Source organism: Actinotignum timonense, from assembly GCF_900155575.1.
Taxonomy (GTDB): Bacteria; Actinomycetota; Actinomycetes; order Actinomycetales; family Actinomycetaceae; genus Actinotignum; species Actinotignum timonense.
This window is the reverse complement of record NZ_LT706966.1, coordinates 55,989-113,659: the sequence shown is the minus strand read 5'-3', so window position 1 is coordinate 113,659 and position 57,671 is coordinate 55,989. Positions and strand designations below refer to the sequence as shown.

Below are 57,671 nucleotides of genomic sequence, written 5' to 3'. Positions count from 1 at the left end.
CGCTAGCCGGTAAACCCGGTACCCAGGGTGCCCACCGGGCCGGGCTCGCCGTGGGTATTCGCGTGCCCGGAGCGCACCACCCACCAGCCGCCGAGCAACCCGAGCACCGCGATGGCACCCCAGACGCCCACCACGGCCCAGCCCATCCCGGCCAACGCCATAACCGGCACGAAGGACACCGCGGAAATCTCCACCGGAACCACCGGCAGATAGGCGTAACCGAATTGCTCAATGGTGCCCGATTCCAGCTTGGGATCCACGATGCGCAGCAGCGCCAGGCCGGTGGAAACAGAGCCGGTAGCCCACCCCCAGGTGAAGAGCTGGCGTTCGAACCAGCCCTCGCCCATGAGCCGCGGAGCCACCACCAGGCCCAAAACCGTGCACAGAATAAGACCGAAGAGGAACAGCAAGCCGAGGGCCAGCAGGTGGTCGGAAACAAATTCCGGCTGAATCGAAGCAATACCGCACACAATCAGAATGTCCGTGCACAGCCCGGAAACCGAGCGCAGCGTGCCCGCGTCGAGCAGGTGGGAGGCCCCCACTCCGTTCATAACAATCCGCACCACGATCCCCACCAGGAAAGCGATGGCGAAAAGCGGGAAGGAAATACCGGGGAACAGGTGCTTGAGGAGCTGACCAATCCCGTAGCCGGCCACCGCCACCAGACTCACAATCCCGACCTCGAAGGAGAGCGTCTCAATCGAACCGCCGGAGAAGGTGTGGTAGCCCAGGGCCGGGCGGCGCTTATTGGCATCGAGCACCCCGGTGAGGAGCTCATCGGGCAGGGAATCCATACCGCGGAAAGCCTTGGCCTGCCCGCGCCGCGCCCCGAATTTCGCGAGGATAATCCCGCCGACCACCCCGACCAGCAGCCCCACCGTGGCCGAGGTGAAAGCCAGCGAGGCCACTTCCGGCTGCCCATTTTCCGCGTAAATATTGCCCACGGCTGCCGCGGTACCGAAACCGCCCGCCCAGCCGGTGAACAGCATAATGCCCAGCACATCCGGCGAACCGAGCACCGGGGTGAGGAACAGCAGCGCGAAAGCCATACCGAGCGCCACCTGCGCCCCGTACATAAGCACCCCGTAGGAAGCAAAACCGCCCACCGCTTTATTGACTTTGCGAATATCGAAATCATCGGTGAGGGCCATGCAAGCAAACACAATAACAATAAGAATCGAGGCATACGTGCCCATATGCTCGGAGAACGGAATCCCGGTCACCTGCCAGGACCCGATATGCCAGCCGCGGCTTTCCGCTACCGCCCCCAGCACATTCGGGCCGAGCACCAGCCCCAGCGCACCGGCAATCACCGAGGCGGGAACCAGCATATTCTGCAGCCACTTCACCCGGGCGCGCAGGAACACCCCAATGGCGAGCAGCAGGCCAATCATTCCGGCGTCGACCAGCATGGTCCACGGCGTATATGCGTTCATCGTCCCTCCTACGGTTGCGATAGTTGCGCTTGGCGCGATGCGCGGGCGCTCGCGGTCTGCGATCTGCCCGGGCCCGCGCGATTCACGCAAAGCTTGCGGGAGGGGTGCGTGGAACCCGCTCCCATTAGTAAAGATACAGTAAAACTACGGCGATGTTTTAGTTAGGTGCGGTGCTGGGGGCCGTGATGTGCCGAGATTCACGCGCGCGCTCGCGGCTCGTTCGCGCCGTCGTGCGTCCCTGCACGGCCCGGTCGCCGCGCTTTTCCTTTTCTTAACGACGACGCCGGGCCTCTCCGCCCGCGCGGACTCCCCCTCGATATGATGGCTATGGTGACCGCCACGCGCGCGACTCCGGCACACCAGGCCGGGGCGGCGGGGCGCGGGCGGCGTCGTCATCAAGGAGGAAAAATATGACGGATCTGGTGACTTTCGGCGAATCGATGGGGGCTCTGACCTTTACGGAATCCCCGCAGATCGGGGCGCGGCCGCGCGCGTCCTTCGGCGGCGCGGAAACGAATGTGGCCATCGGAATGGCTCGGTTGGGGCATTCCACCGCGTGGGTCGGGAGCGTCGGCAAGGACCTGTTTGGGTACATGATTATGCGAACCCTGCGGGGCGAGGGCGTGCGCTGGGATCACGCCCGCCAGATCACCACCGCGCCCACCGGGGTGCTGGTGTCGCGCCACGCTGGGCTGGGGACGTTCGCGGTGGATTACCATCGTAAGTTTTCCGCCGGGCGCCTCATTACCCCTGATCAGATCCGCGCCATGTTTGAGCTGGAGCCAAAAATCGTGCATCTGACGGGCATCACCCCGGCGCTAGGGGAGGAAGCGCGCGCCGCCACGATGCTCGCCGTGGAGCTGGCCGGGGAGCGCGGGGTACCGGTCTCTTTCGACGTCAATTTCCGCTCGCGCTTGTGGAATGCTCAGGATGCAGCGCCGGTGCTCGCGCAGATCGCGCGCGGGGCGCATGTGGTCTTCGGCGGCACGGAGGAACTGGAGCTGCTCACCGGCGAATCCGAGGTGGCCGCGGCGACTCAGCGCTTGCTGGACTGGGGCGTTTCGGAAGTGGTGTGGAAAGATTCGACGACGGCGCGCGTGACCACCCCCACCGAGTCGGTGGAACGGCCCGGGCGGCGGGTGACCGTTGTGGATACCATCGGGGCTGGTGACGCCTTCGTGGCCGGTTATCTTTCCGGGTGGCTCGAGGGGCTTTCCTTCGCGGAACGCCTGGACCGCGGGCACCTCCTCGGGGCCTTCGCGGTGGGCACCATCGGCGATTGGGAAGGCGGGCCCACCCGCGAAGAACTCACCATCGCGGAGATCTCCGGCGGCGAAGTGGCGCGCTAGCTAAAGCTCGCCTTGGCTAGTGCAGCGCGCCACTTCGGCAGCGTGGTTCGTGGGGCGTGCCTTAGCGGCGGACGGCGGGGGTGTCGGTGCCGTTGCCGTCCCAATCGCCCACGAAGAGCTGGTCGGAGGTGCGCCCGTAGGTGAGGACCTGATCCGCTTCTCCGGCGGCCAGCGAATTCTTCACGTAAACGGTGTTGCCCCGGCGTACCGCCAGCGTATCTACGCCGTCGCCGTTAAAATCGCCCAAAATTGTGGCGTCACTGGCACGGCCGTAAGAAAAAACGGTATCCGCGGCGCCGCCTGCGATGGCGTTTTTGACGTAGTACAGGTTGCCGCGGCGCACCGCGAAGGTATCCTTGCCGTCCCCGTCGAAATCGCCGGTGAGGACGGTGTCGCCCGCGCGCCCGTAGTGGACCACCCGGTCGGCCTCCCCGCCGTGCAGGGAATTGAGGACGTAGAAAGTATTGCCCCGCCGCACGGCGAAGGTATCCTTGCCGTCGCCATCGAAATCGCCTACCAGGATTTCATCGCCGGCGCGGCCGTAGGCGAATTCCACATCGGCAGCTCCGCCATCCACGCTGTTCTTGACGTAGATCTTATTGCCGCGGCGCACCGCGAAGGTATCCTTACCATCGCCGTCCCAATCGCCGACGAGCACCTCATCGCCGGCCCGCCCGTAGGAAAATACGCTGGCGGCCTCGCGTGAGGTCCAATCATTGGAAACATAGAAAATATTGCCGGTGGCGGGATTATTGGGAGTGGGCACGTTCGTGCCGGGCGCGCCGGGTGTAGGCGTGGGCTTCGGCGCCGGCGCGGGTGAAAGTCGATCTACATCGGCCTGGGCGCGCGCCACATCGGCCTCCGCGGCGGCGAGCCGCTCGCCGAATTCCCCGAGCTGCGCGGCGCGGGCGGCGGCACGATCCCGCTCGCCCTGAGCGACGGTGAGCTGCTCGGCCAGTTTCTGGACGGCTTGCTTCGCGGCCTTCGCGCTCTCATAAGCTGCGGTCGCGGCAGTGAGCTTCGTCTGCGCGGTATCGAGCGCGGCCTTGGCCTCGTCGTACTCTCGGGCGGCAGTTTCTAGTTGCGTCTTCGCGATTTGAGCCTCCAAGGATTCGGGATCGCCCTTGGTAGCTGCTTCGAGTTCGGCCGTCGCATCTGCCAGAGCCGTGCGGGCCACGGAGGATCCCTGGGCCATCTCATCCTTGAGACCATTCATATAACTCTGCAGCGCGGCAGAGTAGTCCGCAACCGTCTGCGGCTGCGAGTTATCCCCGTAAAGAGGCGTGTGATCGAAAGTATTCGCCTGGATATTAGGGGCGAAAGCCATTCCCGTTACGGAGTAATTGGGATTGACAATATTAAGGTAATGTCCGACTTTCGCGAAGTCCGTGACGCCCTGATCATGGAGGGCTTTTTCGTTGTGATACCAGAGCTTGAGGGAAAGCTCATCGCCGGGGTAGTTCGCGGAGGCAAGATTTTCTGCCACGTTGAACGCTTTAATATGCGTCATTTTATTGGTGCGAGATTGCGCATTGACCTGGAGCTGGGCAACCGCCATGAGGTAGTCCGTGACCTTGAGGGGCTCAAGCTGGTGCGCGGCGCGCAGCTCGTTGATCTTCGTAATGAGGCTCAGGGTTTTCGCCATGGAATCCAGGTTCGTGGCATCATCGGCCGCGCCCGGGTGGGTATAGGAAGCCAGCGGCTTACCCTGGTACTCCGTATTGGTGGTGAAAACATCGAGGGCCTTCTGGGCGTTGCGGGCTTCGTAAAACCCGAGGGCTCCCCGATCCCACTGCACCTTCGCCGCAGCCTTGGATTCTTCAAGCTTGGCCCGGGCGGCATCCACTTTTTCCTGGGCGGCTTTGGCGGCTTCGGGATTGGGCGCAATGGCCTTATCGTAGGAGGCCTGCGCGGCATCGCGGCGGGCCCGCGCGGACTCAGCATTCTTGGTGAGTTGGGGCATGACGGAAGCTGCGTCGTCGTACCCCTTCTTTGCGGAATCGAAACCGGAAGCTTTCGCTACCGCGGCATCATACGCCTGTTGCGCGGCCTCCACCTGCGCGTTTGCCCGCGCGTAAGCCTGCGCGGCGCTCTGAATATCCGCGAGGCTCGCGCCGCTCGCTTTTATTTCCGCGAGGATGGCGTCCCGCGCTTTAATTGCGGCGGTGAGCCGGGCACGGGCCTCAGCGAGCTGAGCTGCGGAACTATTACCGGGGGCGATGTCGCTGGCGGCGGCGGGAGCGGGGCTGAGAACCGGCAGGGCCTGGGCGGCGAACGGGACCAGCAGAGCTCCCGTCATGAGGAGTGCCGATGTGCGCATAAGAGTCTCTTTCTGTTTCGACCGTGAAAGTGAAAGGGATAATTCCCGGAGCGCAGGTTAGTGGCCGTTCCTGGGCGTACGCCGGATGCATAGTGGGAAGAAGCTGGCCCGCGTGAAAGGGGGCCGTGCGGCGGAACGGAAAACACGCACACGCGCGCGAAGGGCACCGCGAGGTGCCCGCGCACGCCACCGCCGCGAAACATCCGCACACGACACCGGCGCCGCGGAGCGAATCGGATTCCCGAGGGAAGATCGCGGTTCGCTACGCGGCGCCGATGGAGAGTTCAGGACTTGCGAGAGCTAGAAATAGAGCGAGAACGCTCTACCTTTTACTTACCGGTGGATCCGGGGCTGGCCTTACCGTCGGTGGTGTAGGACTTCGCGCCGGTTCCGGCGAGCGCCCCACCCTGGACGATAATGTAGGAATCGCGCAGCTGGCGGCCAGCGAAGAAATCTTCGAGGATTTCGCGGGTACCGGCAGCGTAGCGAGTCTGTGCGGACAGCGAGGAACCGGAGGTGTGAGGGGTCATCGCGTTGCGCGGCATGGTGCGCCACGGGTGATCCTCGGCCGGGGGCTGCGGGTACCACACGTCCCCGCCGTAGCCGCCGAGCTGGCCGGATTCGAGGGCCTTGACAATGTCGTCGCGCACCACGATCTCCGCGCGGGCGGTATTCACAATGTAGGAACCGCGGCGCATCGAGTTGATCATCTTCTCGTCCACCATATGGTAGGTATCCGAGGTGAGCGGGGAGTGGATGGACACCACGTCCACGCTACGCATGAGGTCCTCAACGGTCTCGTGGTAGGTGGCGCCGAGTTCCTTCTCCGTCTTCGGATCGAGGCGGTACAGATCGTAGTAGTGCAGGTTCACATCGAAGGGCTTCATGCGCTTGAGCAGGGCGCGGCCGATGCGGCCGGCTGCGATAACGCCCACGTCCATGCCTTCCAGGTCATAGGACCACTTCACGGCATCGGCGATGTTCCAGCCCTTTTCGTCGGTGACGATGCGGTGGGCGGGAACGAAGTTGCGCACCAGGTTGAGGATGGTCATGGCCGCGTGCTCGGCCACCGAAATCGAGTTCGAGTAGGTGACCTCAGCAACCGTGATATTGCGCTTCATCGCTTCGGTGAGGTCCACGTGATCGGAGCCCACGCCGGCGGTGATGGCCAGCTTGAGGTTCTTGGCCTTCTCCAGGCGATCCTTGCCCAGGTAGGCGGGCCAGAACGGCTGGGAGATAACCACGTCCGCATCGGGGAGGTGCTTCTCGAATTCCGAGTTCTCGCCTTCCTTATCGGAGGTGACGATGAGTTCGTGACCGTTATCCGCGGCCCACTTCTTCAGGCCCAGGGCGCCGGAGACGCACGCCACCATCTCGCCCGGGGTGAAATCGATGCCCGACGGCGTAGGAGTGCTGGAGCCGCCCGGGTAGCAATCAATCGTGGGAATGGAATCGCGAATGTACTTGGGCGGGAAGCCGTCCACGGGATCCGGGTACAGCACCATCAGAATTTTCGCCATTAAAAATCACCTCTTTTAGTAGTGAGTCGCCGGCCACTTCGCCGGCTCGGTTAGTACTTTAGTCCCAGGCCGGTAAGGTGTGTCAAGACCCATTTTTAGGGTGTCGCTAAGTTGGCGTGCGGCGAGTGTGAAGTGGCGGAAAATCGCCGTTTGTGGTGGTGATTTGTGATCGGAATCGTCTTATTGTTTATCGAAAATAACGGATGTGGTGCGGGTGGGTGCGTGCCGTTAGTCCTAGCTTGCGGGTGCTGGTGGTTCTTGTGTGTGGCGACGACGCCGCTACCGGCCACGAGCAATCCGCCAGCGATAAGTGCTGCGACCGTGGAGGCTCCCGAGTTTGGCGGGTGTTTCAGCGGCTCGTTGGTTGCGGGAAGGCATGTGGTATCTCGAACAGGGTCACCAAAACATGGATAAGGAGGTGGTGTGAATGCGAGAAAGTCTTGTTATAGCAAAGGGGAGAGGTGGTGGCTCCGACCGGCGTCGATCCGGTGACCTTTCGATTTTCAGTCGAACGCTCTACCAACTGAGCTACAGAGCCGAAAGAGAAACACCCGGTTTCCCGGGCGTTCTTCCTTCGCGACCCCGACGGGACTTGAACCCGCGACCTCCGCCGTGACAGGGCGGCGCGCTAACCAACTGCGCTACGGGGCCATTTGCTAGGCAAATAACCATCGCGTACCCCCAACGGGATTCGAACCCGTGTTACCGGAGTGAAAGTCCGGCGTCCTAGGCCTCTAGACGATGGGGGCTCAAGAACGTTGTTCTCAAAGCGTCCCCGCTGAGGGAACGGGTATAAGCTTACGTAGGATTCCAGGTCTTAGCAAATTGAACGAGGGTGTTCTCGATCACCAAGCGAGTTTTCCGCGGTAATCCGCGCCTTTCAGGGAGGTGACCACGCTGCGCGAGGGCGGCGTCGTACCAGATAGGAGCCTTGTGAGCGCTTCCCGGCGGTCTCACGCCGGAGGCGAAAGGAGTTCGACGCCGCTTTTTCTGTCGTAGCCACCTACTAGGCTTTCAGACATGAACGCATCGGTACTCGCGGTGGCCCCGGCCGCCTGGAAAGCTCTCTCGCTCGCGCCTTGGCTGCGGGCGGAAAGTGAGGCGCCCACGCCGGAACCCACCCCCACCTCGGATCTGCATGAAGTTGCCGAACAGGCCGTGGCTGCCACGGTTGATATCGCGCAGCTGCTCGGGGTGTGCCTGCTGGGTGCCCTCATCGGCTGGGTGATCGCCGTGGTTATCGTGGCGGTGGTCAAGGCCGGTTTCCGGCGCCATACCGGGCTTATCGATGTGGTGCGCGGCATTCAGGTGCCCGCGCAATTCACGCTCGCGGTGGTGGGCGCGCGCTTCGGGCTGTTCTCCTATATGGAGAATTTCCCGGAACAGGATCGGCCTAATTGGTCACCCGTGCTCAAACACCTGCTGCTGCTCCTCATTATCGCGGGTCTGACCTGGCTGCTTGTCGGCGTGGTGAACGGGGCAGCACGCTCCTACCTCAAATTCGTGGAGCGGGTAGCGGAAACGCGCTATCGGCGGGTGCAAACCCAGCTTCAGATTCTGCGGCGCCTGGCGGTAGCCCTCATTATCGTGATCGGCCTGGCCGCCATGCTCATGACCTACCCGGGCGCAAAAGCCGCCGGCGCCTCACTTTTCGCCTCCGCGGGCGTGATCTCCCTGGTTGTTGGTATTGCTGCGCAATCCACTCTTGGCACGCTGTTCGCCGGGTTGCAGCTGGCTTTCTCTGATTCCATCCGCGTCAATGACATCGTCATTTGGGATGGGAATATGTGCACAGTTGAGGAAATCACGCTCTCTTACGTGGTCCTCAAAGTCTGGGACGGCCGGCGCCTCATCGTGCCCTCTAACAAACTCACCTCCACCACGTTCGAAAACTGGAGCCGCCGTGATCTAGACATTATGGGATCGGTGGTCCTCCAACTGGACTGGAGCGCACCCATCGCGGAACTACGTGCCGAACTTGACCGCATCCTCGCCAATACTGACCTCTGGGATGGTGATACCGGCATCCTCGTGGTAGGGGATGCCTCCAGCCCCAACGGCCTACAAGTCTCCGCGATAGTCTCCGCTTCCTCACCCGGCGAACTCACCGACCTGCGTAACCACGTGCGCGAAAAGCTCATCGTGTGGTTGCAGAACAACGCCCCGGATGCCTTCCCGCACACCCGTTTTTATAACGACGACGCAGCCTCGTCCGCCCCCGGCATCCTTGCCGCGGAAAGCGACTCGGAGCAGCAGGGAACTGGCTCGGAGCAGGCAGGAAGCGATGCGGCTGGTGAATCAGGCGAAGCCGAGGGGGAGCCTGAGGAATCCAAGAAATCGGTGGCCGGGAACTCTGGTGACCGTGCCGAATCTGAGGAGCTCGCGCAGTCCGAGGCACACGCGAAATCTGAGAAGCGCACGAAATCTGAGAAGCGTACGAAATCTGAGAAGCGTACGAAAACTGAAAAGCCGGCCAAGCCCGCGGCTCGCCCAGTCACCCGCACCTCCATCGGTGCTCAAGAACAAACCGAACCGGATACCACTTTCGACCCGCAGGACTACCAAGAAACCCGCATTCTCTCCGCATCTGATATTGAAGCGGCGGTGCGCCCGGAGCGGGTGCCGGTAGCCAGGCGGCCCGAAAGCCCGGCCGGTGGGGAAGGCCCGGCCACCCGCATCCGGGAAGGCCACGAAGCCTCGCTGTTCACCGGATCCATCCAAGCCGAAAAACGCGGCCAAGAATTCTCCGGCCCGGGTGCCGACGTCCTGGCAGAACGCGAACATAATGCTGCGCGCCGCACCGGCCAGCAAGAACCCGTCCACGAAGCTGGCAAAGTCCCCTCAGAATCATCGGCGCCTCCCACTGCCGTCTTCCCGGCGGTAGCTGGAGAAACAACCGAAGCTGACACCGCCAAGCAAGCTGGTACTGCCAAGCAAGCTGGTACAGCCAAGCAAGCTGGCGCACCTAAGCAAAGCGAGACCGCAAAGCAGCCTAAAGCAGCTAAACAAAGCAGCGACAATGAGGAAACTGAAGAAAGGAAAAGTCATGGCACAGATGCTCCCGCAAAGCGATGAAGAATGGGCCCGGGTCCTCACCCCGGCCGAATTTACGGTCCTGCGTCAAGCTGGAACCGAAGCGCCCTTCACCGGCGAACTCCTGAATGAAAACCGCGAAGGTATCTACCGGTGCCGGGCCTGCGGGGCAGAACTCTTCCGCTCTACCACCAAATTCGATGCCGGATGCGGCTGGCCCAGCTTCTATGATCCCTCCCGCACCGATGCCGTGCGCACAGATGTCGATTACAAACTTGGCTACCCCCGCACCGAAGTCCGGTGCGCCACCTGCGATTCCCATCTCGGGCACGTCTTCCCCGACGCACCCCACACACCCACCGGCCAGCGCTACTGCATGAACTCCGTCGCGCTCACCTTCGAACCCGCAAACACGTCCACAACCGCATAGATTCGGTAGAATCACCCGTGTTGCACACCGCGCCTAGGGGAGCTCCCCGAGTGGCGGTGTCCACCGGGTCGCGACAAAGGAGAAACCATGCCGAGCCTTCATGTCATGTCCGCCAACCTCCAACAAGGTAAGCCCTCACGGCGCCCGCGCCCGGGCACGGACAAAGTGACATGGCAGCGGGAATCCATCAGCAAAGCCATCCGGCTCATCACCGCCGCCGGCCCGGAACTCCTCGCCCTCCAAGAAGTCAAAGTCACCACCGCCGGCGGAGACCTCTACGCGCCCCTCCTCGCCGCCGGCAACTACCACGAAGCCATCTTCGCGCCCACCAAAAATGAGCGCGGCCGCCTCCGTGCCACCAAAAAAGGAGAAGCGCGCGGGGTCGGCACCGCGCTCCTCTCCGTCTACCCCATCGGCGCTCGCGAGGTCATCAACCTCCCCGTCCACCAGCAAGAAACATGGCTGAAAACCCTGCGGACGAATATCGGGATCGGTGAAATTCCCCGGGTTGCGATCCTCGCCGAAATCAAGGTGGCGCCAGGGCACTCCGTCGTCGTCGCTGCAACGCACCTCACGTACACGTACCGCCTCAACGTTACGCAACTACGCACCGTAACCGGAGCCCTCGCCGGATTCGCCCAGCGTTACGGGCTAGAGAAAGCCCCGCGGCTCATCATCGGGGACCTCAATATCCGCGGCTGTGAAGTGCCTCTGGCGGCCACCGGATTCGAAGCTGCCGCCGAAGCCCTCACCTACCCCTCCGATGAGCCAGAAAGCCAAATCGACCATATCCTCGGAACCGGGGTTGAGGTGCGCGCCGCGGAAAACCTCTTCCTGCCGCTCTCCGACCATCGCGCCCTACGCGCTACTGCAGTCTGGAAATAGGGCCACACCTCCACGCTCGAGACGCACCCTCGCGCCTGGAAAACTCTGTCTACACTAGTGCTGTTATGGCCTCAGTACTGCTCAACTTTTGGGTGATTATCGCGATTATGCTCGTCGGCTACCTCGTCGCGCGCTGCAAAATCGTACCCCCGGGAAGCGACCGCACCCTCACCCAGCTGGTCTTCTACACCACGCTGCCAGCCCTCATGTTCACCACCCTCGCCAACTCCAACCCGGCATCCTTCTTCGGGGTGAACGGGCTCGCCAATATCATCTCCTCGGTAGGAACCGGACTCATCTACACAGCCCTGGCCGCCACCGTACTCAAAAGCCGCGGCACCGAACTCACCGTGGGCGCGCTCGTTGCCTGCTACACCAATATCGGCAACTTGGGCGTGGCCTTCCTCGTGGCCATCACCGGCGACCCCACCCCCGCCGCACCCATCCTGCTCTTCCAAATCCTCGTGATGGTGCCGGTCTTCTTCTCCATCCTCGATAACCAAACCGGCAAGAAAACCGAAGGGCTGTGGCGCACCATCCTCTCCCGCCTCAAAAACCCGCTGCTCATCGCGGTCTTCGCCGGGCTCATGGTTGCCCTCCTCAAGATCCCCATCCCGGAACTCATCTCCGCGCCTCTCGAAAAAATGGCAGGCGCGAACGTGCCCATTATTCTGCTGGCGATGGGAATGTCCTTGCGCGGCGCGCGCCTACCCCGCTTCGGGCGTGAAAGCGCACCCCTCATGCTCGGCATCTTCTGCCGGTTAGTCCTCGGGCCGCTTATTGCTTTCGGGGCCGGCTACCTCCTGGGCGCGCGCGGCGAAGCCCTCATGGCCATCGCCATCATCGGGGCATTCCCCACCGCGAACAATGTGTTCGTTTACGCGCATCGCTACCGCTCTGGCGTCACCATGGCCCGCGACGCCGTCATCATCACCACCGTCGGCTCACTCCTCGTCATCCTCCTCATCACCGTCATCGCCCAAACGGTATAGGAGCGGCTTCGGTATGAGGCCGCCCGTGCTTGTGGACTACGCTGGGTGTGAGCTCCGAGCTACTACCCCTTGACCGGGTTGTAATCCGGGCCGGGTTCCTCCCCGTCCACCTCGAAATTCGGCTGGTCGAAAGCATAATCCGGTTCCGGAGCTGCGGGCGTGGGGGAATTAATATCCGCGTTATCGACCACGCGTTCCTCCCCACCCAAGGTGTGCGACGCCGCCCTCGCCGTGACCGGCGAGGGAGATTCCTCAGCGCGGGTATTGAGCTCCTTCGCGTTGTATTCGAGCAGCTGCTTGGCCACCGCAGTCCCCGCCAAATCGCGCAGATCCAATTCGGGAAGTTCCGTGAGCGGCTTATCCGGGGTGCGGCGCAGCACCTTAAACACTTCCCACACAATCGAAATCAGCGGAATCACAATAATTGCGCCCAGCAGCCCGGCCACAAACGTACCGGCCGTCACGCCCACCGCAATCACCACCGGGTGGAGCGAGACCTGATGCCCCATAATGAGCGGCTGGAGCACATGCCCCTCGAACTGGCCGATCAGCGCCACGCCCACCAGCACCACCAGTGAAATAACCACGCCCTTCGTGGCCAGAGCCACCAGCGCCGCAATAATCATGGCCGCAGGGGCACCGAACAGCGGAATAAAGGCGCCGATAACCACGAGCGTTGCCAGGGGAGCGGCCAGCGGCACCCCGCACGCCACCAGCAGAATCGCGGCCATCACGCCATCGCATAGCGCAATAAGGATGGTGCCGCGCGCGTAACCGGAGAAGCTGTACCACCCGGCAGTGGCCGCCGCGTGAGTGCGCCGCCGCGCCCGATCCGGGAGCACATTAATAAACCACAGCCACATATTTTTCCCGGCTGCCAAGAAGAAAATCGAGCAGAAAAGCGCCAGCGCGATCAACGTGAAAGCCAAAGCCACCGTGCCGGCCTGCGAAAGCGCCGTCGACGCAATATTTCCCGCGTTATTCTGCAAGTACGTAGCCGCACGTTCAATACCCTCGTTCAGGCCCTCGCGCAACTCATCGACCGTAATATTAATCGGAATCGGCCCGTTCGCAATCCAATTAAAAATGCCATCCAGACCGCGTTGCATCTGCTCGGACAGGCTCGACCACTGATTCGCCACCGAATCAATAATCCAATAAATAATCCCGCCCAGCGCCGCGAACAGGCCCAGCAGCGCTAGCGCCGTCGCCAACGCCCGCGGCATAATCCGATCCAAAATATTAACAATCGGATGCAGCAGCGACGTCATCACCAGGCCGAGGAACACCGCCACCAGCACCCACTGCACCGATGCCGCCATGTGGAAAATACCCCAAATGGCAATAACCACGCCGATGAGGAGCCAGGCGCTCACGCCCCACGTCACCAGAACCGGCTGCACCCCGGCCGGATGAATCTCCACAACGGTGCGCTGCGAACGCCCGCCGCTATCAGCCGGGTCCTTCGCGTAACGCTCCACGGCCTCTTCGGCCACGCGCTCAATCTGTTCGCGCCGCGACACCGCCGAGCGAATCCGATCCATCAGGGAGGGTGACTTCTTTGATTCCTTCACAAGCTTTAGCTTACTGAAGAACAGCCCGCGCCGGGCACGTTACGGCGCGGGCGTTAGTGCGCGGGTGCGTTACGATGCAGGGGCGTGCCGGGCGCGCTGCGCGCGGTGGTACGACGATGCCGCCTCCCCGCCGCACTACTCATTTGGCCGCAGCAGGTCAATTTCGCTTTCCAGCCACTCGGCGAGCTCACCGGCGGCAATATGCGCATCGATCTCCACCTGCTCATCGGGCTCCTCGATGCCGACGAGGAAAGCCTCCCCGCATTCCCCGAAGGGCACCGCGATGACCTCGCCATCCTCGCTGCCCGCCCACCAAAACTCGGGGCTGTAGCCGGCGGCGGCCAGAGTCTCCCACACCACCCGGGCGCGCTCCTCATATTCGGGAGTGAAACGCCCCACCGGCGTGCTCCACGCATCGGGCAAACCGTCCGGAATACGCGGGAACACCGCCGCCGGATCGCGCCCCTCAAGGATCTCGGCAGGCACAATACGCGGAGTATCCCGTTCGCTCACCCGCCCGGGTGTCACCGGAGTGAGCTCCAGCTGGCCGTCGGTGAGATCACCGGCCTGGAAGCGAGCGGTCCCCAAGGCCACCACCTGCCCGGCCAGCGCAGCAACATCAACCTCGCCCTCGCCCAGCTCGGAAAGAAGCGCCGTGACCCCGGTGGCGGAAGCGCCCGCCGGGGTGGCGGACAGCACGAGGGCGGCGTCGTCGGAAAGAATACGGCGCTGCTCCGAGCCGTTCGCGTGAGTGATCGCAACAAGGCAAAAACCCTGCTCGGAAGGGGTGATATCGAGCGCGGCAACGGGCCGGCCGGAAACGGTGAGTGAGGTGATATTCATGCTTCGAGGATACTCCCCGGCGCCCGTGCTAACCTGGGCCCGGGCGCACCAACCGCCGCGGACGAGGGAGCCGTACCCGCCCAGCGCAAAGACGGCCGCAATTCTTATGGCGTGGATTATTTTGCTCCTTTCCGGAGCACTCGAAACCGTATGGGCGGCAGCCCTCGAAAAATCCGAACATTTTTCCAAGCGCGGGCCAGTCGCGATCTTTCTCCTGGCACAAACACTCTCCCTGCTCGGCCTGGCCTGGGCCATGCGCGACATCCCCACCGGCACGGCCTACGCGGTGTGGGTGGGCGTGGGCGCGAGCCTCACGCTGGTCTACGGCTGGCTGAGCGGCCAAGAAAGCACCTCGCGCGCTCGCGTGCTGCTGCTTATTGTGCTCGTCGCTTCGGTGGTGGGACTCAAGGTGGTGAGCTAATGGCCTGGGCGATTCTGGTGGGTTCCGGTATTTTCGAGGCAATATGGGCGACGGCGCTCGGCGATTCGCGCGGGCTCAGCCGCCCGCTGCCGGCGCTCGTGTTCGGCGTGGCGCTCATTGTATCCATGTGGGGGCTTTCCCGGGCGCTGCGCGAAATTCCGCTCGGCACGGCTTACGCGGTATGGACGGGGACCGGCGCGGTGCTCACCGTAGCAATCGCGGCCGTGCGAGGAGTGGAGGAACTCAGCGTGCCCAAAGCGGTGTTCCTGTGCGGGGTCGTCGGCGCGGTGATCGGGCTGCGGGTGGTGGAGCGGCGGGAAGAGCGTGGCGGTAAGAGGCCGGAAAGCCGCTGTTCTACTTCGAAATAGAATCTAGTCCCAGTGTTACTTTCCTGCTTATAATATAAGCATTGGGGGTGTGAGCATGAACGCTGACGATATGTGGGAACTGGGTAACCGCACAGAAAATGAGGTAGGGGCAGTCCTGTTCAACTACCTATCGCTGGCTATTAGTAAGGCTGACCACGCCACTAAAGATTTTCCCGCTGAAGATTACGGTTGGCACCGGTCAATGACCGTTCGGGCTCATTTGGGGCTCGGTCTAGATCAAGGCGGTTTGCCGGGTGGGTACATCGTCGGCGGCAATCGTAGCAGAATGGGGCAGCTCATTATCCTGAACCACGAGCAAAACGTTCGTATTCGTATCCTCAAGGAGCGCTGGGATTATCCGGGCGGTATCCCTATTGCCGGCTATAACCGGGCGCGGCGCGATTATTATGAGGTAAATAGCGAGACGCTCAACCGCCAGCTGGCCTTGCCTGTCGTTGATCCGCAGGCGAAGGATATGGAGATAACGAGCGATACTCTCAACCTCATTATGGGCTGGAATTTCAAGGATCCTGAGAATATGGATCAAGGATTTACGGCGCGGCTGGTGGCTCCGCTGGAAGCAGGAGAATACGGTAAGCCTGTCAAGTCCCTCTTTTCCATAGATATCCGTCCGGACACAAGTATTGCGTACAATGACTTAGTTTTCGCGCAGGGGGACAGTATTCCGAATTGGTTCAATCCCGTGGGCTGGGAGGAAGAGAACGAGGCAAGCGATGGAAGGGCCAGTCTTTTATAGCGAGCGTTTGGAGCTCCTCAAAGATCTTGAAGCTCTCACCCAAACTGAGCTTGCGGAAGCCTTGGGGGTGCGGCAGTCCTTTATTTCGCAGATCGTCAATCAAACTCGCCCGTTTCCGGACGGTCTTGCCGCGCGAGCCAGCAGCGTCTTCAAATACCCCCTCACTTTTTTCAGCGTGCCACCCACGGCATTCGATACCGCCGTGGCAACTTTCCGCAAAAAGAGTGCGGCGCCGGCGCGGGCAGAACGGCAGGTGGTCCAGAGCGTCCGCGAAGCCAGCAGGGCATGGAACTACACGTCGAAAGCTTCCGGATTCCGGGAATTTCCGGCTACTTTGAGGGCTAAACATTTCGCGACCCCGGAGGATGCGGCTTCTCACACGCGGAAAATATCGGGGCTGCCGGCAGATGCGCCTATCCGAAATATGACTCAATTCGCGGAAAACCTCGGCATCGGAGTTGTGCTCAACCTGATGGGTCCGCAGAAAACCCCGGGGCATCTGGGCGCAAGCATTCCAATGCGGGAGAATTCCCGCCCGCTCATTGCGTTGACCGGCCCAACGGAAGGCGGCCGAACTCGCCTCACCATTGCGCACGAATTGGGGCACCTCCTTTTCGACGCCGATCTGCGAGTGCCTATCAGGGGTACCCGTTCCCCGGAAGAAAACCGGGCCTTTGATTTTGCTGGCGCGCTCTTAGTTCCGGAAAAAGTGATGCGCGAGCGGATCGATGAGCACACAACCATGCGCGGATTCTTGGAGGTCAAAGCCGATTACGGGATAAGCGTGGCGGCGCTTATTGTGCGCGCCGAACGCCTCGCTATCATCAGCGCCGACCGCGCCCGCAGCCTGCATATCCAATTGTCCTCGCTCGGGTGGAAAAAATCGGAGCCGGTCCGCATCGAGGTGGAAAAGCCGTCGCTCTTCGGGCAAGCGGCCGCGCGAGTGTGGGGGAGTCGCTCCCTGGCGTTCAAAATGTCCCAAACTCTTGGGATCCCCGCGAAAGCTATCGATATGTGGCTCGGGGATTCGAGTACGGCAGAAGCGCAGGTGGAAAAGAGCGCGATGGATAACGTGGTGTCCCTCGACGAGCGAAGAAAATGGTAGGCCCCGTGGGATTCGAACCCACAACCCTTGGATTAAAAGTCCAGTGCTCTGACCGTTGGAGCTAGAGGCCCATGAAGTAGTGTAGCGCGCTTTGGCCCGCTGGTAAAAAATCGGGCGGAATCTGTGTGGAAAACCGCACTTGCGCGCTGTCGCTCATCCCGCAACTCCTTTACGTAATCGGCGGAAAACAGCTCAAAGCCGCACTAAGGCCCGCCCTGAGGTGCGACAATAGAAGGGTGAGCGAGCGCACTGGCGCGCCCCGAGCGAGTGGAGAAAAAATTATGGCTAGTAGTTTTCGCCGTCCGGCCCAGATGAAACCGGACCAGCTCGAGTCCATCGAAGGTGAAGCGGACGTCGCCTACCACAGCGAGCTCGCCCACACCGCGGCCCAGGCCCTCCTGCCCGGCGCCGGTTACCACACCGAGGACCCAGAGGTGCGCGCTCGCGTGCTGGACCTTGTCGCCACCGAAGGCATCGACGTCATCGCCGAAGCCTGGGCGCGCTCCCCGGAAAGCACCCTGCCTGGAATGCTGTGGCGCGGCTACTTGCTGCGCGAATGGTTGCGGCGTTTCCCGAACGACGCCGCCGCGCGGCTCACCGCCGCGCGGGAAAAACTCGGCTCCCAGGGAGCTGACGGCGCGGAGAAACTGGAGAAAACCCCCACTCTCGGGGAAGTGCAATCCAGTTGGGATGAGGTGTTCGCCGGTTCCTTCAGCGGGGACTTCGCGGAGGTGCTAGCCAGCTCGGCCCGCCTGTGTGACACTCTCGCCGAAGTGGATCCGCTTTGGATTCCCAGTGATGAGCACCCGCTGGCCACGCCGGTCACGCGCCGCGATGCGGCGCTGCTGGAAACGGCGCGGGAATTCCGCGCTGCCGGGGCTCGGGCGGTGCGCGGCACGCTTTCGTAGCGGTTTCGTAGCGGAGCGGGGCCGTTCCTGGAGGAGCGCCGGCCTGCTCGGAAATTCACGGTATCGGGGAGGATGCCCCTGGCGAAGGGGAGCTGCGCCGTCGTTCGTTTGCTTGGACGTAACTTTTCTGTCGTAGTCATCGACTACGGTTAAGAGGTAGCAGGAAAAAGGAGCCCTCCTATGAGTATCGTTGCCGGAACACCGCAGCCGGATCAGGCCGCGCTTTTTAACCAGCTCGCCCAAGAATGCTTCGCGGCGGATGGCGTCGCGCCGTTCAGTGAGCAAACGCTTCTGGATATTGCCGCGGGCGCGGAAAGTTCGCGGGTGTGGACTCTCGGGGATCCCGTGGTTGGGGTGGCTCATTCCGGGCGTACCGGGGATCTGGAATTGGCGGTGCGTCCGGAAGCCCGCGGCAAGGGCGCCGGTACGGAATTGCTGCGCACCGTTCTGGATGCGGGGGAAACCGCAGTATGGGCGCACGGGGATTTGCCGGCCGCCCAGGAACTCGCGGCATCATCCCAGCTCTACCCAGGGCGCACCCTCCTCGTGTTGGAGCGCCCGGTTACGGAAGAAAATCCTGCCCCGGCCCTGTGGACTCTGCCGGGAATCGTGCTGGCGCCGGTGGATCCGGCCGCGGATCTGGAGGATATTGCGCGTCTCAACGCGGAAGCTTTCGCGGATCTGCCCGATCAGGGCCAGCTCACCGCGGAGGATCTGCGCGAACGCATGGAAGCGCCCTGGTTCACTCCGGAACTTCTGGTAACCGCGCGCTGCCAAGGTGAACTCGTTGGCTTTGTGTGGCTCAAGCCGAATGTGCTCGGGGGTGCCACGGCTGGGCCCGGCGCGGCCAGCGAACCCGGTGCAGCCGAAGTGAACGCGGCCAGTGATCCCGGCGCAGCTAGCGAACCGAGCGAAGCGAATGTGTTGGAACTTTACGTGCTCGCGGTGGCCCCGGAACACCGCGGCAAGGGCATCGGGAAACTGCTGACGGCCTGGGCGCTTGTCACCACCGGCTCGCGGGGTTTCTCGCGCTGCATCCTCTATGTTGATGCCGCGAATTCCGCCGCGGTGCATGTCTACGGGAAGGCCGGTTTCACGCAGGCCGAACGGCATGTCCGCTATGAACTGCAACCCGAACCGGCCGTTTCGGCTACCCGCGCCCGCCTGGCGGCCCGGGAGGGCGCCAGTGCCGTGGAGCCCACCCCGCATGAAACTTTCCTCCAGGCGGTGCGGCTCGGTTCGCCGGTCTCCACCAAATCCCTCACGGATATGGCCAAGGAATCGCGCAAACTCGCCAAGCGTTCCGCGAAAGCACCGGAAGAATCCCAGCTTCCCGAAGGGCGCTTCGCGGATCGGGAACTCTCCTGGTTGGCTTTCAATGAGCGAGTGCTGGAACAGGCGGAAGATGAAACCCTACCGCTCCTGGAACGCGCGTGGTTCCTCTCTATTTTCTCCTCGAACCTCGATGAGTTCTTCATGGTGCGGGTGGCCGGCCTCAAGCGCCGTATTGATACCGGCATCGGAGTGGTGGCGGCATCCGGCCTCACCCCGCGCCAGGTGATGAAGGGTATCGCGGAACGCACCCATGAACTCACCGCGCGCCAAGCCAAGGTCTACTCGGAAGGTATTAAGCCCAAACTGGAAGGCCAGGGCGTTTTTATCCGCCGCTGGAATGAGCTGGATGCCCAGGTGCAGCAGCGCTTCTCCAAGCTCTTCAAGGATGAGATTTTCCCCGTCCTCACCCCGCTTGCCGTGGATCCCTCCCATCCCTTCCCCTATATTTCAGGGCTTTCCCTCAACCTCGCCGTGGTCCTCAAGGACCGGCGTGGTTCCTCCGCCTTCGCGCGGGTGAAAGTGCCGGATCTGCTCCCGCGATTCCTCATGATCGGGGAAGACGGCACCGCCTACAGCCCGGAAAACGTTCCGGTGGAAGCCGGCAGCGATATTGAATTCCTGCCCCTGGAGGAACTCATCGGGCACCACCTGGGTGAACTCTTCCCCGGGATGGATGTGCAAAGCTACGCCACTTTCCGCGTCACCCGCAATGAAGACCTGGAAGTCGAAGAAGACGACGCAGAAAACCTGCTCACCGCCCTGGAACGCGAACTGCTTCGGCGGCGCTTCGGGCCGGTGGTGCGCCTGGAAGTAGATGAGGATATGGATGATGCCACCCTCAGCTTCCTTCAGAAGGAAATGAGCGTGAGCCCTTCGGATACCTACCGGCTGCCCGCGCCTCTTGACCTGCAATCCCTCGAGCAACTCCACGATCTGGACCGGCCCGGGCTCAAATACCCCAAGTATGTGCCCGTCACGCCCACCGGGCTCACGGATGCCGAATCAGCCAAACCGGCTGATTTCTTCGCGAAGCTGCGCGATCATGATGTGCTGCTCCACCACCCCTACGAATCCTTCTCCACCTCGGTGCAGCAATTCATCGCCCAGGCGGCTGCGGATCCGCAGGTCCTCGCCATCAAACAAACCCTCTACCGCACCTCGGGGGATTCCCCCATCGTGAACTCGCTTATCCGGGCGGCCCGGGCCGGCAAACAGGTCCTCGCCATCGTGGAAATCAAGGCGCGTTTCGATGAGCAGCGCAATATCGAATGGGCGCGCAAACTCGAGCGGGCCGGGGTACATGTGGTCTACGGAATGATCGGGCTGAAAACCCACTGCAAGCTCGCGCTGGTGGTCCGCCAAGAATCCGACGGCCTGCGCCGCTACTGCCACGTGGGCACCGGCAACTACAACCCGAAAACCGCCCGCGGCTATGAAGACCTGGGCCTGCTCACCTCCAACCGGGATGTGGGCCAGGATCTCACCCGGCTCTTTAACCAGCTCTCTGGCTACTCTCGGCAGGAACGCTTCCACCGGCTCCTCGTGGCGCCCACCGGCATCCGCTCCGGACTCATCGACCGGATCGAACGCGAAATTGAAAACAAGAACGCTGGCAAACCCGCCTGGGTGAAATTCAAAGTCAATTCCATCGTGGACGAAGCCACCATCGACGCCCTCTACCGGGCCAGCCAAGCCGGCGTGAAAGTCAGCATCCAGGTGCGCGGTATTTGCGCCCTACGCGCCGGCATCCCCGGGCTTTCCGATAACATCAAAGCTCGTTCCATCTTGGGTCGCTACCTCGAACACTCGCGTATCTACGCTTTTTGTAACGACGGCGACGCAGATGTCTTCATCGGCTCTGCCGATCTCATGCATCGCAACCTGGATCGGCGCATCGAAGCCCTCATCAAGATCACGGACCCGGATATGGTGGACCGCCTGGTGGAACTGGTGGATGTGGCCACCGCGGATACCACCAGCTCGTGGCACCTCGGTCCGGACGGGTGGGTGCGCCACAACCTCAGCCCCAAGGGCCGCCCGCTCGTCGATATCCAGGAGCTGCTCATGAAACAAGCACGCTCCCGCGTGGCAGGAGGGGACTAGGCAAACCGGGGCCAGCACATATCCGTACCAACTATGCCGAAGGGGGAGTGATGAGCAGCGTTCATGCTGCGGGCGCCGTTGTGTGGCGCAAAAAAGGTGGCGAATTCCAGGTGCTACTCGTACGCCGGGATAGCTACAAAGACTGGTCCTTCCCCAAGGGTAAATACAAGCCCGGCGAAGGCCCACGCATGGCAGCTGTGCGGGAAGTTTACGAAGAAACCGGTGAGCATATCGCCCTGCAGCGCCCCCTGCCCTCCATCGGTTACACCCTCTCCTCGGGTAAGAAAAAACGAGTTTTTTACTGGGTGGCCCGCCCGCTTACCCAGCGCTCGCGGCCGGTTGCCGCCCGTCCGGAATTCCCCACAGCACACCCCGGGGAAATCACCCGGTCGCGCTGGATGAACGCAGAAACCGCCCTCGAAAAACTCAGCTATAAAGACGAACGCAGCATGCTCAAACGCGTCCTGAAATATTGGGAACGCGGGGAACTCGCCACCCGTGCGGTGTTGCTAGTTCGCCACGCCCGCGCTCAAAAACGTTCGGCGTGGAACGGAAGTGAAAAAACCCGGCCCCTCACCCCGCACGGTGCCTCCCGGGCTCGCACCATCAGCTCGGTGTTCAGCGTCTACGGCGTGGACCGCCTCGTATCTTCCCCCTGGCAGCGCTGCACCGCCACCATCGCTCCCTACGCACAGGCTTCCGGAGTCTCTCTCACCTGCGTCGCTGCCCTCACCGAACACTCCCACGCGAAGAACCCCGCCGGAGTACGTAAAACTATCGAGGCGGTTCTGACCGATGCCGGAGCTCCCACGGCGGTCAGCTTGCATCGCCCCACCTTGGGTACCGTTATCGACGTCGTTAAAAAACACGGCGGCCACCACGTAAAAGAAAAGCTCCCCGACGACGACCCCTACCTCAAAACCGGAGAAATCCTCGTCGTCCACATGAAAGGCGACCACGCGGTGGATGTCGAACGCTTCCGCCCCGTCCACACTGAACCCTAGCGGCCCGTGCCCAACGGCCGCGTGCCTAGCGGCCGCATCCTGTGAGACATGCTACAAGCCCGTTAACCTTCTGTTTACCTCCGGTGTGGGCGACCGTAACCCTCGCTTCCTAGGCTCGAACCAGCGAGCGCCGAAACGGGCGTTCCTGAACACGCAAGGATTAAACAGTGAAGACCATGAAGATCTCGGCACTTGCTGGTGCCACCGCTCTTGCTCTGACCCTTTCCGCCTGTGGTGGGGACGCAACGACTTCTGCCACCACCGAAGCTGCCAAGGGTGACGCCACCACCCAGGCCGCGGACAGCGGCTCGAACCTCTCGGGCACCATCTCCGGCTCCGGTGCTTCCTCGCAGCAGAAGGCCCAGCAGGCCTGGCGCGATAACTTCACCATCGCGAACTCGGGCGTGACCGTGAACTACGAGCCCACCGGCTCCGGCACCGGCCGCCAGCAGTTCCTCTCCGGCCAGGTGCAGTACGCCGGCACGGACTCGGCCCTCAAGTCGGAAGAACTCGCCCAGGTTTCCAATACCTGCAAGACCGACGTTGCCGTGGAACTGCCCGTCTACATTTCCCCCATTGCGATCGCCGTGAACCTCGAAGGTGTCAAGGAGCTCAAGCTCGACGCTCCCACCATCGCGAAGATCTTCTCCGGCCAGATCGAAAAGTGGAACGACCCGGCCATTGCCGCCACCAACTCCGGCGTCAAGCTCCCGGACGAAACCATCATCCCGATCCACCGCGCGGAGAAGTCCGGCACCACCGGTAACTTCCAGTCCTACCTGGAAGAAGCCGCCCCCGAGGTCTGGACCTACGGCTCGGAAGAAACCTGGCCGATCCAGGGCGGTCAGTCCGCCGAATCCACCTCCGGTGTGGTTCAGCTGGCCCTCTCCACCCCGAACTCCATCATCTACGCCGACTACTCCCAGATCGAAACCCTCACCCCGGTGAAGGTCAAGGTTGGCGATGAGTTCATCGGCCCCGAACCGGAAGCCGCCGCCCGCGTGGTGGATGACTCCCCGGCCGCCGAAGGTGCCACGGACACCCTTCTCAACAAGGACCTCAAGCGTGACGGCTCCGTCAAGGGTGCCTACCCGGTCGTCATGCTCTCCTACCTCATCGGCTGCCAGGAATACAAGGATGCCTCCACCGGTGAACTGGTCAAGGCCTTCTTCACCTACGTCGTCTCCGAAGAAGGCCAGAAGGCCGCCTTCGCGGCCAACGGTGGTAACGCTCCGATCTCGGACACCCTGCGCAAGCAGGCCATGGCCGTCATCGATACCATCAAGTAAACCAGCGGTTAGACAACCGAATACCCCTATCTGAAAGTCGATATGACTGAACGAGATAACGCAGCCGGGGAGGTTCTTGAGCGTACCGCTCAGGAAACCTCCCCGGAGGTGGGTCAGACTGCAGTGCCGGCCCGCCCGACCAAACGCGCGCGTCGCCGCGTTGCAGACACTACCTTCAACGGTCTAGCCATCGGAGCTGGAGCATTCATCATCCTCATCCTGGGCGCCGTTTTCATCTTCCTGCTCCTCGAGTCATATCCGGCATTCATTGCCGGTAAGGAAGAAATCTCCGGGACAGCAGATTTCACGAAGGGCATGGGCTTCTGGCAGTACGCCGGGGCAGCGCTCTTCGGGACCGTGCTCTCCGCACTCCTGGCCCTGGCCCTTGCCGTACCCTTCGCGGTAGCGATTGCGCTGTTCATCTCGCATTTCGCGCACCGGCGTTTCGCCTCCGTCCTCGGCTACATTATTGACCTGCTCGCGGCCATCCCCTCCGTGGTCTTCGGCCTGTGGGGTATTCGCACCCTCGAACCGATTGTGCGCCCCGTTTTCGAATGGGTCTCCAATGTGCTCACCCCGCCGCTCCAGTGGTGGGTGGATCACGTTCCGTTCATGGGTGAAGAAGGCGGACTGGCCCAATTCGATTGGTGGCCCCTCCAGCCCAGCCTGGTGGCCTTCACGCCGCCGGCCCGAAACATCATGATGGGCGGCCTGGTGCTGGCCATTATGATCCTGCCGATTATCACCTCGCTGTGCCGCGAAGTATTCCTCCAGACCCCGAAGCTGCTGGAAGAAGCAGCCCTCGGCCTGGGCGCCACCCGCTGGGAAATGATCAAGATGACCGTGCTCCCGGTGGGCCGTTCCGGTATCGTCTCCGCGGCCATGCTGGGCCTGGGGCGCGCCCTGGGCGAAACGATGGCACTGCTCATGGTGCTCTCGGCCGGCCTGCAGGTGAACTTCAACCTCTTCTCCCCGGGGCAGCACTCCACCATCGCCTCGCAGATCGCCCTGAACTTCCCTGAAGCTCATCCCGGTCTGCAGCGCCAGGTCCTTATCGGTATCGGCCTCATGCTCTTTGCCCTGACCTTCGTGGTCAATTGGTTGGCGCGGCGCGTTCTGGCCCGGTACGCAGAATTCTCAGGAGCGAATGCCTAATGAGTACTGACGTAACACAGACCCCCGCCAGCCAGCCCGACGGCGGCGCGCACGCGCTGCCCGGTAGCGGCACGCTACCCGGCGGCAACGGCGGAAACGCCCGCGCCGGCAGCACGGACACCGTCACCGAAGGCACCCCGATCTTCGCCTCTGAATACGGCCGCCTGCCCAAGTTCTTCAACTGGGCCGTGCTCGTGGTGTGCATGCTGGCCTCCTGGCTGCTCTTCCACTTCGGCTTCAAAGCGGACTCGCTTTTCGGCGCGGTCCTGGTGGGCTTGCTCGTCTTCTTCCTCGTGATCCGGATCGTCGGATACGCGGTAGAAGGCCCGCGCCGCGGCGCCAACCGCATGGCCACCGTGCTTATCACCAGCGCTTTCGTGCTCGCGGTACTCCCGCTGCTCTCGCTGCTCTACACCGTGATCGTGGAAGCCCTCCCGATCCTCAGCTACTCGTTCCTCAATAACTCAACCCTCGGCATGTCCCTGCCCGGCGCTCAGCCTGGCCTCGGCCACGCCATCGTAGGTACGCTCATTATCACCGGCATCACGGCGCTCATCGCCATCCCGCTCGGTATTCTGACGGCCATCTACCTGGTGGAATACAACAGGGGTGGCTGGTTCGGGCGCTCGGTGACCTTCCTGGTCGATATTATGACGGGCATTCCCTCCATCGTGGCCGGCCTCTTCGCCGCCGCGATTGTCCCGGTGCTCGCCCCCGCGCTCGGGTTCCGCAATGGCATCATGGGCGCCGTCGCCCTTGTTGTTCTTATGACGCCGATCGTGGTTCGCAATACCGAAGAAATGCTGCGCATCGTCTCCAATGAATTGCGCGAAGCTTCCTACGCGCTCGGCGTGACGAAGTCCCGCACTATCATCAAGGTGGTGCTGCGGACCGCGCTGCCGGGTATCGTTTCCGGTTGCGTGATCGCCATCGCCCGCGTGATCGGCGAATCGGCCCCGCTGATGATTACCGCCTCCGTCTCGGATACGTTCAACTACTCCTTGTTCAACGGCCCGATGATGACGCTCCCGGTGTTCGTCTACTCGCAGTTCAAGGCCAATAACCTCGACCTGGCCTGGGGCGGCGCGCTCGTCTTGGTGTTTATCGTGCTGGTATTCAACTTGCTGGCGCGCTTGATTGCTCATATCTTCGCCCCGAAGGGCCGCTAACGCGGCAGCCGAAAGGAAAAACAGTGCCTCAGGGAATTAGTGTTCGTAACGAGAACATTTACTACGGTGATTTCCTCGCCGTGGAGAACGTCAATGTGGATATCAAACCGAATTCGGTGACCGCGCTCATCGGCCCGTCCGGGTGCGGCAAATCCACGTTCCTGCGTTCCCTCAACCGTATGCATGAAGTGATCGACGGTGCCTACGTGACCGGCGATGTCTTCATCGACGGCAATAATATTTACGGCCCCGGGGTGGACCCGGTGACCGTCCGCCAGCACGTGGGCATGGTCTTCCAGCGTGCGAACCCGTTCCCCACCATGTCGATTCGCGACAATGTGCTGGCGGGGATGCGGCTCAATTCGCAAAAGATCAAGAAGTCCGACGCGGAGGAAATCGTGGAGCGCTCGCTGCGCGGCTCCAACCTCTGGGAGGAAGTGAAGGATCGCCTCGATAAGCCGGGTTCCTCGCTTTCCGGCGGCCAGCAGCAGCGCCTGTGCATCGCCCGCGCTATCGCGGTCAAGCCCGAGGTGCTCCTCATGGACGAGCCGTGTTCGGCCCTCGACCCGATCTCCACCCTCGCGATTGAGGACCTCATGAACAGCCTCAAAGAGGAATACACGATCGTGATCGTGACGCACAATATGCAACAGGCGGCGCGCGTTTCCGAAATGACCGGCTTCTTCAATATCGCCGGCACCGGCAAGCCCGGCCACCTCGTGGAGTTCGATCAGACGGAGAAGATTTTCTCCAACCCGACCCACAAGGAAACCGAAGATTACGTCTCCGGGCGCTTCGGCTAAACCGGTTAACAGCTCCGCTGTTTACCTTGCGAACTGTGCCGCGCGGGAACCATCTCGCGCGGCACAGTTGTGTTGTGGATGCTATATGAGTACGACGACGCCGCACCGGCCCGCCGCCGCATTTCGAAGCAGCGTGCGGGTAGCGGGTAATCGGCTTAGATAAGAACCAGGCGCAGCAGCCAGGTGGCCACCGCTGCCAGGGCGCCGGCCGCCGGGATCGTGAGGATCCAGGCGGTGGCAATATTGCCGGCCACGGACCAGCGCACCGCCGAACGCCGCTTCGTGGCCCCGACCCCCATGATCGCGCAGGTGATGGTATGCGTTGTCGAAATCGGGGCGGCCCACACAAACGCCGTCGTATAAAGAACACTCGCGGCCACGCTTTCCGCAACGAAACCGCGGGCCGGATCCAAATCAATAATCTTTGAGCCGAGCGTTTTCATAATGCGGAAGCCACCGGTCGCGGTTCCCAAAGAAATCGCGGCGGCCGCGGCCAGTTTCACCCAGGTGGGGATGCCGTCTTCAAGATTGTGGAAACCGCCGGCGGTGAGGGCCAGCACGATCACACCCATGGTTTTCTGGGCGTCCTGGAGGCCGTGCCCGAGGGCCACCATCGCGGCGGAAACCGTCTGAGCGTAGCGGAAACGGTGCATGGTGGTGTGGTAGGGCGCCTCGGTGAGCAGGCGCAATACCACTTTCATAATGAGGTAGGCGAGCAGGAAACCAACCGCGGGGGAAACAACCATCGGCACCACCACGCGGTCGAAAATAACCGCCCAGTGCACGGTGGCCAGCGAAGCGATACCCGCCCCGGCCAGCCCGCCGATCAGCGCGTGCGAAGAAGACGAGGGCAGCCCGCGCCACCAGGTAATAAGATTCCAGCCAATCGCGCCGGCCAGCCCGCCGAGCACCAGGGTGAGGCCGGTTATTTTTTTCAGCTCGGTAATATCAACAATGCCCGAGCCGATTGTTTCGGCCACTTTCGTGCCGAGCATCGCGCCGAGGAAGTTCATGACGGCCGCCATCGCGAGGGCCACCCCGGGGGTTAACGCGCGGGTGGCTACCGAGGTGGCGATGGCATTTGCGGCGTCGTGAAAACCGTTAGTGAAGTCAAAAATGAGGCTAATGACGACGACGGTGCCCACCAAAAAGAGCAACTCGGACAAAATCAGGACTCCTTGAGGGCAATGCGCTCGACCACGGCGGCGAGCGTCTCGAAAGCATCGACGGTGTCCTCGAGGGTGTCCACAACCAGTTTGACCCGCAGCAATTCAATGGCGTCGGTGGCGTTTTCAAAAAGCGCGGCGAGGGTGGAACGGTAGAGGGAATCGCCCTTGTTTTCCAGCTGGTTAATTTCCACCCAGTATTCGCGGGTATCCGGGGAGGTGGGGTTGAAATGTGCGAGGATATCCGAGGAAAGCCGAGCGCAGCTCTTGAGAATATCCACCACCGTGGGCACGCTATCGGGGAGGGTGAGGGGGCGCATAAAGGCCACGTTTTCCCCGACCTCGTCCATGAGGTCCACACAATTATCAACCGCGGTGGTCAGGGCATAAAGATCCTCCCTGTCGAAAGGGAGGACAAAAGACCTATTTACCACTTTGAGGAGCGCGTGATTTGACTCATCTGCATTGTTTTCGATGGTATGCAACTGCTGCTGCAACTCCGCGCGCTCATGAACCGGTGCGGTCATCAGCTGCGCGAGGCCCGCGGCGGCGATAGGAAGATGCGCCGCCTGGGCGCCAATTAGGTCGAAAACCCGCGTGGAACGCGAGAATTTAGAGAATAACCCCACGTGAATTCCTCGTTTCGGGGACATGAACAATCGATGAACGACTCTCCTCAAGGATAGTTCATTACGGGGCGAAACGTGTATGACAGCGCGGTGAGATCGGGCAAGCGCGCGGCGGCGCGGCGCGGGCGGTGAGGCGTGCGCGGCGGCGGTGNTCCAGCGTCTGAGCGATTGCCCGGAAGCGGAGCCGAAGCCCACAACGCCCGAAGCTCAGCCAGAATCGTGATACCCAGCCCGCTGCTGCGCTGGCCCGGCGCGGTTCCCGGGGAGGGGGAAGCGGCCGGGGTGGCTGCCTTCTACACCAATCCCTATGTGGAACAGCGCGAGCTGGAAGCCGGGCGCGGCTTCGTGGATCTCTCGCATTGGCGGGTGCTGCGCGGCGAGCACGGCGCACCTCACGCGCGCGAAGTGCTGGAATGCGACGCCGCGGGCCGGATTCTCAGTGCCCTACTACGCTGCCCGGGCAGCGGCGCGGATATTTTCTTGAGCCCGCCGGGCGGGCCTGATTGTGGTATGTGCCCGGCCAACTACATCGCTATAGGTACGACGACGCAAGGAGCCGCGCGCCTCCGTGCGGCCATGCAGGGCCAGGCGGGGCTATCCGCCATTTCCTGGGAAGACTGGTGGCCGGGCAGCGATAGGGTGATCCTCCTGGTCGAGGATATTGAGGTGCTGGCCCGGGCCGGGCAGGCCGCCGGCATGAGTCCGGTAGGTTTATTCGCCTGGACCGCCTACCGGGTCGCCGCGCGCCGCCCGGATCCCTTCCGGGCGGCGCGCGCCCGGGCACGCCTTGCCGATATATACGGACCTGCGGTTGTGACTCATGGTGGGATCGTGGAGAGGGGCGAAATCTCGACCGAATGCGGTGCTGCTGGGACTGCCAGCGAACGTCGGGGAGCTGAGAGGAGCCTAGCCTGCCTGTATTTGGAGGGTCCGGACGAAGCTGATCTGCCCGAGGCTGGCACGCCGGTACTTGCGGAGCGATCCGACGAGGCGGTTGTTGGCTTTGTGACCTCCACGGTGCGGCATTGGGAAGAGGGCCCCCTTGCCCTCGCCTTGATCAGGGAACCAACGGCGCTGGGGGCGGTGCGGGTAGCGGAATTCCGCTGCGGCGTCGAACCTATTCCTTTACCTGCGCACGTGCCCGTGGCGGTGACCATTCGTGAAAGCGGCGAAAAAAGTGTCGTAGGCCGTGATTAGAATGAGGGCGAGCACCACGCTTAGCACGAGGACGGAGAATCATGAACCTAACAACCTTGCGGCTCGTCACGGATATCTGCAACGGGATATTTTTTGTGATTCAGCTGGCGATTCTCGCGTTTATGGTGTGGGCGCTGGTGGCCTGCCTGCGCCGGCCGGATGCGGATTTTCGCTATGCCCGCAAAGATAAAAAGTTCTGGAGCGGGGTGCTGCTCGGCTGCGCCCTGGTCACCGGGATCGTGCTTTTCACGCCCATTCGCCTACCTTTCCAGCCTTTCCTCATGCTCGGGGCGGCCTACGGGGCGCTCTACTACTTGGGTCCCGAAGAACAGCGGATGGGGCCGCGGCGCGGTTCGCGCGGGCGCGGGGGCGGGTCCTGGTAAAGGTTGGTAGGCGCAGGGCCTAGCTGCGTCGTCGTACTAATAACACCACGAAGGAGGAAGAATGCGAGCAGTTATTCAGCGCGTCAAGCGCGCGTCCGTCACGGTGGACGGCGCCGTGATTTCGCAGATCGGCACTGGGCTGTGCGTGCTCCTGGGCGTGACTCACGGGGATGGCGCGGCGGAAGTGGAAAAAGTCGCGCGGAAAATCGCGCAGCTGAAAGTGCTGCGCGCCGCGGACGGCACCGATGATCCGAATAGTCGGCGCAGCGCGGAAGAAGCGCAGGCGCCCGTGCTGCTCGTTTCGCAATTCACCCTGTACGCGGATGTGCGCAAGGGCCGCAAGCCCTCGTGGTCCAAGGCCGCGCCCGGGGAAGTTGCCGATCCGCTCTACGAAGCGGTCGTGCGCGAATTACGGGAGAAGTACGGGCTGGAGGTTGCTACCGGGCAGTTCGGGGCGATGATGGATGTGGAACTCGTCAATGATGGCCCCTTCACCCTCCTCGTTGAGGTGGAATCAGCGGGCGCCTAAAGTGGCGCGTTAGCCCGCCGCGGCGCGCCGCTGGTGCTCGCGGTCCGTGCGCCTCCGCAGCGCCCGCGGCACCCCGCTAACGTGGGCCCAAAGGCCCGGCGATAGTGAAATAAGCTCAGAAATCTTATCGATAACAGCACTTTCCGCGCGAATTCGGCTTTTTCCCTCAGCAAAATGTGAGCCACACACTCATGCCACTGGCGAACAGGGGACGGCTCCTGGGCTGAGGGCCGTTACTCTTTTAGAAGATTGCAAGTGCAAGGAGAGTTATGTTCGAAAGGTTCACCGACCGCGCTCGGCGGGTCATCGTGCTCGCGCAGGAAGAAGCACGGAACCTCAAGCACAACTACCTGGGGACCGAACATATCTTGCTCGGCCTCATTCGCGAGGGCGAAGGGGTGGCCGCGAAGGCGTTGGAAGCCCTGGGGGTGACGCTTGAGTCCGTGCGGACGCAGGTCATCGACATTATCGGCGAAGGCCAGGAGCCGCCCTCGGGTCATATTCCCTTCACGCCGCGCGCCAAGAAGGTTATTGAGTTCGCGATGCGCGAGGGGCTGCAAATGGGCCACTCCTATATCGGGACCGAACATCTCCTCCTCGGGCTCACCCGTGAAGCGGACGGCGTGGCCGCCCAGGTCCTCGTCAAGCTCGGCGCGGATATGCCCACCGTGCGCAACCAGGTCAGCCAGCTCATTTCCGGTTTCCAAGGGAAGGAAGCCGTGGGGGTGGGCGGCGGCCCGCGCGAAGGCACGAAGGCCGGTTCCACGGTCCTCGATCAGTACGGGCGTAACCTCACCGCCGCCGCGCGTGACCACAAGCTTGATCCCGTGATCGGCCGGCATACCGAAACCGAGCGGGTCATGCAGGTGCTCTCGCGGCGCACCAAGAACAACCCGGTGCTGATTGGTGAACCCGGCGTGGGTAAAACCGCGGTGGTGGAAGGCCTGGCCCAGTCCATCGCCGCCGGTAACGTTCCGGAAACCCTCAAGGATAAGCAGCTGTATTCCCTCGATATGGGTTCCCTGGTGGCCGGCTCGCGCTACCGCGGTGACTTCGAGGAACGCATGAAGAAAATCCTCAAGGAAGTCAATACCCGCGGGGACATCATTCTTTTCATCGACGAAATCCACACCCTGGTGGGCGCGGGCGCCGCGGAAGGCGCCCTGGATGCTGCCTCGCTGCTCAAGCCGATGCTGGCCCGCGGGGAACTCCAGGTCATCGGGGCAACCACCCTCGATGAGTACCGTAAGTACATTGAAAAGGATGCCGCGCTGGAACGGCGTTTCCAGCCCATCCAGGTGGAGCAGCCCACTGTGGAACAAACGATTGATATTTTGCGTGGCTTGCGGGACCGGTACGAGTCCTACCATCGCGTGACTATTACCGACGACGCACTGGAGGCAGCCGCCACCCTGGCGGATCGGTATATTAACGACCGCTTCCTTCCCGATAAGGCCATTGACCTCATCGACGAAGCGGGGGCGCGCCTGGCTATCCGCAAGATGACCGCACCGCCGGAACTGCGCGAACTGGACGATAAGATCGCCTCCACGCGCCGCGCCAAGGAAGCAGCCATTGACGCCCAGGACTTCGAAAAGGCCGCCGGCCTGCGTGACGAAGAGCAAAAGCTCGGCGAAGAACGCGATGCCCGCGAGCAAGCCTGGAAGGACGGGGATATGGACGTCGTTTCGGTGGTGGATGAAGATCTCATCACTGAAGTGCTCTCCATGTCCACCGGCATCCCGGTCTTCAAGCTCACCGAAGCAGAATCCGCGAAGCTGCTGCGCATGGAAGATGAGCTGCATAAGCGGGTGATCGGCCAGCATGAAGCCGTAACCGCGCTTTCCCAGGCGATTCGCCGTACCCGCGCGGGCCTGAAAGACCCCAACCGCCCGGGTGGTTCCTTCATTTTCGCCGGGCCTACCGGTGTGGGTAAAACCGAGCTCGCCAAGGCGCTCGCGGAATTCCTGTTCGGGGATGAATCCGCGCTCATCACCTTGGATATGTCCGAGTATTCGGAAAAGCACACCGTTTCGCGGCTCTTCGGTGCCCCTCCGGGATACGTGGGTTATGAAGAAGGCGGCCAGCTCACCGAGAAGGTGCGGCGCAAGCCCTTCTCCGTGGTGTTGTTCGACGAAATTGAGAAGGCCCACGCGGACCTCTTCAATTCCCTCCTCCAGATCCTGGAAGAAGGGCGCCTCACGGACGCGCAAGGCCGGGTGGTGGACTTCAAGAACACCATCATCATCATGACCACTAATTTGGGTACGAAGGATATCGCGAAGGGCGTGCAGACCGGTTTCCAGTTCGACGCCGATACCACTTCCTCCTACGAGCGCATGAAGGTCAAGGTGGCGGAAGAACTCAAGAACAACTTCCGGCCCGAATTCCTCAACCGCGTGGATGACATTATCGTCTTCCCGCAGTTGGGCCGCCCGGAGATTTTGCAGATTGTGGATCTTATGATCGGCAAGCTGGATAAGCGCTTGCGGGACCAGAACCTGTCCATCGCCCTGACGAAGGATGCGAAGGAACTGCTGGCTGACCGCGGTTATGATCCGGTGCTCGGGGCTCGCCCGCTGCGCCGCGCCATCCAGCGCGATGTGGAAGATGTGCTTTCCGAGAAGCTGCTTTACGGCGAATTCTCCAAGGGGGACATCATCGTGGTGGATGTGGATAAGGACAATATTCCGATGTCTTTCACTTTCACCGGCCAGTCGCCTGACCAGCCGCTACCGGACGGCGTGATCGAAGCGCACGAACCGGCCCAGATGGAAGGTCTGGCTTCCGGGGTGAATACCCGGCCCAGCGGTGGGCCGGTCGCCGGAGCTGGTGCGCCGACTTCCGGAGGCGGCCTGGCCGCGGCGAACTAGGGCCGGGGCTAAGCGGCCGGCTAGGGCCGCGGGCTAGGAATAGCTGATATCGAGAGCTCGAAGCTAACCGATAAGGTGGGCTTCGAGCTCTCGCGTTATCACCGGGGAGGTTTCGGATCGGGTGGTGAGGAGCTCCGGCACCGTGCGGCTCTGCCCGGCAATGCTGTACCGAGCCTCCCACTCCACGACCAGCGTGGCACTCACTTCCTCATTGGCCTGGCGGTAGATAACTTCCGTGAAGGGCTGGCGGGCCGGGACGGTCTGTGCTGAGTGAGCGGGGAGCGAGCCTCTGGACGTGGCGTTCCCAGCGTTCCTTGTAGTTGTGCTCCCCGTGCCACCGGTGATTTCTGCATCCGGCACCTCCCACGTGGCCCGCACGGGAACCAGATCAATAACCACCTCCGTACCGAGCAAAGTCACCGTGTGCCGCTGTGCCGGCGCGGAATAATGCAGACGGACCGGGTAGTTGATCGCCACCCAACCGCGCGCCGGTTCCATCCACGCCTCAGCATTCGCCGCCGCAATCCGGATACTCTCAGTGTGAATGATCGTCTCCAGCTGCGCGGCGGTCGGAGCATCACCGGTTTGCGGGTCAGTCGGGGGAGTGCCGTTCGCCAGTATCCAACTGAGAATCCCGGCCGCCCCGCGCACATGCCCCGGCAGGGAAGTATCCCGAACCGCGGCAATCAGCGCGCGCCGAGACCACGGCAGCCCGTAGGGCCCGGTGGCCGTACCGGCACCTGAGCCACGTGCTGTAGCGGCGCCGCTTTCCAACCCGGAGCCGGAATATCCAGAATTCGCGCCGGTGCCGCCGCCCGCGCTTGAGCTATCCGTGCCACCCGAGCCGGATGGCGTACCGCCCGCCCCAGCGGGCGCACGCCGGGTGTAACTACCCTGAGCTTCCACTGTCACTCCACCGGCATCGGTGCGGGCGGTATAGATCCGTTCCTCACCATCCTCATATTCACGGGCGAGGGCCGGAGCGCTCACCGTGCACGAACCAAGAAATACCACCGCGGCCATGCCTATGATCAGTCCCCTCAGGAACCAGCGCGGCTTAAACCTGGGGCTGGTATAGCTTCTCATCACACGCCTCCGTCCAAAATGTCATCGTTCATGCCCACCGCATCCACGATCCAGTTATCACCCGAGCGGAAAATTCGCATGGTCACGAAGAATTCTTCGGCGCGATCTGTCTTTTCGGCGCCCTTGCGGTTCACCACCGGATTAGGCGGATGGGAGACGGAGAACTGCACGGTATAGGCGGCTATCGGATCATTCCAGCGCCCCCGCGCATCACTAAAACTAAAAACGGTTGCCTGCCGGGGCCGGAAATCCGTTTCTTCACGTTTCGCGATCTGGTGTTGGCACCAATCGCATTGCTCCCCGGCGAGCGGGGTGAGAGGCGTGATATCGCCGGTGATCGTGGCGTAATCGAGGAGGGTGAAAAGATACTGCCCGGCCGCGATGGCTCCCTCCACAGAATCTTCGGCCATCTGAGCGGGCGGGGCAGGAACCGGAATCTGCACCGGCCAGGTGGGTGGAGCGGATGGGGACCCTGCGGGCGCGGAAGAGTCAGAGCTGGTGACAGTGGAACCGGAACTGGCGACAGACGAAGCGGAGCTAGCGGCCGGCGGGCTGGAAGCACCGCCAGGCGAGAGCGCTGGGGGAGGCGCACCTGCCCCAGCTCCACATGCGCTGAGAAGGAAACAGAGGATGGCAAGAATTCCGGCGCGGCGCCCGGTCATAAGTACGTTCATGGCGCCACGTTAACAGCCGCGTCGCCCCCGCCCAGCGTTTATCCACAGGCAGGCCCGCATCGGCGCGTCATCCACAGCTTTCCGCCACGCACACCGCAACACCTACGCAAGCCACGCCTGAACGGCTCTCCGGCTAGGCTCACCTGCGTAGCGTTGCCACTTACGCGCCAGCAGCCTCCGTCACCACAACCCGCGCTTCGAGCTCTCGGCTAGCGCCCGGCTCCAGCAGCATTTCGCGGCCTTCGGCCCGGTTGAAGGCATTGGGGAGTGCCTGGCACGGCTCCATAGCTACTGCCTGCCCGGCATCGCGCGCCAGCCCGGAGCCAGCAAAAATATGGAAATTCTTCGACGGCCAGTCACCCAGCCGCGCCCACAGAGCCACCTCGCGGTTTCCGGTGCGCAGGCGCGCCACATTCCAGCCAGCCCCGGCGTCACTACTTGCGTTCGCACTGCCGGTCGAACCGACCACATCACCGCCAGCCCCGGCCGCACCTGCGTCCGGGCCGGCGCTATCGGCAAGCCGCGCGTAGGCCCAATCCGTGGCCGGGTCAATGGGGGAGTCCGCGAGCGGCTCGCACGGCGCGAAAGCGCCGGCGCCGTCGTACGGAATAAGCGCGGCATCGGTGTCGATACGCGCGCCGCAGTCCAGGCTCAGGCGCGCATCCCCCAGCGGGCCGGCGAGCCGGAAATACGGATGCCAGCCAAGTGCCACCGGCGCGGCGGCCTCGCTGAGGTTCTCGGCACGCAGACGCACGTGCAAGGAACCATCCTCCCCAATGCTGTAAACAATGTTTACGGCGAGGTCGAAGGGGTAAACACTGTTCGCATCCACGCGGGTGGCGAACTCAAGAACGCCGTCGCCCGCGCGAATAACCTCGAATTCCCGGGTAGTGACCAGGCCGTGCAGTCCCGGTTCCGTATCGGGAAGCGGCTCCGGCACACTGTGAACGCCGTTTACTGGAACCTCGGCGTGGAGGCGAGCACGCACGGCGGCGTCGTCGCCGTGATAGAGCGCGGCGGGGTAGCGCCCCGCGCGGATGCGATTGGACCACGGCACCAGCACGGCGCTGCGGAAACCGTTGAGTTCGCGCAGCTCAGCGGGGTTGCGGTAGCCGTCGATAACCTCGGTATCGCCCAGGCGATAGCTGAGCAGGATGGCGCCGCGGGTGGCCGCGCGCAGCGTAACGGTCCGGCCCGCGCACTCGCGTTCAGTGGTGACGATCATGGTCCTTCTTCCTTGTACTACCGGGTACGACGACGCCGCAGCTGCGGGCGCCTCCTTTAGCTTCCCACGTTCTCCAGGGTACGCGCCAAGGCCTGGTAGGCGGGCCTTGGCGCGTACTCAGTAAATGGATTATGTGTCGATCTTTAACTGGATTTCCGGCAGTGAAGAGGCATCTACCGGATTGTCGTGGTCCGTGTGCTCCCTATCCCAGGTTTCGGGCCTTCCTAAGAAATTGGCGATTGCTAACCAGGCAGCGCCGCGGGAAAGAGGTGCTCCCCGAGCGAGGGTAGCCCGAATATCCAAAGGAGCCTGACCACTCCAAATCACGCGGGAACTAATTTCCTTTTGGATATTAGGGAGCAAGAAATCGTAAATATCGGCGAGTTGCCCGCCAAAAATCAAAGTAGGGGAGTGGATCAAATTAATTGCGCTAGCAGCTGCCCGGCCGATTAGGGTAGCTACTTCCTTGACCACTTTGGTAACAGGGATTTCGTTTCGCTTAAGCAAGGAAACAAGGGTTCCAATCGTTGTTTCAGTCGGTAGGTTGCTGGCTGCAACAATTGCAGATCTGGTAGCAAATGCCTCAAGACAGCCGTTTTGTCCGCAGGTGCAAATGCGTGCTTGATCCGAAACGTAGATGTGACCTAAAGACCCACTCCAGCCGGTGCTATCGGGTGAAAGTGCTCCGTCCAATATATGTACGGCGCCGATGCCTGAATCGAGGTTGACGTAAAGAAAATTATCAAGCTGTTCGTCATTACGGTGAAGATAGACCGTTTCTGCGCTCGCTCCCGCTGTTGTGGAATTGGAAATGACGATATTGCAATCAATTATTCCCTCGACAATTCGAGATAATTCGACGTTTATCCAACCAAGGGGGGTGGAATTTACTACGGTGGAGGTGGCTGGATCTACGATTCCAGGAAACGTGATTACAACTTCCTTGAGCGAGAGTCCGGCAACGTTGCATTGCGTTGATACGGATCGCAGAATTGCGGCAATATCATCGAGGGTTTGAGAGGTTGAGTCTGGGGGCATGTCAATTAGTCGTTCGATCAGCACGTTTCCCGTCAGATCTATTAGAGATGCCTCTACCGCTTCAGCGGAAACATTGATCCCGAGGGCGCAGTATGTTCTTGGAGCTGGCGTTAAGGGTGCCCCGGGCCTGCCAGGGCCAGAGACTTCAACTTCGTTTTCCCGTACGATATCACGGTTAACAAGCTCGTCAACTAGTCGTGAAATAGTGGACCGATTCAATCCGGTTGAGCGGGCTAGATCCGCCCTTGATGGGGCTGAATTGGTGAAGATAATCCGGCTTGCTAAAGAAGCTAAATTTTGGTTGCGGACAGCACCGTGAGAGGTCTCAGCAGCTTTTCGCACAGCAAGTCTCCGTAGATGTTCCGAAAGGGTTGATCACCACTTAATGATAGAGGACGCTATCAGCCGAGCTTGTGGCGCGTGACACAGAAGTGCCGACGTGCGCATTGTTGCATTTAATGCAACTGGACGGGTATATTGCAAACAGCAACAAAATCTAACGCTGGGGTTGGAGGTGCAATGAAAAAGAGCAATGTCGCTGGTATTGACTTGTCTACACGTTCCTGCCACGTAGTAATTCGTGATCTGGAAACGGGTGAGCTGGTTCGCGGCGCAACTGCATCTTTCCGCACTAAGACAGAGACCAATCCGCGGACATGGATGGAGGCGTATCGTTCAGCGGTCGAACTTGCTGGTGGATTAGATGATGTAGTGGCGATGTCTGTTGCCGGACAACAGCATGGTTTCGTTGGTCTAGGTGCTGACGGGAATGTCCTGCGTCAAGCGATTCTTTGGAACGATAATCGCTCCAAGGAAGATGCCGAAGATCTGATTCGAGAATTAGGCCGAGGTGATGTTTCTGAGGGACGTAAGCTGTGGGCTGACAGCGTCGGAAGCGTGCCAGTTTCGTCGTTGACAGTTTCGAAGCTGAGGTGGTTCGTTGATCATGAGCCTCAGCTATTCAAACAGTTATGTGCCATTGCCTTGCCTCATGATTGGCTCACGTGGCAACTTATGGGTGCTGATGGCTCCCGAGACGGCCTAGAGAAAAAGCGGGATATTCGGGAACTCGTTACAGACCGCTCGGAGGCTTCGGGTACCGGTTACTACTGCGCGGAAAAGAACGAGTACCGCAACGACCTAATTGACTTGGCGGCAAGAAGTGAATTATCTAAGAGACTCGTTTTGCCACGTGTTGTTGGAAAAGCAGAATCTGTAGGAGAACTGAAATCTAAAGGCGAGGCAATCGTTTTGGGTCCCGGATGCGCTGACAACGCAGCCACGGCGCTGGGGCTGGATTTACCTCCCGGTGAGGTGTGTGTTTCTATCGGAACTTCTGGTGTTACTTCCTTGGTTTCGGACAGTCCGATTAAGGACAGGACTGGTCAGGTTACTGGTTTTGCGGATGCGACTGGACGTTATCTTCCTTTAGTCGGAATGCTTAATGCGAGCCGTGTTCTCGATGATGTTGCACTTCTACTTGGAATGACGCTAGAGGAACTCTCACGTGCCGCACTTAATGCCGCGCCTGGGGCGGAAGGCCTTGTGGTGATTCCATATTTCGCAGGAGAGCGAAATCCGCGGCTTCCGGAAGGAATGGGAGCGGTTTTGGGAGTGTCATCGCGAAACCTCACGGCGCCGAATCTCGCGCGTGCGGCATATGAAGGAATCGTAGCGAGTGTAGCTCGAGGTCTTTCCGCATTTCGACGGCTTGGTGTGGAGGTTACCGGTATAACACTGGTAGGTGGGGCGTCGCGTACGCCAGCTATGCGCCGGATAGCCGCATCAGTGCTCGGTTTACCTGTGAGTGTTCCTGAGTATTCAGCTTACTCAGCCGATGGCGCAGCACGACAGGCGGCATGGACTTATATGGGAGGAGACGATCCTCCGGCATGGACTCCACGTCTCCGGTCTCAGTACCAAGCGAAACACGACTCTTTTATTATCGAGAGATTTGAGGAGGTTGCAGAAAAATATCTTGCAACGGTCAGATGACTGTCTATCTTCAATAGATCCGGGAAAGTTTTGGCAGTAGGCATCCGGTCTCTCGATCTGTAAAAGCGAAGTCATGCAAAGGAGCATGTAATGAAAAAATTCCGCGTACCGCAGGAGGCGGGAATCTTTGGTGTTGTGCTGATAGTGGGTGCCATTATGGCGCTGCTCTCTCCAGCATTCCTCACGATGAATAACATGCAGGTTCTCCTGCTCAATGGGACGGTCGTGCTTTTCCTTGCGATGGGGCAGACATTCGTTCTCCTAACTGGTGGTATTGACCTTTCTGTAGGGTCCAATATCGCGTTGACTGGAATGATTGCAGCGCTGGCTATGCAGGGAGGTCTCCCCTGGTGGCTTGCCGCATTGCTGGCCATTGTGACTGGAGCTCTCGTTGGCGTGTTCAACGGCGTTTTTATTCATTTTGGGAAAATGCCAGCATTCATCGTCACGTTTGCGACCTTTGGTATTTCCGCTTCAATTCCGAAGATCCTGACGCAAGCCCGGTCAGTAACTGTCGCTGATCCAATGTTCGCATTCTTCGGCCGAGGGAGTATTTTCGGCATCCCTATTCCGGTGGTTTTAGTGCTTATTGCTGCGGTTATTCTCGCTTGGTTCTTGCACAGGACAAAAACGGGTCTCCATATTTACGCGGTTGGCGGCAACAAAGAAACGGCCCGTCTTGCCGGTGTTAATAATGGAAAGATCATTATTCTGGTGTACGTAATCTCCGGTATTTGTTCTGGGTTCGGGGGAATCATTGTTACGTCGCGCCTTATGGTCGGATATCCGACAGCCGGATCGGGTACTGAGCAGTTCTACTCAATCGCTTCGGCAGTTGTTGGTGGCGTTTCGCTTTTCGGTGGTGTCGGTACCCTTCTCGGCGCGTTCCTTGGTGCCATTTTGATCGCAGAAGTTTCCAATGGAATGAACGTTATTGGAGTGGATTCTTATTGGCAGCCGCTTGTCATTGGCGTAATTATTCTCGTTGGTGTTCTTCTCGATACTAATCGCCAGCAACTGTCCCTTTCGAAGCTGTTCCGCAAGAAGCAGCAAGCTACGTCGGTGGCATCGCATGCATCTGCGGATACGACCAATTCCGAAATTAGTCATTCACAAAAACAACCTGCTGGAGTGACCGGTGGGAAGAAAAGTATCCAAACCGATGACCGAGACAACGAGGTCTAGGAAAACAGAGGAGAAAAACATGAAAAAGAAGCTCTTTGCAGCTATTGGTGCGACAGCTCTTGCCGCGACAATGGGAGCCTGCGGGGGAGTCGATACCGGAACCGGTGAAAATAGTGGTGGCACTGGCGAAACCGGTAAGGCAAGCGTTCAGATTCCTGAAGCTTGTAACGCTGAGAATCCATACCTCGCAGTGTTGCTTCCTAACCAGCAGAATCCGTACTACGTCGCAATGAAGCGAGGATTTGAAGAAGAAGGCAAGGCGAAGGGGTTCAATGTTGAAGTCCAGATTGCCAATGACGACGATGCAAACCAGCTTGCTCAAGCTCAGGCTATGTTGCAGAAGAATCCCTGTGCTTTGGCGCTTAACCCAGTGAAGTCCGAACCCGCGGCTGCAATCGTCAAGGCAGCTAATGATGCAGGGGTGCCGGTGTTCACTGTGAATATTATTGTCGATCCTGATGCATTAAACGCCCAAGGTGCGAGTGTCGTGCAGTATGTGGGCGCCAACAACCATGAGGGTGGCGTCCAGATGGCAGAGAAGGTTCTTGCCGATTTTGGTGCCGACGCAAAGCTGAACATTGGGTACGTTACTGAACCGGATGAATTGCCTGTGGTTCAGCGCGATCTTGGCTTCCGGGAAAAGATGAAGAGCAACCCGAATGCCAAGGACGTTGCGGAAGTCGACGGCAATGTTAAACCAGATGATTCACTCAATGTTACATCTGCGATGATTCAGGGTAACCCTGACATTAACGTAATTTTCGCGTCGACTGGGCCTGCCGCGTATGGCGCACTGCAGGCTGTCCAGGCATCTGGTAAGGACATTAAGGTCTACGGTTTCTGTGCCGCGGGTGAAACCCTCACTGATGCTTACCCCGGTTGCGTCGCCCAGGAGCCTGAAGAGTACGGACGCATCCTGGTGCAACAAATCGCAGAATATAAGCAAGGTAAGTCTGTTGAGAGTGAGCTATTGCAGTCGCTTAAGCAGTTCGAGAAGGGCCAAACCCCTGGTGAAGGAGAATTGGGGTAAAAGATGACAACGTTGGAAACGCCGGGGAGTAAGCGGTCCCTCAAGGCGGTCGATATTTGGAAGCTTTTTGCGGGTACACCCGCTCTCTCCGGTGTTTCTTTAACGGTTCACCCTGGCGAAGTCGTGGGGCTCGTCGGGCATAACGGAGCGGGAAAATCGACTCTGCTTAAAGTACTTTCAGGTGCATACCGTAATGATGATGGTTACCTTGAAGTGGACGGGGAGAAAGTAACCTTCGCTTCCCCTTCAGATGCCCTTTCACACGGGGTAGCTACTGTTTACCAGGAGCTTTCCCTTCTTCCTAATCTCTCGGTGACCGAGAATACGTTCTTAGGGAGAGAAGTTAGAAAAGGCCCTAACCTCGACCGGTCAGCTATGCGAAAATCCGCCAGGTCTCTTATGGAGAAATACGGAATTGATGTTGACGTTGATCGTAAGGTAGGGAGCTACCCCGTTGCGACTCGGCAACTGATGGAGATTGCTATTGCTACAACTCGAAACACGCGCTATTTGCTCCTGGATGAGCCAACAACGTCGCTCGAAGGTGATCAGGTAGAGAGTTTCCTGGAGTGGGTGCGTGATCTTTCTAAAAAAGAAGGTATCGGGATTGTACTCGTCAACCACAAACTTGATGAGCTGTACGCCGTGGCCGATAAAATCGTTGCTCTCGTTGACGGTAAGGTAAGGATTTCGGGAAGGGCGGACGAGGTTTCGCATGCAGAGGTTGTAACCGCGATCGCCGGTGAAGTGAATGCGGGCACAGATGTGTCCGTTGAAACTAGCGCTACTGTTCGTGAACGGCAAGGGAAGGTGCCGGAAGGCGTACCTGCACTTTCTGTTCGGAATCTGCGTTCAGCAGCCCATAAAGGTGTGTCGTTCGATGTTTATCCGGGTCGAGTCCATGGGTTCTACGGGTTAATCGGATCTGGGCGGACCGAGGCCATGCGTTGTATTTACGGGGCTGACGAATATGAGTCGGGTGAATTTACGGTTAATGGGGACCCGTATAAGCCTAAGAACCCGAAAAGCGCGCAGAAAGCTGGGTTTTCTTATCTCACAGAGGAAAGGAAACTTGATGGGATTGTTCCTCAGTTAAATAGCTATCGAAATGCCACACTCCCAATTACAGACCGGTACTCTAAACCTGGATTCCTTGACCGCAGGAAGGCACGGAAGGCGTCGAAACAACAGTTTGACGCTTTAAAGGTGCGAGGTAATGTCGAGGCGTCGATAGAGTCGCTTTCTGGGGGTAACCAGCAGAAAGTCCTCCTAGCTCGAGTCATAATGGAAGACTCGCAGATTCTGATGCTAGACGAACCAACAAAGGGCGTGGATATTGGTGTCAAAGCTGAAATTCATAGAATCGTCCGGGAACTCGCGCATGAAGAGGGTCTTGCTGTCATGGTCGTATCGTCCGAGGAAGAAGAGATTCTTGAGCTTTGCGATGATGTGACTGTTTTCGCGCATGGCCGAGTTGTCCAATCGGGAGTTCCTGCGGGAGATCTAAACGTTACGCGGCTCCGTGAGATGGCGTGGCAAGAGATTTCTGAATAGGTTCAAAAGATAGTGGGGTGTGAGGCTGCTCAACCGTGGCCCTCGCACCCCACCTTCACTTAGGGAAGAATAAAACATGAAAAACCAGGCTGTTTTGGAAGCTGCATGTCAACAAATTGAACGGGAAGCTAGGGCAGTTGCTGGAGTAGCGCAGTTACTGAACAACTCTTTTATAGAGGTGGCAGACTTATGTTTGCGTATGACAGGAAAAGTTATAGTTACCGGAGCGGGAACTTCTGGACATGCCGGTCGCCGAATGGCTCATCTTTTATCCGTATCTGGTACGCCAGCGGTTTTCCTTCACCCGATGGACTGTCTCCACGGCACCATGGGGGCTATCACCAAAGACGATGTTGTTTTTGCGATTTCTAAAGGAGGCGGATCCGACGAGCTTAATCAGCTCTGCTCGATTTTGCGAGAAAAGGGAACGAAAATTGTAGCGTTGACTGAGAACGAGTCTTCGGAACTTGCTGGACTGGCTGACGTAACTGTCCTTTTACACACGCCCGATCAAGCGGATCCGGGCAACGTTATCGCCATGGGATCAACGCTGGTTTCCGGGGTGTGGGGTGATGCGTTGGCTTATGTGCTTATGCGTTTACGTAAGAGATCGTGGAAAGAAACGCTTGAAATTCATCCGGCGGGCGCAGTTGGAAAAATGCAGACGGCACCTGAAGAGCTCAACAGATTGGATCGATGAAAGTGTCCTTTGTCCTTGGGATTGACTGTTCAACCCAATCCGTAACCTTAGAAGTGCGGGATGTGGAGACGTTTCACGTAGTTGATTGCGTGTCAAATCCGCTACCGGCTACTCAGCCACCAGTGTCGGAACAGAATCCGGAGACCTGGTGGGACTCTCTAGTAAAAGGGATGGGCCTCCTCCATGCGCGTGGTCTTGAAGTGTGCAAGATTCGAGCTATCTCAGTTGCAGGTCAGTGTCATGGACTTGTGCCTTTAGATCGAGAATGCACAGTCATTAGACCGGCGAAACTGTGGAATGACACGACCTCTGCACTTGAAGCAGAGATGCTCGTTGAAACGTATGGTAAAGAATTCTGGGTAGAAAAAGTTGGTTTCGTTCCGAATGCTGCACATACGGTTTCAAAGTTACTCTGGCTCGCGCGTCATGAAGTAGATACGTTGGAGCGGATTTCTAAAATCTTGCTTCCGCATGATTACCTAACCTATCGCTTAACTGGTCAATTTGTGACAGACCGGAGCGAGGCCTCTGGGACTGGTTATTTCGATGGTTTGAGAAACGTCTATCTCTTCGACTTGGTGTCTGACGTTATAAGCAACGCGTTTGGGAAGGAAGGGAAGGGGATTCCTTCCCGATCTTGGCATGATGTTTTCCCCGAAGTTCTCGAACCGTCGGAGGCTGTAGGCTCAATATCTCCTGAAGCGGCCGTAGACCTAGGACTTGCCTCTGACGTCATTGTGGCGGTTGGGGGTGGCGACCAGCATCTTGGTGCGGTCGGCATAGGTCTCGACGACGGCGATATGTGTTTTTCAATTGGCACATCGGGAGTCACTTTTAGTTCATCTCCTACACCGGTTCGCGATTATTCTGGCGATGTTGACGGAGTTTGTAATGCCACAGGTGGTTGGTTGCCATTAACGTGCACGCTCAACTCGACGAAAGTGACGGATACGGTGGCGAAATGGCTAGGAGTATCCGTTCAGGAGCTAGGCAACCTGGCGGAATCGATGAGCGTTTCTTGTAATACGCCACTGCTGGTTCCATTTTTTGATGGTGAACGTTCTCCGTCGATACCGAACGCAACCGGATTGCTTGAGGGGCTAACAAACGGTACGACACGCGAGGATCTAGCCTTCGCTGCCTTCGAGGGCGTTGTAATGGGTTTGTATGCCGGATCAAGAAAAATACGGGCTCTAGGTTCGGGTATCAACGGTGTAAATGTTGCTGTGGGTGGAGGTGCAAAGTCGGATGTCTACTGTCAGTTATTGGCAGACTTTATGGGTGAGCCGGTCTCCCGTCTAGAATTGACAGAAGCAACTGCTAGGGGCGCGTGTGTCCAGGCGTTGGCGGTGATGACGGGTGATTCGATTAACGCCGTTCGGGCCCGGGTTCGACCTACGATTTCATCTACATTTACGCCGAAAGCCGAGCGCGGGCGAAGCGACAGATTCTCGCGTTATCTCGATATGGTAGCTAGTAGAAAAGCTAATTGTCTTTGAAGAAAAGGTAACGTCTCTGAATGAGCGTGGCTCACTATGATACGAGTGTTCTTTGCCGATACGTCAAAACGGTCCGGATAGCAATCACGAATGAGAGAGATAAAATGGCGATCTATTTTGATAGTGCCGATTGCGCGCAGATGCGTAAGTATGCATCAACAGGAGTTTTTTCTGGAGTGACATCGAACCCTACCATTTTGGCGCGGCAGGGGTTGCGCCAGCAGGATATCCCAGAGCTTTATCGCACTCTCCAAGAATTTGGTTTTGATCGATTATTCTTCCAAACCGCAGGGTGTACTGAGAGTGAGATTGAGGAGTCTGCTCGTCAAATTCTAAGTCTAGGCGATGACGTTGTGGTTAAAATTCCGGCGACGCTTGAGGGGCTATCTGTTGCGGCTAAAGTGACCAACGAAGGATATGAAGTGCTGCTTACGGCGGTTTATGACTCTACACAGGCTGCTATTGCTGGAGAATTAGGGTTGTGGGGACTTGCTCCGTATTTTTGCAGAATGCGTGACATTGGCAAAGATCCGGAATTGGAGCTCAAACGTATGGCTCGGATTATATCTGATACAAAAACTCGTATCCTCGCGGCGTCACTTCGGAAACTTGAAGATGTATCAGCGGCGTTTGCAGCTGGTGCAGATGATGTTACGATCTCGCTCTCAGTAGCCGAGATGCTGGTAAATAATCCACTCTCAATTGAAGCACTGACCACATTTGAGCGTGACGGCGGAAGAATTTAACTGCACATCGGGTCGGTTGTAGAAGACGATCCTTCGATCCTGGCTTGGATGAGAGTACGCATTTGCCTGCTATCTCCTGGTTGTACAAGTTTATTTCCGACATCATTCCGGTTGAAGGCATTAACGATAGCCTGACATGGTTCGATGGCAATTGAAGTAAGAGGATTTCGCTTGAGGTTATGACCGGTGAACACATGGAAAGTGCGCAACGGAAGATCGGCTCCAAAATTCACGTACATGTGAATTGAGCGGTTCCCGGTGTTCAGATGGGCATAACCTGAAAAATCCCTCGAATCTTTGCCGTCAAGCAATGTAATCGCACCTGTAGGGGGATTGCAGTGCTCAATATCTTGGAGGTTTTTCAGGTGGGTGTACCCCACGTCCGCATAGGTCGAGACTTTCCCAGGCGCGGGACTTTGTATCGGTTTAAATGCAGCGTTTCCTGGAAGGGGAATGAGGTCGTCGTCGGTTTTCACTACTGAAGATCCATATATGCGTAGGTCGGCTTGCCCTAGAGGGCCGTCAAGAAGAAAATATGGATGCCAACCGATAAAGATTGGGCAGGCGATAAGAGATTGATTCTGCGCGCTTATTCGTGTGACGAGGTCTCCATCGGGTGTTATCTCGAAACTTACGGAGATTAGTAGTTCAAAGGGGTATCCAGGTTCGGATTCCAGATGAAGCTCTAACCTAAGAGCTTCGGAGCTGTTCTCGACAACCTTGAAATCTTTGTCGTAAACAAGACCGTGAATGCCAGGTTCATACTTCGGGTTTTTTGCCGAGAAAATGTGATCGGCAGCGAACGGGCCGGGGCTCTCATCAATGCGTGGACGGTCACCTACACCGTCGTCCTTGTAGATAGCGGAAGAATATCTTCCGTCACAAAGTCGATCTGACCAGGGCGCCAACACGGCAGATCTGAAACCATCTTGTGTTTGCAACTCATCTTCGCTGAGATAACCGTCTATAAACTCGGTCCCAGCTATTTGATAGCTGAGAAGGGTGGCGCCGATTGTAGATACTTTTAACGTAACCTGTCCGCGTGTGGAAGTGCGATCGTAAGAAAGAATCATGTCCCGCGTTCTCCGATTGATAAATGATGAAGTAGTACGGTCGCTATTGCGATTTACAGTCAGGCTGATTCAGGACGAAAGGTCGGGTAGCTTTTACGAATTGACTCGGAGACGGCTCTATAGCGTTCCCAGACGCTTTTATTCTCTCGCGGCTTGTATGTTTGGGTAATGTCCGGGGACCAGGAGTTAGTATTCTCAGGAATACCCGCAACCACGGCGGCTTGCCGCGCTGCACCCCTAGCGACGTATTCGGAAGTTCGCGGAACGCTAATAGGAATTTCGAGAACATCCGCAAGAATCTGGTTGAGCGTTTCTGATTGTGCGCCTCCGCCGATAAGCATGGCATCATTGACTGATATTCCTCCGCCGCGAAGAGCTTCGAGCGCCCCGCGCATTAGGCAAGCAAGACCCTCGTAGGCCGCACGGGCGAGGTTTTCACGTGTGAAATTATGAGAGGTGAGCCCCGCGATATGCGCGGTTGCGTAAGGCAGATTGGGTGTTCTTTCTCCTTGGAAATAAGGAACCAAGGTAATGCCTTGGGCTCCCGGTTGTGCTCGTTCGGCAAGGGTGCCTAACTCTTCAAAGCTCACGTTTAGGATCTTGCGGAAGTAGTCCTGGATGAGGGCACCATTGAGGGTGCAGGCAAGCGGTAGCCATTTGTCTGTGGTATCTGAAAACCCGGTAACACCGAAACGCGGATCTTGAATAGGGGTGTCGGAAATCGTCGCGATAACGCCGGAGGTTCCGATGGAGATTGATGCCTGGTTAGTTTGAAGGTTAAGACCAAATGCCGATCCGGCGTTATCACCCATTCCGGGGCCAATTAGAATTTGTTGACTGGAAGGTTTGTCGGTTATCCATTCCTGTGCGACAGTTCCAACGCTTTGGTTATAGGGAACAATTCGGGGAAGAATTATATCCTTAGCTTTTTCGGTGGTGATGTGTAGAGCATGCGCGAGGATATCATAGCGGTATTCGTCAGTTAGGCAGTCTACATATCCTGTCCCAGATGCATCGCTGCGGTCAGTTGTAAGCTCAGATAGCCTTGTTGACCCAGATAATTTCCATGTTAACCAGTCGTGAGGTAGGCATATCGCCTTGATCCGAGCGGCATTGTGAGGCTCGCTATCGGCGAGAAAACGGAGTTTGGAGACCGTCAAGGAAGCGACGGGAACGGAACCGGTCGCTTTTGCCCAAAATTCGGGCCCCAACTCATCAACAAGCGCGGCAGCACCTGGCCCGGAACGCGTGTCATTCCAGAGAAGCGCGGGCCGAATAACATCGCCGTTCGCATCCAATGCGACTAGGCCATGCTGTTGGCCGGCGATGGAAATGGAAGATACGTCGCTTATTCCACCAGCTTTTTGGATAGCTGTTCTCAAAGCTGTAAGCCATTCGTTAGGATCTACTTCGGTTCCTGAAGGATGAGGACAAGTGCCCATCCGAACAACTGCGCCGTTATCTGTGTTGACAATGAGAACTTTTGTTGACTGAGTAGAAGAATCTACACCCGCTACAAGTGCCACTATGTCTCCTTTGACTATTCTGTGGGTGACGTTAGCTTTAACTAAGAAATAGTCTATCAGTGTTTGTTGCCGCCGGGAACTAATGTTTTTGTCTTTTGCCCGACAGAGGCTCGAGTGGAATACAATAGAGGCGTCAATGTCGTTAGGGACAAGGAAGTCGACACGATGCCTGTTTTCTCATCTCAGTTAAATTCGTCTGAAACTCCAGCGTTTTCTGATGTAACCCACCAGGAGTACCTTTTATGTGAGCGCGAGAGGCTTTTGGATCATTTCCAGCCGCGGGTGTGGCAGTCATCGGATCTGGGGTTCGCTTATCTGGATCGAGATGGCAATCCTATGCCTGAACGGGGTGCTGAACTGTATCTCGGGGCGCGAATGATCCACAGTTTCGCGGTCGCCACAATGCTCGGTCGGCAAGGTGCGGAAAAACTGGCTGAACAAGGTGTGCGTTTTTACTTAGATGGGCCGGGCAAGGATCGCGAATATGGTGGGTGGTATGCCACCGTGGGAGGTAATACCCCATCGGATCGGAAAGAGCTCTACGGTCAGGCCCATATTATGCTTGCTGCAGCCTCGGCAACTCTTGCGGGCATCCCCGGTGCGGTAAAACTACTCGAAGAATCCATCGACTTAATCGATACGAAATACTGGCTTGATGACGAGGGGCGCTGCGTCGAAGCCTATGATCGGACATTTACAGACCTTGATACCTATCGGGGCCAAAATGCAAATATGCATCTGACTGAAGCTTTTCTAGCTGCATATGAGGCTACAAACGATAAGGAATTCCTCAAACGTGCTAGTCGTATTGCGGAGAATACGGTGGGTCAGGCCGTATCTAGCGAACAAGGAAGTTGGCGCATCCCAGAGCACTTCGATGAAGAGTGGCATCCGTTGCGTGACTACAACCGTGACGATCCGCGACATGCGTTCCGTCCTTACGGATCGCAACCTGGACACTGGCTGGAGTGGGCGAAACTGCTTATGCAAATTCGTGGTGCAGGAATTGAGCAGGATTGGATGCTCGCAGCGGCGAAAAACCTTGTGAAGGGAGCATTCGAAGATGGGTGGACCCGAGAGGGAGGATTTGTTTACACCGTTGATTGGGATGGGTCCCCTGTGGTTACGGAAAAATTCTGGTGGCCACCCGCCGAAGGGGCTGGCGCTACTCGCTTCCTGTACGAGGAGAGCCCGGATGCTGGACTATCTAAGCTGTACGAACGTATTTGGCGTTGGATTGATTCGGCAATCGTAGACAAACCTGGTGGTGGTTGGTTCCATGAAGTTGATAGAAGCAACGCTCCTGTAACTTACACGTGGCCAGGACAACCGGACCTCTATCATGCTTATCAGGCGACCCTTTACCCGTTCATGTCGTCGAAACAAGGGATTGCCTCGTGGGCTCGTAGTTGCCGTGAAAATAATAAAAGGTGATTGTTGTATTGCTGTGAAACGCGAAAGGAGACGAACCGTACGAAGAATGGCTCGGACGCGGTAGAGCCTCGGCTGTTAGCTAGGAATGGGGTGATCGTAAAAAACCGCCAGGCGGTTTATGCTGTCTAGTAGTTTGTCAAAACGACACGGGAGGGTAGCTGATGGGGAAAAGTGGCAAAACGCCCACCTCGCTCCGGATGGATAACACTAAACTTGTCCTAAAGACGATCCTCTCCAGTAAAGTCCCCCCATCACGTGCCGATGTTGCAGCTTCCACCGGTCTTACGCGCGCCACGGTTTCTCGCTTAGTAGACTCACTCCTAGACTGCGACATTATTAGCGAACTGCCACCGGTAAAATCAGCAATCGGGCGTCCCGCATCTCCCCTTGTGCCTCGTACATCGCGGCATGCTGTCGTTGGTTGCGAGGTCAATGTGGCTTATTTGTCTGTTGCTGTGATGGACCTCTCCGGAAAACTCCTCTACTCGCAAATCAAAAAAATGAGCACACGTCACTTAGGTCCAAGTGGTGCCTTGAAAGAACTTGAGAAGATTTACGGGCAATGGAAGCAACCCAAAGCTGTCAGAGTTCTCGGTGCAGGGCTTTGCGTTCCGGGCTTGATTGCCGATGATGGTGCGACGGTATTGACTGCCCCAAACCTGGGCTGGACGGGCGTTCAGATGAAAGAACTATCTTTTGCCCAACTGGGATGTTTTGGGGGATTTCGTCTTTTTAACGAGGCTGATGCTGCGGGGTACTCTGTTCTCCATTCAGCTCCCGGAAAAGTATCAAACTATAGGGATTTCCTTTATGTTTCCGGTGAGGTCGGTGTTGGTGCTGCGGTGTACGAAAAGGGTCGGCGTCTGGGTGGCTCTCATGGCTGGGCTGGAGAGTTTGGGCATGTTTGTGTCGACCGATCAGGACCGAAATGCAACTGCGGTTCTAATGGTTGTTTAGAACAGTATGTTGGCGAATCGGGATTAGTGCGAAATGCAGGTCTTCCTGAGGGCACCGAACTGTCGAAGCTAATTGAGCTTTTCCGAGAGGGAAGTGAAACTGCTCGGGATGCGATGGACGCTGGAGCTCTCGCCCTAGGCCTAGCGCTCGCGAATACGCTAAATCTTCTTGATCTGGACACGGTTTTCTTTGGCGGGACTTTCGTAGATTTATATCCATGTTTTGAGACGATTCTTAAAGCTGAATTGAAGTACCGTGTGCTTTCGTCGCATTGGAAAGATATTGAACTCATTGTGAATCGAAAGGGTGAGATATCGGCGGCAATAGGCGCTTGTCTATGGATTTTTAATGATTTGATAGAGGATTTAAGCGGTTTCCCTGGCGTCTAGCCACAGAAGCTATGTGTGAATCGGCTCGCAATAAGTTTGACTTACGCTTTGTTTTGAGCCAAATCAAAATATCTTGATTTCCACCCCCTTGACGCACGGTTTTCGCGCCCTTAGTTTAGAGGTAGAACAAAGGAGTTCGGCTACGCAAGGAGGAATGATGAGAAAGCCTGCAAAAGAAGATAAGTTCTCCTTCGGTCTGTGGACCGTGGGGTGGACCGGAACCGATCCCTTCGGCGGGGATTCCCGCCCGGCGCTGGATCCGTGGGTCTACACGGAAAAGCTCGCCGAGCTGGGCGCTTGGGGTATCACTTTCCATGACAATGACGTTTTCGCTTTTGACGCCAGCGATGCCGAGCGTGCCGAGCGGGTGGGCAAGGTCAAGGAAGCGGCCGATGCCAACGGCCTGACCATCGAAATGGTCACCACGAACACCTTCTCCCATCCCATCTTCAAGGACGGCGGCTTCACCAATAACGACCGCTCAATCCGGCGCTTCGGCCTCCAGAAGATCCTGCGTAATGTGGATCTGGCCGCGGAAGTCGGCGCCACCACCTTCGTGATGTGGGGCGGGCGCGAAGGCACCGAATACGATTCTTCCAAGGACCTCAACGCCGCTTTCGAGCGCTACAAGGAAGGCCTGGATACGGTAGCCGGCTACATTAAGGAAAAGGGCTACGATCTCAAGATCGGCCTGGAACCCAAGCCGAACGAACCGCGCGGTGATATCTTCCTGCCCACCATCGGCCACGCCCTCGGCATTATTGCTGAGCTGGATAATGGCGATATCGTTGGCCTCAACCCGGAAACCGGGCACGAGCAGATGGCCGGCCTCAACTACACCCACGGGCTGGCCCAGGCCCTCAACGCTGGCAAGCTCTTCCATATCGACCTTAACGGCCAGGCCGGCCCGCGCTACGACCAGGACAAGTGCTTCGGTCACGGCGATCTGGCTTCCGCCTTCTTCACGGTGGACCTGCTGGTCAACGGCTTCTCCAATGGCGGCCCGCGCTACGAAGGCCCCATCCACTTCGATTACAAGCCCTCGCGTACCGAAGGCCTCGAAGGTGTGTGGGAATCCGCGGCCGCGAATATGGAAATGTACCTCATGCTCGCGGAGAAGGCGAAGGCCTTCCGCGCCGACCCGCGCACTCAGGAAATCATGGAAGCTGCCTCGGTTCCCGAACTGGCTGAACCGACCGTGGCCGAAGGTGAGAGCCTGGATGATGTACGGGCGGAGAAGTACGACGTCGCAGCTTTGGCCGCGCGCGAATACCACTACGTTGAGCTCTACCAGCAGGCCATGCGCCACCTTATTGGCTAATCGCCGGTGTCCGCAGTCGAAGAAAGGAGGTTCCTGTTTTTGAAGTACTGCGGAACCGGTCTTGTACGGAAACCCTCGCGAGGACGCGAGAGCGACGCGGGCCATTGTTGGCCACTAATTAGAAGACATAACTGGATAACAAGAAATACCTAATCGTCCAATTCACAAAGGAGTGAGAATCGTGAAGGCTAAGCAATTTAGCGATTATGTATCCGATGTAAAGAATGGTGGGTCCGCAAACGCGGTCGCGCATGATATTTACGATGCACTAACGGAAGATGAACGTATCGCCTTACTGCAGGGCAGTGTGCCGTTCTGGCAAGGTATCGATGCGATGATGGGGCCCGATGTTGGCTACAACGCGCAACCATTTGTTATGGGTGCCGTAGAGAGGATCGGATTCCCGGGCATCCGGTTCATCGATGGTCCGCGTGGATGCGCTGTTGGAACTGCGACGGCCTTCCCAGTTTCGATGGCTCGCGGAGCTACTTGGGATACCAACTTGGAAGAACGAGTTGGTGAAGCCATCGGAGAAGAGGTTCGAGCCAACAGTGGAAACTTCTTTGGTGGGGTGTGTGTCAATCTTCCACGGAACCCAGCCTGGGGACGCGCCCAAGAAACCTATTCGGAAGAGCCGGTGATCCTCGGCAATATGGGCTCGGCGTTTGCCAAGGGTATCCAGAAGAATGCGATGGCGTGTGTTAAGCACTATGCGTTGAATTCCATGGAAAATGCGCGCTTCTCTGTAGACGTAACGTGTTCTGACAAGGACCTGCATAAGCATTATCTGCCGCACTTCCGAAAGATTATCAAATCCGGAGTTGCGTCAGTTATGTCCTGCTACAACTCTGTAAACGGCGAATGGGGTGGTCAGAATCGGAAGATGCTTACCGAAATCCTCCGTGATATCTGGGGCTTTGAAGGTTTTGTCATCACCGATTTTGTCTGGGGCATGCGTGATCCGGCGAAGGCTCTGGAGGCAGGACTTGATATTGAAGCGCCCTTTGCTCAACAGCGTAAAGACGGGATGCTTGAGCGGATTGCAAATGGTGAAACAAGCTGGGAAGCGGTAAAGCGTGCTGGAATTCGGATTATCCGTACTGTTCTGAAGCACTACGCAAATCTAGGCGAGGTGCCTTCGAAGGAAGTGATTGCCTCCCCCGAACACGCAAAACTGGCTTTTGATGCGGCCGCACAGTCGATGACTTTATTGAAGAATGATTCGATTGATGGTGCGCGGTTGCTGCCGGTCTCGCGAGACTTCTCTGGCACTATCCTGGTTGTTGGAAGACTTGCAGACCTTGCCAACACCGGTGATAACGGTTCCTCGAAGGTAGATGCTCCGTACGTGGTTACACCCTACGAGGGTATTAAGAGGAGTTTCCCCGCTGCAAATGTTGTATTGGCTGACATGGACTCTGACGAGTTTGACTCTCAGGTAAGAACCGCTGATTTAGTAATCGCGGTTGTTGGGTATACAGCGCTAGAAGAGGGCGAGTTTGTTGATGGTACCGTAATGCAGCGTGATGACCTTCTTAAGCTGTATCCCGAACCCGTGACGGAAGAAGAGAAGCGTATTGCGGAAGCTTTCGCCAAGAGTGGTGCCGAAGGCCAATCTGTTGTTGGCGGCGCGACAGCTGGTGGTGATCGCGTTAGCCTTGCGCTTCCGGAGGGAGACACCGACCTTATACGCCGGGTCGTGGATCTGAACGAAAAGGTTGTAGTCTCCGTGGTGACGGCAGGCGCCGTTATTATGACCGATTGGATTGATTCAGTTCCGGCTGTCATGCTCGCGTGGTATTCGGGACAAGAAGGCGGTAACGCGCTGGGAGCTGTACTCTCTGGTGAGCGCGCTCCGGGCGGACGTCTTCCCTATGTAATGCCGAAGAAGCAGGAGCATACTGCGCCTCTTGATATTAACGCTACGGCTATTACTTATGACGATAAGTTCGGGTCGAGGCTCCTCGATGAGATAGGTGAGGAACCGCTCTTCCCGCTCGGATGGGGCATAACGTACACCACTTTCTCGTTGAGCGACTTCGAGCTTGTTAGCGCAAGCGAAACTACGGGTAAGGTTCGTGTAACTATCGGTAACGATGGGTACCGACTAGCTCATGGAGTAGCCCAGATTTACGGTTCTGTTTCCGGTGGTGTGCGCGAGTTGCTGGGATTCACTTCGGTATTGCTCGCTCCCGGTGAATCGGTGACGACGACAATAGATATCGATCTGTGGCCACTGTGTGAGTGGAACGAACAGTCAGCGGAGTTCGACCCACTCCCAACCGGGGTAGTACTCGAGGCTGCGCAATATCGCGGTGCCCCAGACGCTTTGGCTCTCTCCGTCGAGATTCCCGAAAGGAACTGAAATGGAACGGAAAGAGAATCGTGCGGATCCTGCCGCAGTATCAGAGCATGCAAAAGATCCCTTTAGTGGGCAAACCAAGCCACCTTACCGAGTCGGCGTTGGCGTCACGATCGGCGCGCTCCTCTGGATCGTCCCGTACTTGGGGATCAATGCTCTTTTACTTCCTGCCAAGGTTGTCGAGATTGCACCTGATCAAAAGGAAGTGGTTGTCGCGACCCTCGCAACATTTGCGATGGTGACGGCAACCCTCGCCAATATCATTATCGGGGCTTTTTCCGACTTGACTAGATCAAGGTTCGGTAAACGAACGCCTTGGTTATGGGTGGGATCAGTCGGTACTGCCGCGGCGACAATGCTTGTGTACTACTCGCCGTCAGTACCACTTCTGATTCTCAATTGGTGTGTCTATCAGGTCTTCTTGAATTCGCTTGTCGCGCCGCTGCTAGCAACAATTGCTGATCGGGTTGCTCCTAAATTCCGCGGAACAATTTCGGCAATGTATGCCATCGGTTTTACGGTGGGCATGGCTTCGGGTCAGCTCATTGGAGCGCAGTTCCTTAAGGATCTGCGAATGGGATACATCGTCATGGCAGTTCTAGTGTTCTGTGCGGCGCCGATCTCCGCAACGATTATTCGGGAGCCGTCTAGCGCAAGCATGCCGAAGAAGAACTTCAATAAGGAGACATTCCTTACGAATTTCATGTTCCCAACCAAGCATTGTCGGGATTTCTACCTGGCACTATTTGGGCGCTTGTTTATCTTGGCGGCTGGATTTGCGATTACGGGTTATCAGCTGTACATCTTCACCGATTACATTGGTGCGGACGACAGTACAACACAATCGACTATTACGATCATGTCTCTATGTCTGATGGTGGTGGGTGTAATCGTTGCGGCCATTATTGGTCCGCTTTCCGACAAGCTTGCTGTCCGGAAGATGCCCGTAATTGTGTCGGCATTCCTAATTGCTATCGGTTTAGTTTTCCCGTGGATTTTCCCATATCCGTGGGCAATGATTGCCTACGCAATTGTCGGAGCTGGTATCGGTAACGGCGCATTCAATGCCGTTGATCAGGCGCTGAATTTGGAAGTTCTTCCGAACCCAGAGACTGCCGCGAAAGATCTAGGAATTCTGAATCTCGCGCAAAGCGGATCGCAGATTATCGGCCCACTGATTGCCTCTGCTGTCATCGGTATCGCTGGCTACCATGCGATTTTCCCGGCGAGTATTGTTCTCGCGATGGTGGGATGCGTAGCTATTGCCATGATCAAGTCCACCAAGTAAGGAGGCTCGTCGAGGTAAGCCCATTACGGGATGCCATCGGACTGCTCACGTTGAGCGTAAAACAGCGTGCCAAGGCTAATGGGCTTGGCTCGTGATGCAGGCTGGGGTTCCCAATCTCCGGAATTGCACTCCTCTGGGGTCGTGCGGGGCGGGTAGGTCACTACTCGCCCCGCACGGGCGTCGTCGTACTACTTTTCGACCGTCGCTACCACTGCGCACCGTTGCTACCGCCGCGCATCAAATTAAGGAAGAAAAATGCCAGAAACTCCTCGCAACCCGCGCCATATCGCCCGCCCGCACGTCGCTGAGCTGCCCGAACGCTCCCGCTGCCCGCTTCCGGGCGAAGAAACAGACGTGCAATGGCGGCGCATGGTGGAAGGCCGGCTCTACCGTTGGGGTCCCACCCAGGCGCGGGTGCGCGAACGCGCCATCGCGCTGCTGGAAGAATTCAACGCCGACGCCGCCTGGGGCAGCCCGCGCGCGAGCCACATCCTGCGCGAACTCCTCGGTAGTTTCGGGGCCGGCGCGCAGATCGTGCGCCCCTTCACCTGCGATTACGGGGTAAATATCAGCCTGGGGGAGGGTTCTTTTATTAATACCGGTGCGGTGATTCTGGACCTGTGCCCGGTGCGCATCGGCGCCGGGGTGCTCATCGCCCCGCTCGTCACCCTCTCCTGCGCCTCGCATCCCATCGACCCAGCTCTGCGCGCCACGCGCCTCGAATACGGCCGCCCCATCACCATCGAAAATAACGTCTGGATCGGCATGGGCGCCTCCATCGCCGGCGGCGTGACCATCGGCGAAAATTCCGTGGTGGGCGCCGGCGCCGTGGTGCTGCGCGACGTCCCGCCGGGGAGCGTCGTCGGCGGGGTTCCGGCCCGCGTGCTCCGTTTCATTAATTCCGACGACGCCGCCTTCGCGGCAGCGCCCCTCGCCGCCTACCGAGCGGGAGGGGGCGAGGAGCCGCTTTCGGGGGAGGCACCGGCGGGGCGTGGCGGAGCGGGGAGCTTTAC

Annotated in this window: 46 protein-coding genes and 4 tRNA genes; 33 read left to right on the top strand and 17 right to left on the bottom strand. The window is 58.8% G+C overall.

Translation table 11 applies throughout. From position 1 onward, the window contains the following. Positions 1-2: 2 nt before the first annotated feature. A complete protein-coding gene (locus CZ322_RS00495; protein WP_087069769.1) occupies positions 3-1,436 on the bottom strand; it encodes a sodium/glutamate symporter in 1,434 nt (477 codons plus the stop codon). A 410-nt stretch (positions 1,437-1,846) separates the two neighbouring features. On the opposite strand from CZ322_RS00495, the gene CZ322_RS00490 reads away from it, so the two are divergent. After that, entirely contained in the window at positions 1,847-2,785 is a 939-nt protein-coding gene (locus tag CZ322_RS00490; RefSeq protein ID WP_087069768.1) for a sugar kinase, read from the top strand. A gap of 61 nt (positions 2,786-2,846) precedes the next feature. Here CZ322_RS00490 and CZ322_RS00485 read toward each other — a convergent pair whose 3' ends face one another. The 5 genes from CZ322_RS00485 to CZ322_RS00465 all read right to left on the bottom strand — a co-directional run bounded on the left by CZ322_RS00485 (position 2,847) and on the right by CZ322_RS00465 (position 7,374). Further along, a complete protein-coding gene (locus CZ322_RS00485) occupies positions 2,847-5,105 on the bottom strand; it encodes a CAP domain-containing protein (protein ID WP_087069767.1) in 2,259 nt (752 codons plus the stop codon). 329 nt (positions 5,106-5,434) lie between these two features. Beyond that, positions 5,435-6,625: an NAD-dependent formate dehydrogenase gene (locus CZ322_RS00480; RefSeq protein ID WP_026428718.1), complete on the bottom strand. Its 1,191-nt coding sequence runs from the start codon at positions 6,623-6,625 to the stop codon at positions 5,435-5,437. A 462-nt stretch (positions 6,626-7,087) separates the two neighbouring features. Next, positions 7,088-7,163: transfer RNA gene (locus tag CZ322_RS00475), tRNA-Phe, on the bottom strand. Positions 7,164-7,202: 39 nt separating this feature from the next. Next, positions 7,203-7,276 (bottom strand) — tRNA-Asp (locus CZ322_RS00470). A 25-nt stretch (positions 7,277-7,301) separates the two neighbouring features. Beyond that, positions 7,302-7,374: transfer RNA gene (locus CZ322_RS00465), tRNA-Glu, on the bottom strand. Between the two features lie 271 nt (positions 7,375-7,645). On the opposite strand from CZ322_RS00465, the gene CZ322_RS00460 reads away from it, so the two are divergent. The 4 genes from CZ322_RS00460 (at position 7,646) to CZ322_RS00445 (ending at position 11,965) form a co-directional block, all read left to right on the top strand. Further along, on the top strand, positions 7,646-9,700 hold the full coding sequence (locus tag CZ322_RS00460) for a mechanosensitive ion channel domain-containing protein (protein WP_087069766.1): 2,055 nt from the start codon (positions 7,646-7,648) through the stop codon (positions 9,698-9,700). Continuing rightward, positions 9,672-10,088 (top strand): peptide-methionine (R)-S-oxide reductase MsrB, encoded by a 417-nt coding sequence (gene msrB / locus CZ322_RS00455; protein ID WP_087069765.1) that lies wholly within the window; start codon positions 9,672-9,674, stop codon positions 10,086-10,088. Before CZ322_RS00460 ends, msrB begins: the two co-directional genes overlap by 29 nt. An 87-nt stretch (positions 10,089-10,175) precedes the next feature. Further along, complete coding sequence (locus CZ322_RS00450; RefSeq protein WP_143231791.1) at positions 10,176-10,973, top strand: endonuclease/exonuclease/phosphatase family protein; 798 nt, start codon at positions 10,176-10,178, stop codon at positions 10,971-10,973. A 65-nt stretch (positions 10,974-11,038) separates the two neighbouring features. After that, positions 11,039-11,965, top strand: coding sequence for an AEC family transporter (locus tag CZ322_RS00445; protein WP_087069764.1), 927 nt, complete (start codon positions 11,039-11,041; stop codon positions 11,963-11,965). 62 nt (positions 11,966-12,027) lie between these two features. On the opposite strand, the gene CZ322_RS00440 is transcribed toward CZ322_RS00445, so the two are convergent. Then, complete coding sequence (locus tag CZ322_RS00440; protein ID WP_234984394.1) at positions 12,028-13,539, bottom strand: AI-2E family transporter; 1,512 nt, start codon at positions 13,537-13,539, stop codon at positions 12,028-12,030. Positions 13,540-13,674: 135 nt separating this feature from the next. Beyond that, the gene (locus CZ322_RS00435) at positions 13,675-14,382 is read right to left on the bottom strand and encodes a hypothetical protein (RefSeq protein ID WP_087069762.1); all 708 of its coding nucleotides are present in this window, start codon (positions 14,380-14,382) and stop codon (positions 13,675-13,677) included. Positions 14,383-14,488: 106 nt separating this feature from the next. On the opposite strand from CZ322_RS00435, the gene CZ322_RS00430 reads away from it, so the two are divergent. The 4 genes from CZ322_RS00430 to CZ322_RS00415 are packed head-to-tail and all read left to right on the top strand — an operon-like array spanning position 14,489 to position 17,033. Beyond that, complete coding sequence (locus tag CZ322_RS00430; protein WP_087069761.1) at positions 14,489-14,803, top strand: DMT family transporter; 315 nt, start codon at positions 14,489-14,491, stop codon at positions 14,801-14,803. Then, positions 14,803-15,171, top strand: a complete 369-nt coding sequence (locus tag CZ322_RS00425) for a DMT family transporter (protein WP_087069760.1) — start codon at positions 14,803-14,805, stop codon at positions 15,169-15,171. Before CZ322_RS00430 ends, CZ322_RS00425 begins: the two co-directional genes overlap by 1 nt. Positions 15,172-15,220: 49 nt before the next feature. Next, positions 15,221-15,928: a hypothetical protein gene (locus tag CZ322_RS00420; RefSeq protein WP_159454959.1), complete on the top strand. Its 708-nt coding sequence runs from the start codon at positions 15,221-15,223 to the stop codon at positions 15,926-15,928. Further along, positions 15,906-17,033, top strand: a complete 1,128-nt coding sequence (locus CZ322_RS00415; protein ID WP_087069758.1) for an XRE family transcriptional regulator — start codon at positions 15,906-15,908, stop codon at positions 17,031-17,033. Before CZ322_RS00420 ends, CZ322_RS00415 begins: the two co-directional genes overlap by 23 nt. Here CZ322_RS00415 and CZ322_RS00410 read toward each other — a convergent pair. Next, positions 17,028-17,104 (bottom strand) — tRNA-Lys (locus CZ322_RS00410). The two genes, CZ322_RS00415 and CZ322_RS00410, sit on opposite strands and share 6 nt — an antisense overlap. Positions 17,105-17,314: 210 nt before the next feature. Here CZ322_RS00410 and CZ322_RS00405 point away from each other — a divergent pair. The 7 genes from CZ322_RS00405 to pstB all read left to right on the top strand — a co-directional run bounded on the left by CZ322_RS00405 (position 17,315) and on the right by pstB (position 26,799). Next, on the top strand, positions 17,315-17,941 hold the full coding sequence (locus CZ322_RS00405) for a hypothetical protein (protein ID WP_087069757.1): 627 nt from the start codon (positions 17,315-17,317) through the stop codon (positions 17,939-17,941). 180 nt (positions 17,942-18,121) lie between these two features. Further along, on the top strand, positions 18,122-21,379 hold the full coding sequence (locus tag CZ322_RS00400; RefSeq protein WP_087069756.1) for an RNA degradosome polyphosphate kinase: 3,258 nt from the start codon (positions 18,122-18,124) through the stop codon (positions 21,377-21,379). A 50-nt stretch (positions 21,380-21,429) separates the two neighbouring features. Continuing rightward, entirely contained in the window at positions 21,430-22,383 is a 954-nt protein-coding gene (locus CZ322_RS00395; RefSeq protein ID WP_087069755.1) for an NUDIX hydrolase, read from the top strand. A 176-nt stretch (positions 22,384-22,559) separates the two neighbouring features. After that, complete coding sequence (gene pstS / locus CZ322_RS00390) at positions 22,560-23,672, top strand: phosphate ABC transporter substrate-binding protein PstS (RefSeq protein WP_035276844.1); 1,113 nt, start codon at positions 22,560-22,562, stop codon at positions 23,670-23,672. Between the two features lie 42 nt (positions 23,673-23,714). Then, entirely contained in the window at positions 23,715-24,827 is a 1,113-nt protein-coding gene (pstC, locus tag CZ322_RS00385; RefSeq protein ID WP_180948672.1) for a phosphate ABC transporter permease subunit PstC, read from the top strand. Beyond that, positions 24,827-25,996, top strand: coding sequence for a phosphate ABC transporter permease PstA (gene pstA / locus CZ322_RS00380; protein ID WP_087069754.1), 1,170 nt, complete (start codon positions 24,827-24,829; stop codon positions 25,994-25,996). The genes pstC and pstA overlap by 1 nt, the downstream gene beginning before the upstream one ends. 23 nt (positions 25,997-26,019) lie before the next feature. Then, complete coding sequence (pstB, locus tag CZ322_RS00375) at positions 26,020-26,799, top strand: phosphate ABC transporter ATP-binding protein PstB (protein ID WP_026428731.1); 780 nt, start codon at positions 26,020-26,022, stop codon at positions 26,797-26,799. A gap of 155 nt (positions 26,800-26,954) precedes the next feature. On the opposite strand, the gene CZ322_RS00370 is transcribed toward pstB, so the two are convergent. Next, positions 26,955-27,965 carry an inorganic phosphate transporter gene (locus tag CZ322_RS00370; protein ID WP_087069753.1) on the bottom strand — a complete coding sequence of 337 codons (1,011 nt, stop codon included), beginning with the start codon at positions 27,963-27,965 and terminating at the stop codon, positions 26,955-26,957. Positions 27,966-27,967: 2 nt separating this feature from the next. Beyond that, complete coding sequence (locus CZ322_RS00365; protein WP_026428733.1) at positions 27,968-28,594, bottom strand: DUF47 domain-containing protein; 627 nt, start codon at positions 28,592-28,594, stop codon at positions 27,968-27,970. Positions 28,595-28,813: 219 nt separating this feature from the next. Between CZ322_RS00365 and CZ322_RS00360 the strand changes: the two genes are divergently transcribed. The 4 genes from CZ322_RS00360 (at position 28,814) to CZ322_RS00345 (ending at position 33,576) form a co-directional block, all read left to right on the top strand. Next, the gene (locus tag CZ322_RS00360) at positions 28,814-29,791 is read left to right on the top strand and encodes a hypothetical protein (protein ID WP_087069752.1); all 978 of its coding nucleotides are present in this window, start codon (positions 28,814-28,816) and stop codon (positions 29,789-29,791) included. Between the two features lie 41 nt (positions 29,792-29,832). Further along, positions 29,833-30,174: a DUF2516 family protein gene (locus CZ322_RS00355; RefSeq protein ID WP_051278341.1), complete on the top strand. Its 342-nt coding sequence runs from the start codon at positions 29,833-29,835 to the stop codon at positions 30,172-30,174. A gap of 61 nt (positions 30,175-30,235) precedes the next feature. After that, positions 30,236-30,703, top strand: a complete 468-nt coding sequence (gene dtd / locus CZ322_RS00350; protein ID WP_026428735.1) for a D-aminoacyl-tRNA deacylase — start codon at positions 30,236-30,238, stop codon at positions 30,701-30,703. Between the two features lie 269 nt (positions 30,704-30,972). Then, the gene (locus CZ322_RS00345; protein WP_087069751.1) at positions 30,973-33,576 is read left to right on the top strand and encodes an ATP-dependent Clp protease ATP-binding subunit; all 2,604 of its coding nucleotides are present in this window, start codon (positions 30,973-30,975) and stop codon (positions 33,574-33,576) included. 63 nt (positions 33,577-33,639) lie between these two features. On the opposite strand, the gene CZ322_RS00340 is transcribed toward CZ322_RS00345, so the two are convergent. The 4 genes from CZ322_RS00340 to CZ322_RS00325 all read right to left on the bottom strand — a co-directional run bounded on the left by CZ322_RS00340 (position 33,640) and on the right by CZ322_RS00325 (position 37,941). Next, positions 33,640-34,599, bottom strand: coding sequence for a hypothetical protein (locus CZ322_RS00340; RefSeq protein WP_087069750.1), 960 nt, complete (start codon positions 34,597-34,599; stop codon positions 33,640-33,642). A gap of 62 nt (positions 34,600-34,661) precedes the next feature. After that, positions 34,662-35,324 carry a DUF6318 family protein gene (locus CZ322_RS10295; RefSeq protein WP_268760146.1) on the bottom strand — a complete coding sequence of 221 codons (663 nt, stop codon included), beginning with the start codon at positions 35,322-35,324 and terminating at the stop codon, positions 34,662-34,664. A 172-nt stretch (positions 35,325-35,496) separates the two neighbouring features. Then, a complete protein-coding gene (locus CZ322_RS00330; protein WP_087069748.1) occupies positions 35,497-36,561 on the bottom strand; it encodes an aldose 1-epimerase in 1,065 nt (354 codons plus the stop codon). A 129-nt stretch (positions 36,562-36,690) separates the two neighbouring features. Further along, a complete protein-coding gene (locus CZ322_RS00325) occupies positions 36,691-37,941 on the bottom strand; it encodes an ROK family transcriptional regulator (protein WP_087069747.1) in 1,251 nt (416 codons plus the stop codon). A gap of 177 nt (positions 37,942-38,118) precedes the next feature. Here CZ322_RS00325 and CZ322_RS00320 point away from each other — a divergent pair, with 177 nt between their 5' ends. The 7 genes from CZ322_RS00320 (at position 38,119) to CZ322_RS00290 (ending at position 46,308) form a co-directional block, all read left to right on the top strand. Next, positions 38,119-39,594: a xylulokinase gene (locus CZ322_RS00320; protein ID WP_087069746.1), complete on the top strand. Its 1,476-nt coding sequence runs from the start codon at positions 38,119-38,121 to the stop codon at positions 39,592-39,594. Between the two features lie 90 nt (positions 39,595-39,684). Beyond that, positions 39,685-40,779 carry an ABC transporter permease gene (locus CZ322_RS00315; protein WP_087069745.1) on the top strand — a complete coding sequence of 365 codons (1,095 nt, stop codon included), beginning with the start codon at positions 39,685-39,687 and terminating at the stop codon, positions 40,777-40,779. Positions 40,780-40,798: 19 nt separating this feature from the next. Next, complete coding sequence (locus CZ322_RS00310) at positions 40,799-41,809, top strand: substrate-binding domain-containing protein (RefSeq protein WP_016442278.1); 1,011 nt, start codon at positions 40,799-40,801, stop codon at positions 41,807-41,809. 3 nt (positions 41,810-41,812) lie between these two features. After that, positions 41,813-43,363: a sugar ABC transporter ATP-binding protein gene (locus tag CZ322_RS00305; protein WP_087069744.1), complete on the top strand. Its 1,551-nt coding sequence runs from the start codon at positions 41,813-41,815 to the stop codon at positions 43,361-43,363. Between the two features lie 76 nt (positions 43,364-43,439). Then, positions 43,440-44,063, top strand: a complete 624-nt coding sequence (locus CZ322_RS00300) for a KpsF/GutQ family sugar-phosphate isomerase (RefSeq protein ID WP_087069743.1) — start codon at positions 43,440-43,442, stop codon at positions 44,061-44,063. Next, a complete protein-coding gene (xylB, locus tag CZ322_RS00295; RefSeq protein ID WP_087069742.1) occupies positions 44,060-45,562 on the top strand; it encodes a xylulokinase in 1,503 nt (500 codons plus the stop codon). The genes CZ322_RS00300 and xylB (CZ322_RS00295) overlap by 4 nt, the downstream gene beginning before the upstream one ends. Before the next feature lie 104 nt (positions 45,563-45,666). After that, entirely contained in the window at positions 45,667-46,308 is a 642-nt protein-coding gene (locus CZ322_RS00290) for a transaldolase family protein (protein WP_159454958.1), read from the top strand. Here CZ322_RS00290 and CZ322_RS00285 read toward each other — a convergent pair. Together CZ322_RS00285 and xylB (CZ322_RS00280) are read right to left on the bottom strand one after the other, a co-directional pair. Then, complete coding sequence (locus CZ322_RS00285) at positions 46,305-47,381, bottom strand: aldose 1-epimerase (protein WP_087069740.1); 1,077 nt, start codon at positions 47,379-47,381, stop codon at positions 46,305-46,307. The genes CZ322_RS00290 and CZ322_RS00285 overlap by 4 nt on opposite strands. Before the next feature lie 59 nt (positions 47,382-47,440). Then, positions 47,441-48,907 (bottom strand): xylulokinase, encoded by a 1,467-nt coding sequence (gene xylB, locus CZ322_RS00280; protein WP_087069739.1) that lies wholly within the window; start codon positions 48,905-48,907, stop codon positions 47,441-47,443. A gap of 165 nt (positions 48,908-49,072) precedes the next feature. On the opposite strand from xylB (CZ322_RS00280), the gene CZ322_RS00275 reads away from it, so the two are divergent. The 6 genes from CZ322_RS00275 to CZ322_RS00250 form a co-directional block, all read left to right on the top strand. Further along, on the top strand, positions 49,073-50,341 hold the full coding sequence (locus CZ322_RS00275; RefSeq protein ID WP_087069738.1) for an AGE family epimerase/isomerase: 1,269 nt from the start codon (positions 49,073-49,075) through the stop codon (positions 50,339-50,341). 161 nt (positions 50,342-50,502) lie between these two features. Next, on the top strand, positions 50,503-51,687 hold the full coding sequence (locus CZ322_RS00270; protein ID WP_087069737.1) for an ROK family protein: 1,185 nt from the start codon (positions 50,503-50,505) through the stop codon (positions 51,685-51,687). Positions 51,688-51,841: 154 nt separating this feature from the next. Then, positions 51,842-53,008 (top strand): xylose isomerase, encoded by a 1,167-nt coding sequence (gene xylA / locus CZ322_RS00265; RefSeq protein ID WP_087069736.1) that lies wholly within the window; start codon positions 51,842-51,844, stop codon positions 53,006-53,008. Positions 53,009-53,189: 181 nt separating this feature from the next. Then, positions 53,190-55,373 carry a glycoside hydrolase family 3 protein gene (locus CZ322_RS00260; RefSeq protein ID WP_087069735.1) on the top strand — a complete coding sequence of 728 codons (2,184 nt, stop codon included), beginning with the start codon at positions 53,190-53,192 and terminating at the stop codon, positions 55,371-55,373. A gap of 1 nt (position 55,374) precedes the next feature. Continuing rightward, on the top strand, positions 55,375-56,658 hold the full coding sequence (locus CZ322_RS00255; protein WP_087069734.1) for an MFS transporter: 1,284 nt from the start codon (positions 55,375-55,377) through the stop codon (positions 56,656-56,658). Positions 56,659-56,913: 255 nt separating this feature from the next. Beyond that, positions 56,914-57,671, top strand: a 758-nt coding sequence (locus tag CZ322_RS00250; RefSeq protein ID WP_200807156.1) for a sugar O-acetyltransferase, incomplete at its 3' end; no start/stop codon positions are given.

Excerpts from the sequence above, each read along its gene's own strand:
- CZ322_RS00495 (WP_087069769.1), bottom strand. The coding sequence starts at position 1,436 with ATGAACGCATATACGCCGTGGACCATGCTGGTCGACGCCGGAATGATT.
- CZ322_RS00490 (WP_087069768.1), top strand. The coding sequence starts at position 1,847 with ATGACGGATCTGGTGACTTTCGGCGAATCGATGGGGGCTCTGACCTTT.
- CZ322_RS00485 (WP_087069767.1), bottom strand. The coding sequence starts at position 5,105 with ATGCGCACATCGGCACTCCTCATGACGGGAGCTCTGCTGGTCCCGTTC.
- CZ322_RS00480 (WP_026428718.1), bottom strand. The coding sequence starts at position 6,625 with ATGGCGAAAATTCTGATGGTGCTGTACCCGGATCCCGTGGACGGCTTC.
- CZ322_RS00460 (WP_087069766.1), top strand. The coding sequence starts at position 7,646 with ATGAACGCATCGGTACTCGCGGTGGCCCCGGCCGCCTGGAAAGCTCTC.
- msrB (WP_087069765.1), top strand. The coding sequence starts at position 9,672 with ATGGCACAGATGCTCCCGCAAAGCGATGAAGAATGGGCCCGGGTCCTC.
- CZ322_RS00450 (WP_143231791.1), top strand. The coding sequence starts at position 10,176 with ATGCCGAGCCTTCATGTCATGTCCGCCAACCTCCAACAAGGTAAGCCC.
- CZ322_RS00445 (WP_087069764.1), top strand. The coding sequence starts at position 11,039 with ATGGCCTCAGTACTGCTCAACTTTTGGGTGATTATCGCGATTATGCTC.
- CZ322_RS00435 (WP_087069762.1), bottom strand. The coding sequence starts at position 14,382 with ATGAATATCACCTCACTCACCGTTTCCGGCCGGCCCGTTGCCGCGCTC.
- CZ322_RS00430 (WP_087069761.1), top strand. The coding sequence starts at position 14,489 with ATGGCGTGGATTATTTTGCTCCTTTCCGGAGCACTCGAAACCGTATGG.
- CZ322_RS00425 (WP_087069760.1), top strand. The coding sequence starts at position 14,803 with ATGGCCTGGGCGATTCTGGTGGGTTCCGGTATTTTCGAGGCAATATGG.
- CZ322_RS00415 (WP_087069758.1), top strand. The coding sequence starts at position 15,906 with ATGGAAGGGCCAGTCTTTTATAGCGAGCGTTTGGAGCTCCTCAAAGAT.
- CZ322_RS00405 (WP_087069757.1), top strand. The coding sequence starts at position 17,315 with ATGGCTAGTAGTTTTCGCCGTCCGGCCCAGATGAAACCGGACCAGCTC.
- CZ322_RS00400 (WP_087069756.1), top strand. The coding sequence starts at position 18,122 with ATGAGTATCGTTGCCGGAACACCGCAGCCGGATCAGGCCGCGCTTTTT.
- CZ322_RS00395 (WP_087069755.1), top strand. The coding sequence starts at position 21,430 with ATGAGCAGCGTTCATGCTGCGGGCGCCGTTGTGTGGCGCAAAAAAGGT.
- pstS (WP_035276844.1), top strand. The coding sequence starts at position 22,560 with ATGAAGATCTCGGCACTTGCTGGTGCCACCGCTCTTGCTCTGACCCTT.
- pstC (WP_180948672.1), top strand. The coding sequence starts at position 23,715 with ATGACTGAACGAGATAACGCAGCCGGGGAGGTTCTTGAGCGTACCGCT.
- pstA (WP_087069754.1), top strand. The coding sequence starts at position 24,827 with ATGAGTACTGACGTAACACAGACCCCCGCCAGCCAGCCCGACGGCGGC.
- CZ322_RS00355 (WP_051278341.1), top strand. The coding sequence starts at position 29,833 with ATGAACCTAACAACCTTGCGGCTCGTCACGGATATCTGCAACGGGATA.
- dtd (WP_026428735.1), top strand. The coding sequence starts at position 30,236 with ATGCGAGCAGTTATTCAGCGCGTCAAGCGCGCGTCCGTCACGGTGGAC.
- CZ322_RS00345 (WP_087069751.1), top strand. The coding sequence starts at position 30,973 with ATGTTCGAAAGGTTCACCGACCGCGCTCGGCGGGTCATCGTGCTCGCG.
- CZ322_RS00340 (WP_087069750.1), bottom strand. The coding sequence starts at position 34,599 with ATGGCCGCGGTGGTATTTCTTGGTTCGTGCACGGTGAGCGCTCCGGCC.
- CZ322_RS10295 (WP_268760146.1), bottom strand. The coding sequence starts at position 35,324 with ATGACCGGGCGCCGCGCCGGAATTCTTGCCATCCTCTGTTTCCTTCTC.
- CZ322_RS00330 (WP_087069748.1), bottom strand. The coding sequence starts at position 36,561 with ATGATCGTCACCACTGAACGCGAGTGCGCGGGCCGGACCGTTACGCTG.
- CZ322_RS00320 (WP_087069746.1), top strand. The coding sequence starts at position 38,119 with ATGAAAAAGAGCAATGTCGCTGGTATTGACTTGTCTACACGTTCCTGC.
- CZ322_RS00315 (WP_087069745.1), top strand. The coding sequence starts at position 39,685 with ATGAAAAAATTCCGCGTACCGCAGGAGGCGGGAATCTTTGGTGTTGTG.
- CZ322_RS00310 (WP_016442278.1), top strand. The coding sequence starts at position 40,799 with ATGAAAAAGAAGCTCTTTGCAGCTATTGGTGCGACAGCTCTTGCCGCG.
- CZ322_RS00305 (WP_087069744.1), top strand. The coding sequence starts at position 41,813 with ATGACAACGTTGGAAACGCCGGGGAGTAAGCGGTCCCTCAAGGCGGTC.
- CZ322_RS00300 (WP_087069743.1), top strand. The coding sequence starts at position 43,440 with ATGAAAAACCAGGCTGTTTTGGAAGCTGCATGTCAACAAATTGAACGG.
- xylB (WP_087069742.1), top strand. The coding sequence starts at position 44,060 with ATGAAAGTGTCCTTTGTCCTTGGGATTGACTGTTCAACCCAATCCGTA.
- CZ322_RS00290 (WP_159454958.1), top strand. The coding sequence starts at position 45,667 with ATGGCGATCTATTTTGATAGTGCCGATTGCGCGCAGATGCGTAAGTAT.
- CZ322_RS00285 (WP_087069740.1), bottom strand. The coding sequence starts at position 47,381 with ATGATTCTTTCTTACGATCGCACTTCCACACGCGGACAGGTTACGTTA.
- CZ322_RS00275 (WP_087069738.1), top strand. The coding sequence starts at position 49,073 with ATGCCTGTTTTCTCATCTCAGTTAAATTCGTCTGAAACTCCAGCGTTT.
- CZ322_RS00270 (WP_087069737.1), top strand. The coding sequence starts at position 50,503 with ATGGGGAAAAGTGGCAAAACGCCCACCTCGCTCCGGATGGATAACACT.
- xylA (WP_087069736.1), top strand. The coding sequence starts at position 51,842 with ATGATGAGAAAGCCTGCAAAAGAAGATAAGTTCTCCTTCGGTCTGTGG.
- CZ322_RS00255 (WP_087069734.1), top strand. The coding sequence starts at position 55,375 with ATGGAACGGAAAGAGAATCGTGCGGATCCTGCCGCAGTATCAGAGCAT.